This is a genomic window from Bordetella tumbae (genome assembly GCF_054780995.1).
This window is the reverse complement of the sequence record NZ_BAAGVG010000005.1, coordinates 56973-113190: the sequence shown is the minus strand read 5'-3', so window position 1 is coordinate 113190 and position 56218 is coordinate 56973. Positions and strand designations below refer to the sequence as shown.

56 protein-coding genes (2 of these 56 only partly in view) are annotated in these 56218 nt (G+C 59.4%); 44 read left to right on the top strand and 12 right to left on the bottom strand.

What is annotated here, in order from left to right; all coding sequences use genetic code 11:
• From ACYVI2_RS04770 to ACYVI2_RS04720, 11 genes are all read left to right on the top strand, one after another.
• Positions 1–1073 carry the 3' portion of an acyl-CoA dehydrogenase gene (locus ACYVI2_RS04770; RefSeq protein ID WP_415819514.1) on the top strand. It extends 754 nt beyond the left edge of the window, so only the last 1073 of its 1827 coding nucleotides appear in the window; the start codon falls outside the window, past its left edge; it ends in the stop codon at positions 1071–1073.
• A 125-nt stretch (positions 1074–1198) separates the two neighbouring features.
• Positions 1199–1840, top strand: a complete 642-nt coding sequence (locus ACYVI2_RS04765; RefSeq protein ID WP_415819513.1) for a peroxiredoxin — start codon at positions 1199–1201, stop codon at positions 1838–1840.
• Positions 1841–2055: 215 nt separating this feature from the next.
• The gene (locus ACYVI2_RS04760) at positions 2056–3081 is read left to right on the top strand and encodes a sulfate ABC transporter substrate-binding protein (RefSeq protein WP_415819512.1); all 1026 of its coding nucleotides are present in this window, start codon (positions 2056–2058) and stop codon (positions 3079–3081) included.
• A 21-nt stretch (positions 3082–3102) separates the two neighbouring features.
• Entirely contained in the window at positions 3103–3987 is an 885-nt protein-coding gene (cysT, locus tag ACYVI2_RS04755; protein WP_415819511.1) for a sulfate ABC transporter permease subunit CysT, read from the top strand.
• Positions 3984–4892: a sulfate ABC transporter permease subunit CysW gene (cysW, locus tag ACYVI2_RS04750; RefSeq protein WP_415819510.1), complete on the top strand. Its 909-nt coding sequence runs from the start codon at positions 3984–3986 to the stop codon at positions 4890–4892. Before cysT ends, cysW begins: the two co-directional genes overlap by 4 nt.
• A 13-nt stretch (positions 4893–4905) precedes the next feature.
• A complete protein-coding gene (locus ACYVI2_RS04745) occupies positions 4906–5967 on the top strand; it encodes a sulfate/molybdate ABC transporter ATP-binding protein (protein WP_415819509.1) in 1062 nt (353 codons plus the stop codon).
• A gap of 2 nt (positions 5968–5969) precedes the next feature.
• Positions 5970–6722, top strand: a complete 753-nt coding sequence (locus ACYVI2_RS04740) for a phosphoadenylyl-sulfate reductase (protein WP_415819508.1) — start codon at positions 5970–5972, stop codon at positions 6720–6722.
• A 10-nt stretch (positions 6723–6732) separates the two neighbouring features.
• Positions 6733–7641, top strand: a complete 909-nt coding sequence (gene cysD / locus ACYVI2_RS04735; protein ID WP_094820423.1) for a sulfate adenylyltransferase subunit CysD — start codon at positions 6733–6735, stop codon at positions 7639–7641.
• A 20-nt stretch (positions 7642–7661) separates the two neighbouring features.
• A complete protein-coding gene (locus ACYVI2_RS04730) occupies positions 7662–8963 on the top strand; it encodes a sulfate adenylyltransferase subunit 1 (protein ID WP_415819506.1) in 1302 nt (433 codons plus the stop codon).
• 314 nt (positions 8964–9277) lie between these two features.
• Entirely contained in the window at positions 9278–10537 is a 1260-nt protein-coding gene (locus tag ACYVI2_RS04725; RefSeq protein ID WP_415819505.1) for a PA0069 family radical SAM protein, read from the top strand.
• Positions 10538–10549: 12 nt separating this feature from the next.
• Complete coding sequence (locus ACYVI2_RS04720; protein WP_415819504.1) at positions 10550–11038, top strand: hypothetical protein; 489 nt, start codon at positions 10550–10552, stop codon at positions 11036–11038.
• 95 nt (positions 11039–11133) lie between these two features.
• Here ACYVI2_RS04720 and ACYVI2_RS04715 read toward each other — a convergent pair whose 3' ends face one another.
• Entirely contained in the window at positions 11134–12006 is an 873-nt protein-coding gene (locus ACYVI2_RS04715; RefSeq protein ID WP_415819503.1) for an EamA family transporter, read from the bottom strand.
• A gap of 263 nt (positions 12007–12269) precedes the next feature.
• Between ACYVI2_RS04715 and rplS the strand changes: the two genes are divergently transcribed.
• On the top strand, positions 12270–12650 hold the full coding sequence (gene rplS, locus ACYVI2_RS04710) for a 50S ribosomal protein L19 (protein WP_415819502.1): 381 nt from the start codon (positions 12270–12272) through the stop codon (positions 12648–12650).
• A gap of 106 nt (positions 12651–12756) precedes the next feature.
• Entirely contained in the window at positions 12757–13506 is a 750-nt protein-coding gene (locus ACYVI2_RS04705) for a CoA pyrophosphatase (RefSeq protein WP_415819501.1), read from the top strand.
• Positions 13507–13532: 26 nt separating this feature from the next.
• Here the strand turns inward: ACYVI2_RS04705 and rsgA are convergent, their stop codons facing one another.
• Together rsgA and ACYVI2_RS04695 are read right to left on the bottom strand one after the other, a co-directional pair.
• Entirely contained in the window at positions 13533–14444 is a 912-nt protein-coding gene (rsgA, locus tag ACYVI2_RS04700; protein ID WP_415819500.1) for a ribosome small subunit-dependent GTPase A, read from the bottom strand.
• The gene (locus ACYVI2_RS04695; RefSeq protein ID WP_415819499.1) at positions 14441–15700 is read right to left on the bottom strand and encodes a M48 family metallopeptidase; all 1260 of its coding nucleotides are present in this window, start codon (positions 15698–15700) and stop codon (positions 14441–14443) included. Before ACYVI2_RS04695 ends, rsgA begins: the two co-directional genes overlap by 4 nt.
• Positions 15701–15749: 49 nt before the next feature.
• Between ACYVI2_RS04695 and orn the strand changes: the two genes are divergently transcribed.
• The gene (orn, locus tag ACYVI2_RS04690; RefSeq protein WP_415819498.1) at positions 15750–16295 is read left to right on the top strand and encodes an oligoribonuclease; all 546 of its coding nucleotides are present in this window, start codon (positions 15750–15752) and stop codon (positions 16293–16295) included.
• Positions 16296–16879: 584 nt separating this feature from the next.
• On the opposite strand, the gene paaX is transcribed toward orn, so the two are convergent.
• On the bottom strand, positions 16880–17812 hold the full coding sequence (gene paaX / locus ACYVI2_RS04685; protein WP_415819497.1) for a phenylacetic acid degradation operon negative regulatory protein PaaX: 933 nt from the start codon (positions 17810–17812) through the stop codon (positions 16880–16882).
• 168 nt (positions 17813–17980) lie between these two features.
• Here paaX and paaA point away from each other — a divergent pair, with 168 nt between their 5' ends.
• From paaA to paaK, 9 genes are all read left to right on the top strand, one after another.
• On the top strand, positions 17981–18970 hold the full coding sequence (gene paaA / locus ACYVI2_RS04680) for a 1,2-phenylacetyl-CoA epoxidase subunit PaaA (protein WP_415819496.1): 990 nt from the start codon (positions 17981–17983) through the stop codon (positions 18968–18970).
• A 213-nt stretch (positions 18971–19183) separates the two neighbouring features.
• Positions 19184–19468, top strand: coding sequence for a 1,2-phenylacetyl-CoA epoxidase subunit PaaB (gene paaB / locus ACYVI2_RS04675; protein ID WP_415819494.1), 285 nt, complete (start codon positions 19184–19186; stop codon positions 19466–19468).
• A gap of 11 nt (positions 19469–19479) precedes the next feature.
• A complete protein-coding gene (gene paaC, locus ACYVI2_RS04670) occupies positions 19480–20244 on the top strand; it encodes a 1,2-phenylacetyl-CoA epoxidase subunit PaaC (RefSeq protein WP_415819493.1) in 765 nt (254 codons plus the stop codon).
• A 32-nt stretch (positions 20245–20276) separates the two neighbouring features.
• Entirely contained in the window at positions 20277–20747 is a 471-nt protein-coding gene (paaD, locus tag ACYVI2_RS04665) for a 1,2-phenylacetyl-CoA epoxidase subunit PaaD (protein WP_415819492.1), read from the top strand.
• An 18-nt stretch (positions 20748–20765) separates the two neighbouring features.
• Entirely contained in the window at positions 20766–21854 is a 1089-nt protein-coding gene (paaE, locus tag ACYVI2_RS04660) for a 1,2-phenylacetyl-CoA epoxidase subunit PaaE (RefSeq protein WP_415819491.1), read from the top strand.
• A 26-nt stretch (positions 21855–21880) separates the two neighbouring features.
• Positions 21881–23545 carry a phenylacetic acid degradation protein PaaN gene (paaN, locus tag ACYVI2_RS04655; protein ID WP_415819490.1) on the top strand — a complete coding sequence of 555 codons (1665 nt, stop codon included), beginning with the start codon at positions 21881–21883 and terminating at the stop codon, positions 23543–23545.
• Positions 23546–23559: 14 nt separating this feature from the next.
• Positions 23560–24348, top strand: coding sequence for a 2-(1,2-epoxy-1,2-dihydrophenyl)acetyl-CoA isomerase PaaG (gene paaG, locus ACYVI2_RS04650; protein ID WP_415819489.1), 789 nt, complete (start codon positions 23560–23562; stop codon positions 24346–24348).
• Positions 24349–24409: 61 nt separating this feature from the next.
• Positions 24410–24901, top strand: coding sequence for a hydroxyphenylacetyl-CoA thioesterase PaaI (paaI, locus tag ACYVI2_RS04645; RefSeq protein WP_415819488.1), 492 nt, complete (start codon positions 24410–24412; stop codon positions 24899–24901).
• Positions 24902–24996: 95 nt separating this feature from the next.
• Entirely contained in the window at positions 24997–26310 is a 1314-nt protein-coding gene (paaK, locus tag ACYVI2_RS04640) for a phenylacetate--CoA ligase PaaK (protein ID WP_415819487.1), read from the top strand.
• Positions 26311–26421: 111 nt separating this feature from the next.
• On the opposite strand, the gene ACYVI2_RS04635 is transcribed toward paaK, so the two are convergent.
• From ACYVI2_RS04635 to ACYVI2_RS04625, 3 genes are read right to left on the bottom strand one after another with little or no spacing between them, the layout of a single operon-like run.
• Positions 26422–27459, bottom strand: a complete 1038-nt coding sequence (locus ACYVI2_RS04635) for an ABC transporter substrate-binding protein (RefSeq protein WP_415819486.1) — start codon at positions 27457–27459, stop codon at positions 26422–26424.
• A 35-nt stretch (positions 27460–27494) separates the two neighbouring features.
• Positions 27495–28220 (bottom strand): ABC transporter ATP-binding protein, encoded by a 726-nt coding sequence (locus ACYVI2_RS04630; protein WP_415819484.1) that lies wholly within the window; start codon positions 28218–28220, stop codon positions 27495–27497.
• A gap of 4 nt (positions 28221–28224) precedes the next feature.
• Positions 28225–29091, bottom strand: coding sequence for an ABC transporter permease (locus tag ACYVI2_RS04625; RefSeq protein ID WP_415819483.1), 867 nt, complete (start codon positions 29089–29091; stop codon positions 28225–28227).
• A gap of 243 nt (positions 29092–29334) precedes the next feature.
• Here ACYVI2_RS04625 and ACYVI2_RS04620 point away from each other — a divergent pair, with 243 nt between their 5' ends.
• A complete protein-coding gene (locus ACYVI2_RS04620) occupies positions 29335–30654 on the top strand; it encodes an LLM class flavin-dependent oxidoreductase (RefSeq protein WP_415819482.1) in 1320 nt (439 codons plus the stop codon).
• A gap of 28 nt (positions 30655–30682) precedes the next feature.
• Here ACYVI2_RS04620 and ACYVI2_RS04615 read toward each other — a convergent pair whose 3' ends face one another.
• Genes ACYVI2_RS04615 through ACYVI2_RS04605 form a run of 3 tightly spaced genes read right to left on the bottom strand, consistent with a single transcriptional unit; the run spans position 30683 to position 33874 of the window.
• Entirely contained in the window at positions 30683–32326 is a 1644-nt protein-coding gene (locus tag ACYVI2_RS04615; protein WP_415819481.1) for a rhodanese-like domain-containing protein, read from the bottom strand.
• A gap of 29 nt (positions 32327–32355) precedes the next feature.
• Positions 32356–33552 (bottom strand): acyl-CoA dehydrogenase family protein, encoded by a 1197-nt coding sequence (locus ACYVI2_RS04610; protein ID WP_415819480.1) that lies wholly within the window; start codon positions 33550–33552, stop codon positions 32356–32358.
• A 37-nt stretch (positions 33553–33589) separates the two neighbouring features.
• Positions 33590–33874: a hypothetical protein gene (locus ACYVI2_RS04605; RefSeq protein WP_415819479.1), complete on the bottom strand. Its 285-nt coding sequence runs from the start codon at positions 33872–33874 to the stop codon at positions 33590–33592.
• Positions 33875–34154: 280 nt separating this feature from the next.
• Between ACYVI2_RS04605 and ACYVI2_RS04600 the strand changes: the two genes are divergently transcribed.
• From ACYVI2_RS04600 to ACYVI2_RS04565, 8 genes are read left to right on the top strand one after another with little or no spacing between them, the layout of a single operon-like run.
• Positions 34155–34904, top strand: coding sequence for an SDR family NAD(P)-dependent oxidoreductase (locus ACYVI2_RS04600; protein ID WP_415819478.1), 750 nt, complete (start codon positions 34155–34157; stop codon positions 34902–34904).
• Between the two features lie 12 nt (positions 34905–34916).
• The gene (locus tag ACYVI2_RS04595; RefSeq protein ID WP_415819476.1) at positions 34917–35996 is read left to right on the top strand and encodes an ABC transporter ATP-binding protein; all 1080 of its coding nucleotides are present in this window, start codon (positions 34917–34919) and stop codon (positions 35994–35996) included.
• Positions 35993–36892: an ABC transporter permease gene (locus ACYVI2_RS04590; protein WP_415819475.1), complete on the top strand. Its 900-nt coding sequence runs from the start codon at positions 35993–35995 to the stop codon at positions 36890–36892. The genes ACYVI2_RS04595 and ACYVI2_RS04590 overlap by 4 nt, the downstream gene beginning before the upstream one ends.
• Positions 36892–37713, top strand: coding sequence for an ABC transporter permease (locus tag ACYVI2_RS04585; RefSeq protein WP_415819474.1), 822 nt, complete (start codon positions 36892–36894; stop codon positions 37711–37713). The genes ACYVI2_RS04590 and ACYVI2_RS04585 overlap by 1 nt, the downstream gene beginning before the upstream one ends.
• Before the next feature lie 37 nt (positions 37714–37750).
• The gene (locus ACYVI2_RS04580; RefSeq protein WP_415819473.1) at positions 37751–38818 is read left to right on the top strand and encodes an extracellular solute-binding protein; all 1068 of its coding nucleotides are present in this window, start codon (positions 37751–37753) and stop codon (positions 38816–38818) included.
• Positions 38815–40182: an LLM class flavin-dependent oxidoreductase gene (locus ACYVI2_RS04575; RefSeq protein ID WP_415819472.1), complete on the top strand. Its 1368-nt coding sequence runs from the start codon at positions 38815–38817 to the stop codon at positions 40180–40182. The genes ACYVI2_RS04580 and ACYVI2_RS04575 overlap by 4 nt, the downstream gene beginning before the upstream one ends.
• 32 nt (positions 40183–40214) lie before the next feature.
• Positions 40215–41432, top strand: a complete 1218-nt coding sequence (locus tag ACYVI2_RS04570; RefSeq protein WP_415819471.1) for an acyl-CoA dehydrogenase family protein — start codon at positions 40215–40217, stop codon at positions 41430–41432.
• 16 nt (positions 41433–41448) lie between these two features.
• On the top strand, positions 41449–42774 hold the full coding sequence (locus tag ACYVI2_RS04565; RefSeq protein WP_415819470.1) for an NtaA/DmoA family FMN-dependent monooxygenase: 1326 nt from the start codon (positions 41449–41451) through the stop codon (positions 42772–42774).
• 20 nt (positions 42775–42794) lie between these two features.
• Here ACYVI2_RS04565 and ACYVI2_RS04560 read toward each other — a convergent pair whose 3' ends face one another.
• A complete protein-coding gene (locus tag ACYVI2_RS04560) occupies positions 42795–43835 on the bottom strand; it encodes a Bug family tripartite tricarboxylate transporter substrate binding protein (RefSeq protein ID WP_415819469.1) in 1041 nt (346 codons plus the stop codon).
• A 41-nt stretch (positions 43836–43876) separates the two neighbouring features.
• The gene (locus ACYVI2_RS04555; protein WP_415819468.1) at positions 43877–45106 is read right to left on the bottom strand and encodes a CaiB/BaiF CoA transferase family protein; all 1230 of its coding nucleotides are present in this window, start codon (positions 45104–45106) and stop codon (positions 43877–43879) included.
• Between the two features lie 172 nt (positions 45107–45278).
• Here ACYVI2_RS04555 and ACYVI2_RS04550 point away from each other — a divergent pair, with 172 nt between their 5' ends.
• The 12 genes from ACYVI2_RS04550 to ACYVI2_RS04495 all read left to right on the top strand — a co-directional run.
• Complete coding sequence (locus ACYVI2_RS04550; protein ID WP_415819467.1) at positions 45279–46490, top strand: ABC transporter substrate-binding protein; 1212 nt, start codon at positions 45279–45281, stop codon at positions 46488–46490.
• A gap of 10 nt (positions 46491–46500) precedes the next feature.
• The gene (locus tag ACYVI2_RS04545; protein WP_415819465.1) at positions 46501–47349 is read left to right on the top strand and encodes an HTD2 family dehydratase; all 849 of its coding nucleotides are present in this window, start codon (positions 46501–46503) and stop codon (positions 47347–47349) included.
• A gap of 90 nt (positions 47350–47439) precedes the next feature.
• A complete protein-coding gene (locus ACYVI2_RS04540) occupies positions 47440–48183 on the top strand; it encodes an SDR family NAD(P)-dependent oxidoreductase (protein WP_415819464.1) in 744 nt (247 codons plus the stop codon).
• 16 nt (positions 48184–48199) lie between these two features.
• On the top strand, positions 48200–49198 hold the full coding sequence (locus ACYVI2_RS04535) for an NAD(P)-dependent oxidoreductase (RefSeq protein ID WP_415819462.1): 999 nt from the start codon (positions 48200–48202) through the stop codon (positions 49196–49198).
• The gene (locus ACYVI2_RS04530) at positions 49191–50069 is read left to right on the top strand and encodes a branched-chain amino acid ABC transporter permease (RefSeq protein ID WP_415819461.1); all 879 of its coding nucleotides are present in this window, start codon (positions 49191–49193) and stop codon (positions 50067–50069) included. Before ACYVI2_RS04535 ends, ACYVI2_RS04530 begins: the two co-directional genes overlap by 8 nt.
• On the top strand, positions 50062–51057 hold the full coding sequence (locus tag ACYVI2_RS04525; protein ID WP_415819459.1) for a branched-chain amino acid ABC transporter permease: 996 nt from the start codon (positions 50062–50064) through the stop codon (positions 51055–51057). The genes ACYVI2_RS04530 and ACYVI2_RS04525 overlap by 8 nt, the downstream gene beginning before the upstream one ends.
• Positions 51054–51839 carry an ABC transporter ATP-binding protein gene (locus tag ACYVI2_RS04520; RefSeq protein WP_415819458.1) on the top strand — a complete coding sequence of 262 codons (786 nt, stop codon included), beginning with the start codon at positions 51054–51056 and terminating at the stop codon, positions 51837–51839. Before ACYVI2_RS04525 ends, ACYVI2_RS04520 begins: the two co-directional genes overlap by 4 nt.
• Entirely contained in the window at positions 51832–52620 is a 789-nt protein-coding gene (locus tag ACYVI2_RS04515; protein WP_415819456.1) for an ABC transporter ATP-binding protein, read from the top strand. The genes ACYVI2_RS04520 and ACYVI2_RS04515 overlap by 8 nt, the downstream gene beginning before the upstream one ends.
• A gap of 59 nt (positions 52621–52679) precedes the next feature.
• On the top strand, positions 52680–53600 hold the full coding sequence (locus ACYVI2_RS04510) for an SMP-30/gluconolactonase/LRE family protein (RefSeq protein WP_415819455.1): 921 nt from the start codon (positions 52680–52682) through the stop codon (positions 53598–53600).
• Between the two features lie 48 nt (positions 53601–53648).
• Positions 53649–54671: a Bug family tripartite tricarboxylate transporter substrate binding protein gene (locus ACYVI2_RS04505; RefSeq protein ID WP_415819454.1), complete on the top strand. Its 1023-nt coding sequence runs from the start codon at positions 53649–53651 to the stop codon at positions 54669–54671.
• Between the two features lie 97 nt (positions 54672–54768).
• Positions 54769–55983, top strand: coding sequence for an FAS1-like dehydratase domain-containing protein (locus ACYVI2_RS04500; protein ID WP_415819453.1), 1215 nt, complete (start codon positions 54769–54771; stop codon positions 55981–55983).
• A gap of 35 nt (positions 55984–56018) precedes the next feature.
• Positions 56019–56218, top strand: the beginning of a protein-coding gene (locus tag ACYVI2_RS04495; protein WP_415819451.1) for a CoA transferase. Its footprint extends 967 nt past the window's final position; only the first 200 of its 1167 coding nucleotides appear in the window; its start codon is at positions 56019–56021; its stop codon lies off the right edge, out of view.

The following is a 56218-nucleotide window of genomic DNA, read 5'->3' as shown; positions in this document are numbered from 1 at the left end:
TGGAGCACAAGCTCGGCATTCATGGCAGTCCGACGGCCATTCTGCTCTACGGCTCAGGCAAGGGCGAGGCGGGCGAAGGCGCAGTGGGCTATCTGGTAGGCGAGCTCAATCGTGGCCTGGAATACATGTTCATCATGATGAATGCCGCACGTTTTGGCGTGGGGCAGCAGGGCATTGGGATATCGGAGCGGGCCTATCAACACGCATTGACCTATGCGCGCGAGCGGGTGCAGGGGCGTGCCATCGAAGGCTCCTCCGGGCCGGTGGCGATTGTCCATCACCCCGACGTGCAACGTATGTTGCTGACCATGCGGGGCCTGACCGAGGCCGCCAGGGCAGTGTCCTTTGTGGCGGCTGCGGCGCATGATAAGGGGACGCATCATCCCGATGCTGGGGTGCGAGCAAGAAATCGCGCGTTTTACGAATATCTGGTTCCGGTTGTGAAAGGATTTTCCACCGAGTCCGCCGTCGAGGTGGCATCGTTGGGGGTCCAGGTCCATGGGGGCATGGGTTTCATCGAAGAAACCGGCGCTGCCCAGTATTACCGCGACGCACGTATTCTGCCGATCTACGAAGGCACCACGGCAATTCAGGCCAACGACCTGGTGAGCCGCAAGACCCTGCGCGACGGGGGAGCGACGGCCTATGCGTGCATTGCCGCGATGAAAGACACTTTGCAGACCTTGCATACCGCCGCCGCGCGTGCCGAGCCCGACGACCGGGCCGGGTTGAATTTGCTGCGCGACAATCTGGATCTGGCGATCCAGGGTTATGACGCTGCGGTCACTTTCATCCTGGAGCAGGCGCAATCCAATGTGCGGGCGATCTACGCGGCGAGTGTGCCCTATTTGATGCTGGCCGGCATTGTGCATGGCGGGTGGCAAATGGCGCGCGCGGCGCTCGTGTGTCAGCGCCAGTTGGCCGAGGGGACGACGGACCCGTTTTATCGCAGCAAGCTTTCTACGGCGTTGTTCTATGGCGCACAGATCTTGCCACGTGCGCTGGCGCTGTCGGCATCGGTTCGTGCGGGAGGCGTGGCCAATCGCTGCGGAGCACAGTCCGATATTGCATGAAGTTATTAAACATATGCAACAAACGTATTTCCAGTGATACGGATTTGATGTAAGAATCTTCGGGTATGACTCTCGCAGTCGCTGATCATACTGATCAGCGACGCTAACTGCCACGGAGACCTTCCATGACCCAACTTCGTCTGGGCGACACCGCCCCGGATTTCGAGCAAAACACGTCCACCGGCCCGATCCGTTTTCATGAGTATTTGGGGGATAGCTGGGGCGTACTGTTTTCGCACCCGGCTGACTTCACGCCGGTTTGCACGACCGAACTCGGCTACACGGCCAAGCTGGCCGATGACTTTGCCAAGCGCAACGTGAAAGTGCTGGCCTTGTCGGTTGACGGGGTGGACTCGCACAACCAGTGGATCAACGATATCAACGAGACGCAATCCACGACGGTGAATTTCCCCATCATCGCGGACGACGATCGCAAAGTCGCCGAGCTGTATGACATGATTCACCCCAATGCCAGCGCTACGGCAACCGTGCGTTCGGTGTTCATCATTGATCCGGCCAAGAAGATCCGTTTGACCATTACCTATCCGGCCAGCACGGGGCGTAATTTCAACGAAATTCTGCGCGTGATCGATTCGCTGCAGTTGACCGATAGTCATAGCGTGGCGACGCCGGTCAACTGGCAAGACGGCGATGACGTCATCATCGTGCCGTCCCTGAAGGACGAGGCCGTGATCAAAGAGAAATTCCCGAAAGGCTACAAAGCGGTGCGCCCGTACCTGCGTATTACGCCTCAACCGAATAAGTAAATAACCAGGATGCAGATCGGCGCAACGCGTGCCGATCTGCATCAGGTGCCGCTTGCGCGCGCTCGCCTTCAGGCAGCGCGCGCTTTTTTGTTGTCGCTGCGACGGACATGCATTCTTTATTTCCAATAGCGATGAGCAATCAAAAAATGATTCTTTCCGTTTAGTTCGGCGACGCTGCACACTTGCATCCACTGTCTACAGATTCGGGTGCAAACATGCTGTATAAGAAAAAATTCTGGGCTGCATTGGCGACGGTGGCTGCGGCCTTCGTCGTGGGTTTGCCGGCTCATGCGCAAGAGAAGCAAACGTTGTTGAACGTGTCCTATGATCCTACGCGTGAGTTGTACCGTGCTGTGGATGAGGCATTCGCCAAGCAATATCAAGAAAAAGCCGGTGTGGCCCTGACCATTCGTCAATCGCACGGAGGTTCAGGTAAACAAGCACGCTCGGTCATCGACGGCCTGGACGCTGATGTAGTGACATTGGCGCTGGCGTATGACATCGACGCCATTGCCGACAAGGGCCTGTTGCCCAAAGACTGGCAAGCCCGCTTGCCGTTGAACAGCTCGCCTTACACCTCGACCATCGTTTTCCTCGTCCGCAAGGGCAACCCGAAGCAAATCCATGATTGGAATGATCTGGTCAAGGATGGCATTGAAGTCATCACGCCGAATCCGAAAACCTCGGGCGGCGCGCGCTGGAACTACCTGGCGGCCTGGGCCTATGCGCTAGAGAACAACGGCGGTGACGAAAGCAAGGCCAAGGCCTTTATCAGCGACTTGTTCAAACACGTGCCTGTGTTGGATACCGGCGCTCGCGGTGCGACGACCACGTTTGTCGAACGCGGTGTCGGGGACGTATTGCTGGCGTGGGAAAACGAAGCGTTCTTGGCCCAAGAGGAATTGGGTCCGGACAAGTTCGATATCGTCGTGCCTTCGCTGTCCATCTTGGCTGAACCGCCCGTCGCAGTCGTCGACAAGAACGTCGATCGCAAGGGCACGCGTGCCGCTGCACAAGCCTACCTGGAGTTTTTGTACACGCCAGAGGCCCAGGAAATCATTGCGCGTAATTTCTATCGTCCGACCGACAAGAACGTGGCCGAAAAGTACAGCAAGCAGTTCCCCAAAGTGAAGCTGGTGACGATTGACGATGCCATCTTCGGCGGTTGGAAAAAGGCGCAGTCCACGCACTTTAGCGATGGTGGGGTCTTTGACCAGATTTATCTGCCTAACGGTAAATAAGCCAGAGGGCGGGATGCAATCATGACTTCAGCCATGACCACGGCTGCGGGGGCGAAAGCCCCCGTTGGCCGGCAACGGAAACGACCCGGCGTCCTGCCGGGTTTTGGGCTTTCCATGGGCTTTACCGTGGTGTACCTGAGCCTGCTGGTATTGCTGCCTCTGGTGGTCCTGCCGCTCAAGAGCGCCAGTCTGGGATGGGAGGGGTTTTGGCGCGTGGTCACCACGCCGCAGGCACTGTATTCGTATCAGCTGACATTTGGTGCGGCGCTCATCGCTGCGTTGGTGAATCTGGTGTTCGGCATGGTGGTGGCGTGGGTGTTGGTGCGCTATCAGTTTCCAGGCAAGAAAATCCTGGATGCAATGGTGGATCTGCCGTTTGCGTTGCCCACGGCTGTCGCGGGGATTGCGCTGACGGCGCTCTATACCAAGACAGGTTGGCTGGGCGCGCCGCTGGAAAATTGGTTTGGCTTGAAAGTGGCGTTCTCTCCGATCGGCATTGTGGTGGCATTGGTGTTCATCGGCATTCCATTTGTCGTGCGTACCGTGCAGCCGGTGCTGGAGGACATTGAGCGTGAAATCGAAGAGGCCGCTGCCAGCCTGGGCGCCAACCGGTGGGAAACAGTGCGGCGCGTCTTGCTGCCCACCATTGTGCCTGCGTTGTTGACCGGTTTTGCCTTGGCATTTGCACGGGCAATCGGCGAATACGGCTCCGTCGTGTTCATTGCGGGTAATCGGCCAATGGTGACTGAGATTACTCCCTTGCTGATCATGTCGAAGCTGGAGCAGTTCGATTATGTCGGCGCTGCCGCGATCGCCACAGTGATGCTCGCCATCTCATTCGTCTTGCTGTTGTTCATTAACTTGTTGCAAGGTTGGCAAGCCCGACGTGGCAGGAGGTTTGCATGAGTTCTGCCGTGACGGATCGTCCCAATCACCTCACAGAGCCGCGCTGGGTGCGCGGACTGTTGCTCGGGGTCGCGCTGGCATTTTTGACACTGTTCTTGCTGTTGCCTCTGGTCACGGTGTTCGTCGAGGCCTTCAAGAAAGGCTGGGCGCTTTATCTCGCAGCGATCACCGAGCCCGATGCCTGGAGTGCAATTCAGTTGACGCTGTGGGTGGCGGCCATCTCGCTGGTGGTGAACCTGGTTTTCGGTGTGGCTGCGGCCTGGGCGATCGCAAAGTTCGAATTCCGCGGCAAACAGTTGTTGATCACCTTGATCGATTTGCCGTTTTCCGTGTCGCCGGTCGTCGCAGGGCTGGTATTCGTCGTGTTGTTTGGTTCGCAAAGCTGGATGTGGCCCTTTCTGGAGGATCACAACTTGAAGATCGTCTATGCCGTGCCTGGCGTGGTGTTGGCGACCTTGTTCGTGACCTTTCCCTTTATCGCCCGTGAGTTGATTCCGCTGATGCAGGCGCAGGGCAGCGAAGAGGAACAGGCAGCGTTGACATTGGGCGCAAGCGGCTGGCAGATATTCTGGCGTGTGACGTTGCCCAATATCAAATGGGGCCTGCTCTACGGTGCGATCCTGTGTAACGCCCGTGCGATGGGAGAGTTCGGAGCGGTATCTGTGGTGTCGGGCCATATACGCGGGATGACCAATACGCTGACGCTGCACGTCGAGATTCTGTACGGTGAGTATCAGTTTGCGGCCTCGTTTGCCGTGGCGTCGCTATTGGCGTTGCTGGCCCTGGTGACGCTGGTGATCAAAAACGTGGTCGAGTGGCGTAGCGCACGGCCCGATAGTGTCGATCAACCGATGGAGGCTCGCGCAGCCGCACCGGTTGCGGCGCCTCAGCCGACAACGGCATGATGGAGTTCCTGGCATGAGTATTGAAGTCAAAAATCTTTCGCGTCGCTTTGGTGATTTTCGTGCCCTGGACGACGTCTCTCTGCATATCGAAACCGGTGAGTTGGTAGCGTTGCTAGGCCCTTCCGGTTGCGGGAAAACGACCCTGCTGCGCATTATTGCGGGCTTGGAAACTGCCGACACAGGAAGTGTCCTGTTTGCTGGGGAGGATGCTACAGACGTGGACGTGCGCCATCGTCAGGTCGGCTTTGTGTTCCAGCACTATGCGCTCTTTAAGCACATGACTGTGTTTGAGAACGTGGCGTTCGGTCTGCGGGTCAAGCGTCGCGCACAGCGCCCCAGTGAAACGCAGATCCGTCAGAAAGTGCACGAGTTGTTGAACCTGGTGCAGTTGGATTGGCTGGCGGATCGTTATCCGGCGCAGTTATCAGGTGGGCAGCGCCAGCGTATCGCGCTGGCTCGTGCATTGGCCGTCGAGCCGCGGGTGTTGTTGCTGGACGAACCCTTTGGTGCGTTGGATGCCAAGGTGCGCAAGGAACTGCGCCGCTGGCTGCGCCGTCTGCATGACGAGTTGCATGTGGCAAGCGTGTTCGTCACGCACGACCAGGAAGAGGCCCTGGAAGTCGCGGACCGTGTGGTGTTGATGAATGCCGGCCGCATCGAGCAGGTAGGCACGCCGCGCGAAGTCTGGGAGCACCCGGCCACACCATTCGTGTATGGGTTCTTGGGCGACGTCAATCAGTTGGCCGGTCATGCGACCAATGGCGTCTGGCATGCACATGGCGTCGAGCTGCCAGCCCCCGATCTGGCCAAGGCCCATCAGCAGCAGGCGATTGCCTATGTGCGTCCGCACGAGATTGATCTCGCGCGTGACAACGGTTTGGGGCAGGGGATTCCCGTGCGCCTGAACCATGTGTATTTAGCTGGCCCGAGCGCCTATCTGGAACTGGAACGTCAGGATATCCAGGCCACGATCGAAGCTCAGGTGCCGGAGCAACTCTATCGTGAACTTGAACTGAAGGAAGGTGAAAGCTTGCTGGCGCGACCGCGCCGTGCTCGAGTTTTTGCCGCGGCATAACTATGACAGTCATTGATTCCGCACTAGACCCGGCCGTGGCCATGCGTTGGCAGGCGTTGCAAGAACGTCTGGCCGAAATTGCCCGGCAGTATCCCGACGCCGCGCTGGCATCGTCACTGGCGGCCGAGGATATGTTGTTGACGCACGCTATCTACGATGGCGGCTTTCCGTTAGAGGTATTTACCTTGGACACTGGCCGTCTGCATGCAGAAACGCTAGGCATGATCGACGCCGTGCGCGAGCGCTACGGCCGTGAGTTGACGATCTATTGCCCCGATGCCGAGGCGGTGGATCAGTATGTGAAAACGCACGGAGCCCATGCTTTCTATGAAAGTGTGGACCTGCGCAAGTCCTGTTGCCAGATCCGCAAGGTCGATCCCTTGAAGCGCGCTCTGGCAGGCCGTGGCGCCTGGATCACAGGGCAGCGCCGTGCTCAGGCCGCCACGCGCGGCGAGCTGCCGGAGGCCGAGCAAGACCCCGTGTTCGGCCTGTACAAATACAACCCCCTGGCCGCCTGGAGCGAAGAAGACGTGTGGCATGTCATTCGCGCTCTGGACATCCCCTACAACCCGTTGCATGACCAAGGCTATCCCTCGATCGGCTGTGAGCCTTGCACGCGCGCCATTCGCCCGGGCGAGGACGTGCGGGCGGGACGGTGGTGGTGGGAATCATCCGACTCGAAAGAGTGCGGCCTTCATGCGGGCAACCGAGTGATCTCGGTCGTCGCGGCACAAGAAAAATCGACTTCTGTATAAAAGGAAAATCATGTCTGTCGTTCTCAATCGCAGCCATCTCGATTGGCTGGAATCCGAAGCGATTTACATCCTGCGCGAAGTGGCGGCCGAATGCGCCAAACCCGTGTTGCTGTTCTCCGGGGGCAAGGATTCGGTCGTGCTGTTGCGGCTCGCGGAAAAAGCCTTCCGCCCGGGCCGGTTTCCGTTTCCGCTGATGCATATCGACACGGGCCATAATTTTGACGAAGTGATTGCATTTCGCGATCAACGTGCCGCCGAGCTGGGTGAGACCCTGATCGTGCGCAGCGTTGAGGACTCCATTCGCCGCGGCAGTGTGGTGTTGCGACGCGAGACCGACTCACGCAACGCCGCACAAGCAGTCACGCTGCTGGAGTCGATCGAAGAGTTCGGCTTTGATGCATGTATCGGCGGCGCACGTCGCGACGAAGAAAAGGCGCGTGCGAAAGAGCGTATTTTTTCGTTCCGCGATGAGTTCGGTCAATGGGACCCCAAGGCTCAGCGCCCCGAGTTGTGGAATCTCTTCAACACCCGTGTGCACAAGGGCGAAAACATGCGGGTGTTTCCGATTTCGAACTGGACCGAATTGGATGTGTGGCAATACATCCAGCGCGAACAGTTGGCGCTGCCGTCGATCTACTACAGCCATCAACGCGACGTCGTGCGCCGCAAGGGCCTGCTCGTGCCCGTGACGCCGCTGACGCCGCCGCAGGACGGCGAGCAAGTCGAAAACCTGGCCGTGCGATTTCGCACGGTGGGCGATATCTCTTGCACGTGCCCCGTGGCGTCTGATGCTGCCGATCCCTTGGCCATTATTGCCGAGACAGCTGTGACCGATATTACCGAGCGCGGTGCGACGCGCATGGATGACCAGACTTCCGAGGCCTCGATGGAGCGCCGCAAGAAAGAAGGCTATTTCTGAACTGATTACCGGACTTCGACATGAATGCTGTGAATGACTCTTTTTTGCCGGACACCGACAATGGTGTTCTGCGTCTGATTACGGCCGGCTCGGTAGATGACGGTAAATCGACCTTGATCGGGCGTTTGCTGTATGACAGCAAGGGCGTGTTTGCCGATCAGCTGGATGCGATCTCCCGCGCTAAATACAAGCGCGTGGCGGGTGACGGGATTGATTTCTCGTTGTTGACTGACGGCCTGGAGGCCGAACGTGAGCAGGGAATTACGATCGATGTGGCCTACCGCTATTTCTCGACCCCGCTGCGCAAGTTCATCGTGGCCGATGCCCCGGGGCACGAGCAGTACACACGCAATATGGTGACCGGCGCATCGACCGCCGATGCCGCGATCATCCTGATCGACGCGACGCGGGCTGCCGATGGCCAACTGCTGACGCAGACCAAGCGCCATAGCACCATTGCTCATTTGCTCGGCATTCGCCATATCGTGGTGGCGGTCAACAAGATGGATCTGGTTGACTGGGATCAAGCGGTATTCGAACGCATCCGTGATGCGTATGCGGAGCTCGCGCGCCGCCTGAATATCGCGCACTATCACGTGCTGCCGTTGTCAGCGCTCGAAGGCGACAACGTCGTCAATCGTTCGGATAAAACGCCGTGGTATGACGGCCCGCCGCTGTTGAGTCTGCTGGAACAGCTGGGTGGCACCGATAGCGAAGCAGCCGTGCGTCCATTGCGGTTTCCCGTCCAATGGGTGTCGCGTCATGGTGGCGATAGTGCAGAGGATTTTCGTGGTTATGCCGGCCGTATCGCCAGTGGCGAATTGCGTCCCGGCGATGACGTGGTGATTCAGCCGTCCGGCGTTGCCGCGCGTGTGAAAGAGGTTCTGGCATTCGATCGCGCTGTAGACGTCGCGGTTGCCGGTGATTCCGTCACTGTCGTGCTGGATCGCGATGTGGATGTGTCGCGCGGCGATGTGTTGTCGCATGCTGCAGCCCCCGCGCGCGTGGGGCGTGAGTTCGAGGCGGAGTTGTGCTGGTTGGATACGCAAGCCTTGAATCCCGCTCGCAAGTATTTGCTCAAGCATGGCACGCGTCTGACGTCGGCCAAGATTCGCGGCGTGTTGACGCATCGTGATATTCACGAGTTGCAAGAAGTCGAAAACCACAGCGGCACCTTGAACATGAATGAGATTGGCCGTGTGTCGTTTGCGACGCGTGAAGCATTAGCGGTCGATCGTTATACCGATGCGCCGGCAACGGGAGCATTCATTCTGATCGACGAGGCAACACATCAAACTGCAGCTGCAGGCATGCTGCGTTAAGTCGTCGCCTGTCTTCGAGCGAGTCAGAATTCATCACACACTGCTCGTGAGTTCGATTCGAACTGGCGTCGCTGTCTGAATGCCCAGGCCGTGATTCTTGTTGGGACGAAAATGAGCCTCATTGGCCGCCGCCCGTAGGGGAGGCGGCCTGTTGTTTTTAGGCTAAACCCAATATCCATGCGGGTTTCCGGCCGATTTCCAAAGTATGAAATCGATTCTTCAGACGGCGGGCCCGTCTTGGGGTAAAGTGAGATTTCGCTCGATGAGGGCATTTGGGGCTTGCTGAAAGTACTGGTTTTTTGTACAGTACTTTCATGGAACGCACCAATCACGTTTTTCCCGCCGGTTCTGGGTCCCCGGCTGCCGCCCCCGCCGCCTTGCGCGGCCGGGGAGCGGTTACTAATGTTCGGCATCGATTCGAACAGACCGAGCGTGAGCCCGCCGATGACGGCTGGTCCAGTGGTCAGGTGGCGGCTTCCCAGGACGATGTCTCTGATGCCGATATCGCCGGTGGTTACATTCCCATCGTTGCCGAATCGACACTCAAGACCACAGTGACGTCCGAACAGGCGCGCAAGCTCCTGTCACGTAACGATTCTCCCGATATTCCCTTTGATGTAGCCGTGAACCCCTATCGTGGGTGCGAGCATGGCTGCGTTTATTGTTACGCCCGGCCGACTCACGCCTACCTGGGGTATTCCCCCGGGCTGGATTTCGAGACGCGCCTGATCGCCAAGGCCAATGCCGTCGATGTGTTGCGAACCGAGCTGTCGCGCCCGGGATATCGCGTCTCGCCGATCAATATCGGCTCGGCGACGGATGTATATCAGCCCATCGAGCGCGAATGGCAATTGACGCGCGGTGTGCTCGAGCTTTTGCTGCAAACGCGGCATCCCGCCACGATCGTCACCAAAAACGCCCTGATTGAACGTGATCTGGATCTGTTACAGCCCTTGGCAGAACAACGGTTGATTACGGTGTACGTCAGCGTCACGACCCTGGATACAGAGATGGCGCGCACCCTCGAGCCGCGTGCGTCTGCCCCTTGGAGACGCATTCAGGCCGTGCGCACCCTGGCCAACGCCGGGGTGCCTGTGGGTGTGCTGGTGGCGCCCATTATTCCGTTTATCAACGACGAGTCTCTCGAACGCATCTTGCAGGACGCACGCCAGGCAGGCGCCTGCTATGCCAGCTATACCGTGCTGCGCTTGCCCTGGGAGGTCAAGGCCGTTTTCCAGGAATGGCTGGAGGCCCATTTCCCCGATCGCGCGCAACGCGTGCTGCACCGCATCGAGGATATGCGCAATGGCCGACGCAACGACCCTCAATTTGGCACGCGTATGCGCGGCACGGGCCTGTGGGCCAATTTGCTGCGCCAGCGTTTCAACTTGGCCGTACGCAAACTGGGGTTGAATACCACTCGTCCCCAGTTGGTCACGCATTTGTTCCAAGCGCCCAGGGCGGTCAGCCCGGCGTCCTCTGTCTCGGCTGCTTCGGTAGCAGGGCAGGGTTCATCCCGGCAATCGAAATCCTCGTCGCCGCTTTCGTCTTCACCGCAGTTAGCGCTGTTCTAACCGGAGCCTTTCATGTCCACTGCCACGCTTGCTTCCGATACCGTTGTTTCTTTGCCTTCGCGGCTGCCGACCTGGGTGCCACGCATTTTGGCGCGAGCCGCGGTCGGCGTGCTGCGTCAGCCCGCCAAATGGCCTTTTTCTTCTGGTTTGTCTCAGGGGCGTCATCGCGCCTTGGCGCCAGCTGCGCAATCGGATGTCATCGGTTCTTCCGCCGTTGCCCAGCCGATAGACGCACCGGCCGTTGATGTTCAGCCAGTCGTTCAGCCGACGCCAGCTGCTCGGATTTCTCAGCCGATCGTGAGTGCTGCTCAGGCCCAAATGTCCGCCGCTGCACTCCCGATGGATACGATGGCCGCGCACAGCCAGTCCATGGGGACGGCCAGCCGAGCCTTGAGCCAGGGCGTGACCATGCGCCAAATGGTGGGCGATGTCTTGCTGGTCGCGATGTGGGGAGCGTTGATTCCGGGGTTGATGTGGCTGGGGGCGGCCGCTGGGTTTTGAGCTTTCCCGCGCTGAGGGTGAGTGGGCCCTATACGGCAGTTTTCCCTAAGGCGTCCAGACCTCATCTGCGCAGCAGCGGCTGTTCGGAAACGCTTCTAACTAGACCCGAGCAGGATAACGCCCGCCAGAATGGCCAAGCATCCCAGTAGCCGTCCGACGCCGACTTTTTCCCTCAGGAGAAACATGCCGGCGAGGGTGCCCAGCATCATCGACATTTCCCGGGCAGGGGCGACCAGGCTTAACGGTGCGCCGTTGCGCAGGGCATAGAGCACCAGGATATAGCCCAGCGGCGACAGCAGACCGACGGCCCATGCGAGGCGCCAATATCCCCGCATGGCTTGCCAATTTTCCGCACGGCGCTTCATGACGTGTGGCGCCATCATGACGGTACGCGTGGCACACGTGAACCAGTCAAAGAGCACCGGCATGATTAACAGCACCTTGACGCCATAGGCGTCTACGACGGTATACGTCGCGATGAACAGGCCGATGACGATGCCCCAGCGCACCCCCAGCCATGCCTGAGGCTGGCGGAATAACGACAGTTTGCCTTGCGTAGCAATCAGCAGCACGCCGCCGACGACGCACAGCATACCGATGATCCCCGTTGTCGTTGCGGGCTCACCCAGTAGTAAAAAGGCGCCGGTGGTAGACAAGAGCGGGCCCGTGCCGCGGGCAATGGGATATACCACCGACAGATCCGCGACCTGATAGCCGCGTTGCAGACAGAGGCTGTAACCCAGATGCAGGGCGCTGGACGCCAGGATGCACACAATGACGGGCCAGCTCCAGACCATCCCTTCGTGCAGCAGGATCCATATCACCCAGGGGGCGTATAACAGGGTGGCGCATAGCCCATAGGCAAAGACAAATACTGGCCCCACCATCGCGGCCCGCTTGGCCAACAGATTCCACGAGGCGTGGGCCATGGCCGCCAAAACGACCAATATCAGGGACGCGTAAGACATGGGTGCGGCAGTTGCTATATATGACAGAAATATGACATTTAGATGTGCAAGGGTACTGCTAAAACCGCCTAAAAAGGGGACGGTGTTGCACGAGGCGTGGGATTTCCACCCGCGTGCGGGCGGTATGTACGTAAAGTGTTGATTTGATGTAGAATGCTGGGTTTACCACAAACCTCATCCTCTGCTTGCGTACAGCAAAGGTCCCGGCCCTGGTCGGCGCCCCATGCAAAAACAGCGCAAGGCACGATGATCTCGGAGTTCTCATGAACCTCATCGCTATCCTGGAACAGGAAGAAATCAAGCGCCTGACCGGCGACAAGACCGTACCCGAATTCGCCCCTGGCGATACCGTCGTGGTCAGCGTCAACGTCGTTGAAGGCACTCGCAAACGTGTGCAGGCCTACGAAGGAGTCGTGATTGCCAAGCGCAACCGCGGCCTGAATTCGTCCTTCATCGTGCGCAAGATCTCGTCCGGCGAAGCCGTCGAGCGTACGTTCCAACTGTATTCCCCGCAAATCGCCGGCATCGAAGTCAAGCGCCGCGGTGATGTGCGTCGTGCCAAGCTGTACTACCTGCGCAGCCGCTCGGGCAAGTCGGCTCGTATCAAAGAAAAGCTGGTCATCAAGCAAGCCAAATCGGCTTGATTGGTCTCGGTGTGATGCCCGCTCAGGCAGGATCACACCGCGCTTCCCGGCGATCCGGGTTAAAAAGGCACCTATCAAGGTGCCTTTTTTAACGCTTGTAGCAGGTATGCCCGACCCTTCGTCTCGTCCCCGCCGGCCTCCCGCCGTCATGCAATTCGATCCCGCCGCTCAGCCCTGGCAGCCCGCTGATGCCGGTCTGACCGCTATCGCGCCCGATCTGCTCGTGCCTCAACGATTGCGTGGGGTGCTGAGCCACGCAGGACCGTGGCCCCAGGATCCGCTAGGTTCGACCGAATACCGCCACCCCGGACGCGAGGGTACGCCAGTATTGGCAGCGGTCTTGATCCCCATGGTTGTTCATCCCGAAGGGGTGAGCATCATGCTGACGCAACGTACGGCACACTTGTACGATCATGCCGGCCAGATCAGTTTTCCGGGCGGGCGTGTGGAAACGACGGATGCGTCGCCCATCGCGACGGCGTTACGCGAGGCCGAAGAAGAAACCGGCCTGTCTGCCGAGTATGTCGACGTGCTGGGTTCGATGCCCGCTTATTTGACGTCGACGGGGTTTTCCATCACCCCGGTGTTGTCGCTGGTGCGCCCGGGTTTCACGCTGAAGCCCGATGTCTTCGAAGTCGCCGAGATATTCGAGGTACCTCTGACTTTCTTGACGAACCCCGCCAATCACCGCCTCTATCGAGGGCCATTGCCCGATGGACGCGAAAGGCTGTATTACGCCATGCCCTGGCATCAGTACTTTATTTGGGGGGCCACGGCGGGCATGTTGCGCAACCTGTATCACATGCTGCGCCATGGGTTGACGGCTGACATGGGTGGGGCGTCATTCGGGCGGTGACCATGCAAGTCCCTTTCCCAATCAGGTCAATAGCGCTGCTGTGCGGCCTCGCTTTCTTCGAGGATGCGCCGATACAGCGCATAACGCCCTGCATCGATCTCCCCTGCCTGTAGTGCCGCCACGACGCCGCAGCCCGGCTCGTGCCGGTGCGTGCAGTTATAAAAACGGCAACGTTCAATATGCGCGGTGAATTCCGGGAATCCTCGCAAGATATCGTCGCCCGACAGGTGCTGTAAACCGAACGCTTGAAATCCCGGAGAATCAATCAAATCGCCGCCCGGCGCAGGCAAGTGATACAGGCGCGTACTCGTGGTCGTGTGTCGACCCATGTCCAACGCTGACGAGTATTCTCGCGTCGCCGCGTCGGCATCAGGCACCAGTGCATTAAGAAGCGTCGATTTGCCCATGCCGCTTTGGCCCAGCAGCAGCGTGGTTTTGCCGGCCAGCTTTTCCGCCAGTGCGGCATGTACTGAGGGCCGGTCATGAGCGCTGAGTTCGATGATGGGAACGCCTAAGGCACGCACGGACGCCAGGCGTGCGCGGGCCGCGGTGACACCGGTTTCCAGATCGACTTTGTTCAGAATGATCAGCGGCTCGATCCCGGCGCTCCACGCGCCCGCCAAGGCTCGCCCCGCCAGATCGTCTGAAAAGGTCGGTTCGACTGCGACCACGATCAGCAATTGGTCGACATTCGCCGCAAACTGCTTGGAACGCATTTCGTCCGAGCGGAATAGCAGATTGCTGCGCGGCAAAATGGCATCGATTGCCCCCTCGTCACGCCCTTGAGGGGCGACGCGTACCCTATCGCCTACGGCTGCGCCCGCTTTTTTCCCACGAGGAAAGCAATGGCGCTCCGATCCGTCGGGGAATTCCACCACATAGTGGCGGCCGTGTGCCGCAATAATGCGGCCTTCTAATGGCTGGCTGCTGGCGCTCATGCGTGCTGCGTCAGGTGGCGGATGCGCACGGCGGCGGGCGGGTGGCTATCGTAAAAGGCAGAGTGCACAGGGTCGGGAGTCAGAGTGGCGGCGTTGTCATCGTACAGTTTGACGAGCGCCGAGACGAGTTGTTCGGATGAGCTTTGGGTGGCGGCGTAACGGTCGGCCTCGAACTCGTCACGGCGAGAGTACCAACTGGCGACCGGGGTCAACATAAAGGTAAACACGGGTATTACCAAGAAAAACAGCAATAGTGCCATCGCATCATTGCGGCCATTCAGGCGTGGCAATACGCCCAACCCCTCGTAGAACCAGGGTTGTTGCGCCAACCAGCCCAGTACTGCAAAAAACAGCAGGGCGGCGCCCAGGCTCAGCACAATACGTTTGACGATGTGGCGTTTGGCAAAATGCCCCAGCTCATGCGCCAGCACAGCCTCGATCTCGTCCGCATTCAGGCGCGCCAGCAGCGTGTCGAAAAATACAATGCGGCGCGATTTGCCAAAGCCCGTGAAATACGCATTGCCATGCGCCGAGCGGCGCGAGCCGTCCATGACAAACAGGCCATTGAGCGCGAAACCGCAGCGCTGGGCCAGCTGTTTGATCCGGTTCGCCAGATCAGGGTCGGATAGCGGCGTGAATTTATTGAACAGCGGTGCAATGAAGGTCGGGAAAATGAACAGCAACAGGAGGTTGAATGCTGTCCATAAGCCCCACGCCCATAGCCACCATAGGCTGCCGGCACTCGCCATCAACCACAGAATGGCCGCTGCCAGAGGGGCGCCCAATATCAGCGACACCAGTATCCCTTTGACCAAATCCGAGGCAAACAGCCCTGGAGTCATGCGGTTAAAGCCAAAACGGGCCTCGAGTTTGAACTGACGCCACAAGGTAAAAGGCAAACCCAGCACCCCCAGCAGTAGCGCGACGCTGCCTAATAACATCAGTTGACGCAGCAGGTCGTTCGAGGTGAGCTGGGCCACTGCCAGATCGATGGCCTGCAGGCCGCCCACCAACGTCAGGGCTACCAGAATGGCCGCGTCGTACACTCGTTCCAGCATCCCCAGCCGCACGCGCGCTGCCGTGTAGTCCGCGGCACGCTGGTGGCTCGCCAGGCCGATACGTGGCGAAAACTCAGGGGGGACCAGGTCTCGGTGGCTGGCGACATGGCGGATCTGGCGCATGGCCAGCCATTGGCGCACACAGAGATCGGCAACCAGAAAGGCGACAAACAGCAGGGTCAGAGTGGTCAGTGGCACGGAATTGGCGTTACGTATGAGAAAATGTGGTGTTTTATAGGCAAATTATATGGCTGCGAACGAAAATCGCCTGGTCTGGCTCGATATGGAGATGACCGGGCTCGACCCTAGCAAAGAACGCATCATCGAAGTGGCCGTGGTGGTCACCGAACCGGACCTGACTGTTGTGGCCGAAGGTCCCGTGCTGGTCGTGCACCAGCCCGACAGTCTGCTGGATGCCATGGACAGCTGGAACAAGTCCACGCACGGTAAAAGCGGCCTGATCGACAAGGTCAAGGCATCCACCCTGAGCGAGGCTCAAGCCGAGCAAATGCTGCTGGATTTCCTGTCTCAGCATGTGCCTGCCGGGAAATCACCGCTGTGCGGCAATACCATCAGCCAGGATCGCCGCTTCATGTACGCCTACATGCCCAACCTGGAGCGTTTTTTCCACTACCGCAATCTGGATGTCAGCACCTTGAAAGAGCTGGCCCGCCGGTGGGTGCCTGCGGTGTACAAGGGCTTTGAAAAGAAAAGCAGGCACGAGGCGCTGGCGGATATTTACGAGTCCATCGACGAGTTGAAGTATTACCGTGAGCATTTCCTGAAGGTGTAGTGGTTCGAGCGTGTAGTGGTTCTTTAGGCGCCGGCGTTCGCCGTGTAAAAGGGGCACCGGCCCTATCGCACGGACTCGCCCCGTGAGCAGGGGGCTCGGTCCGCTGCGCGGACTAAATCCGTGCTCTACGGGCCGGTGCCCCTTTTACACGGCAAACGCCGGCTCGCGCTGTCTTCACATTACGGGTGATTCCACCGTGACGGGTATTGAGGGTGGTGACATGGCATCTGATTGAACGGTCGTTGCTTGCCATGCATACAGGCCCCGACCATGGTGAAATGCGTCACCCCTCGGACGATCATGGTGTGCCGCAAATCATGTTAGCACCCAGGCCAACAACAGCCAGCAACGACGGCCTGCCACTACTGTGAGTTCCTGCCGGGTGCCGGGAAGCCTCGCCGGGCCGTTGAGCGCGGATTTAGCCTCGCGCAGCGAGGCCGAGCCCCCTGCTCATGGGGCGAGTCCGCGCGATAGGCCCGGCGAGGCTTCCCGGCACCCGGCAGGAACGTCTAAATAGAGACACCGATTGCACGCCCGAGACACCGCTTGCCAGCACAACCCGCAACCCATCCACCATCGCTCGCCTAGACAGCTGGCCCCCCAAACCTCGCATACACCTCATCCGACAACGGCGTATACCGCTCGTTATCCTTGCCCGCCACAGCATCGAGATACTGTTCCGAAGCATCGAACAATTTCCAGTAGATCCTGCCGCATAGCTCCCGCGCGGCGTGGCCAGGCCATTGCTCGGGCAACATGGGCACCGGCAATTGCGGGTCGTGCAAGACAATGCGCCGCCACGTATGCAGCAGCAGCATCCGTGCAGCAAAGGCGTCGGCAGGCTCGGCGGGCTCGTTCAGCAGTTTGTCCAGCGGGCCCAGCTGATCGGAAAAGTGACGGTATTGCTCAGCCAACGCGTCCAGATTCCAGCATTGGGGGGCCAGGCTCGCGATAGGAAGCCCGCCTGCGCCAGCGAGGTCACGCCCCGCCAGAACGAGCGCCTTGTCGGGAATGCCGAGTTTTTCCAGGATTTCATGCGCCGTATGAGCGTCCGCCTGGGGGTGGGCGAACAGCCCTGGCGCAATCATGGCAAAGCCCTCCCACGTCAATTCGCGGCGCAGTTCGAGGCGTTCGGACAGGGCGTTGTTGCCCAGGCGGGGTAGGGCGACGAGGGTCCAGTCTCCATCCCATTGTGCGGACGGGCCGTCGTAGATGCGTTGCGAGGCGTGGGCGGTGCGGCGGCGGCCGAGTTCGGATAGCTGATACAGGCTGCGCCGTCCATGGCGCTCGGCCTGCAGCCAGCCTTGGGCTACCAGCCGGAATACGCTGGTGCGCAGCAAACGCTCGTTGATGCCCAGGGGTTCGAGCAGCTCGATGATGCCTCCCAGCCAGATGGCGCCGCCGTGGCATGCCAAGGCATCGCCCAGCAAGCTGACGCACAGCGATTTGGCACGGGGCGGGTCGTCTTTGAGCAGTCGGGCGACGTAGCGGCCGAGGGAAGAAGGGGTGTTTGCCATCGAAATCCAGGCCGGATATCAGAATGCTGGACATGATACACATTTTTAATGTGATACAAGAATTTCTTTGACAATTGATTTTGTGTATTAAATAATCGTCTTTAGCTGAGTCAGATAAACGATCGGTGCGAGCGCCTGCAGGCGCATGCGACCGTACAGGAGACGAACATGTATGCACAGCTAGTCGAAACCGGCGTCAAGCAGGTCCGCAATGTGGATGAACTTTCCGGTCCCGAGCAGGCCTTTCAACGCCGTGTCGATGAAGGCGTGCGCATCGAGCCCCAGGACTGGATGCCCGAGGCCTATCGCAAAACACTGATTCGGCAGATTTCGCAGCATGCACATTCCGAAATCGTCGGCATGCTGCCCGAGGGCAACTGGATCACACGCGCGCCATCGCTCAAGCGCAAGGCCATCTTGTTGGCCAAGGTGCAGGACGAGGCGGGGCATGGTCTGTATCTGTACAGCGCTGCCGAGACGCTGGGCGTATCGCGCGATGAGCTGGTCGACGATCTGCTGACGGGGCGCGCCAAGTACTCCAGCATTTTCAATTACCCCACTTTGTCGTGGGCCGATATCGGCATGATCGGCTGGCTGGTGGATGGCTCGGCCATCATCAATCAGATTCCGCTGTGCCGCTGCTCGTACGGCCCTTACGCACGTGCCATGGTGCGCGTCTGTAAGGAGGAGTCGTTTCATCAGCGGCAAGGCTATGACCTGCTGATTCAAATGTGCTTGCATGGCACGCCAGAGCAAAAAGCGATGTGTCAGGATGCCCTGAATCGCTGGTGGTGGCCGGCGCTGATGATGTTTGGTCCGTCTGACGCGGATTCGCCGAACAGCGCGCAATCGATGGCCTGGAAGATCAAGCTGTTTTCCAATGATGAGCTGCGTCAGAAAATGGTGGACCAGACTGTGCCCCAGGCCGAGTATCTGGGGCTGACGGTGCCCGATCCCGATCTGAAATGGGACGCCGAGCGCGGTCATTACGATTTTGGCGAGATCGATTGGAGCGAGTTTTATGCGGTCATCAAGGGTCATGGGCCCTGCAATCGCGAACGCCTGGCCGCCCGTCAAAAGGCCCATGAAGCGGGCGCCTGGGTGCGCGATGGCTTGGTGGCCTATGCCGAAAAGCAGGCGCAGCGCAAGGCAGCGTGACCGTAGCAACAGATAGACCGTCATGAATACGCAGGTTGTCGATGCGCGTGAAATGGCCCTAGGTCAGCGTTCGACGAGGTACGTGGCGGGCAGTGCGCGGCAACGCGATGCAGCAGTGAACGGGGATTCCCTTCACGAACATCACGCCGCTTGTCGGTAGCGGAATGATTTCAGGGCGGATGACGTGCCGCCCAATACTAAAGGACAGGCATCATGAGCAAGGAATGGCCGCTGTGGGAGGTCTTTATCCGCAGCCAGCACGGTCTGGCGCACAAGCATGTAGGCAGTTTGCATGCCTCGGATGCGGAGATGGCCATCAATCATGCACGCGACGTTTACACCCGTCGTAACGAAGGCCTCAGTATTTGGGTGGTGCGCGCGGCCGATATCGTGGCGAGCAGTCCGGCCGATAAAGAGCCGTTGTTCGATCCGGCCAACAACAAAGTCTATCGGCATCCCACGTTTTTCCCGATGCCCGACGAAATCAAGCACATGTGAGAGACGCGAGCATGGACAAGCCCTTTTTTGAGTATTTGCTGCGTCTGGGCGATACCACGTTGATCCTGTCGCAACGCCTGTCCGAGTGGTGCGGCCATGGGCCTGCACTGGAAGAGGACCTGGCGTTGACCAACACCGCGCTGGATTTGCTGGGGCAGTCGCGCATGTGGTTGACGCTGGCCGGCGAGATCGAGGGTGCGGGGCGCGACGAGGATGCGTTGGCCTATTTGCGTCATGCGCATGAGTTCCGGAATCTGATTCTGGTCGAACGGCCCAATGGACATTATGGTGACACGCTGGCACGCCAATTTTTCTTTGACGTGTGGCATTACTTTCTGCTGCAGCGCCTGACGCAGTCGACTGACGAGCGCGTGGTGGCTATCGCGGCAAAGTCGCTGAAAGAAGTCACCTATCACGTGCGCCGCTCGTCGGATCTGGTGGTGCGTCTAGGGGATGGCTCCGAGACCAGCCACACCAAGATGCAAGAGGCCATCGACGACGCATGGCGTTATACGGGTGAGCTGTTCGTTGACGATGACATCGATCACGACATGGTTGAACGCGGGATTTCCTGTGAGTTGGGCACGCTGCGTGGCCCCTGGCTGGCGCATGTGCGCGAGGTGTTGGCCGAGGCCACGTTGACGATGCCGGCCGAGGATGACGCTGGCCACCTGGCCTACCAAGGAGGGCGTCAAGGCCGTCATACCGAGGCGTTGAGCTACGTGCTGGCGGAAATGCAGTCGCTGCCCCGCGCGCATCCGGGAGCCGTCTGGTGAACGGCGTTGCGACCGCGTCGCCGAGCCAGGTCATGACCTGGCTCGAAGGCGTGCCCGATCCGGAGATCCCGGTATTGTCGGTGGTGGATCTGGGCGTGATACGCGAGGTGGCATGGGAAAACGGCACGTGCGTGGTCACCATTACACCTACGTATTCCGGTTGCCCCGCGATGCGGGAAATCTCGGAGGATATCCAACGGACGTTGGCGGATCACGGTGTCGCCGCGGTGCGCATACAGACGAGATTGTCCCCTGCCTGGACTACCGATTGGATGAGCGAACGTGGCCGGGCGGCGCTCAAGGGTTATGGCATCGCGGCGCCGGCTGAGCGTGCCATTGACGTATCCGGCATCAGCCGGCGCGCCGCCGGGCCGTTGATCGTGTGCCCGCACTGCGGCTCGTCGCAAACGCGACTGATCAGTCATTTCGGCTCGACCTCGTGCAAGGCGCTGTATCGCTGCAACGCGTGCCGCGAGCCGTTCGATTATTTCAAAACACACTGAACAGGGCCGGAGTACGCCATGAGTCAGAATTCTTTTCATTCTCTGCGGGTCTCTTCCGTGGCACGCAATACGCGCGATGCCGTGGTGGTGACGTTCGATTTGCCGCAGGCGCTGCAATCGCAGTTTGAGTTTCGTCCGGGACAGTATCTGACGCTGCGCACGGAGCTCGAGGGCGAAGAGCTGCGCCGTTCTTATTCGATTTGTTCGGCCCCGGGCGACGGTGTGTTGCGCGTCGCGATTAAAAAGGTCGATGACGGCGCATTCTCCAGCTGGGCCAATCACGCGTTGCAGGCTGGCCAGATGCTCGAGGTCATGCCGCCTGCCGGTAATTTCACGGTGGATTTTTCGCCAGAGCATCAGCGCCATTATGTCGCTTTTGCCGTGGGCAGTGGCATCACGCCGGTGTTTTCCTTGGTGAAAACCGCGCTGTCGACTGAGCCGCATAGCCGATTTACCTTGTTCTTTGGCAATCGTGCCTCATCGTCGGTGTTGTTCCGCGAGGAAATCGAGGACCTGAAAAACCTGTACATGGACAGGTTTTCCCTGGTCTACATCATGAGCCGCGAGAGCCAGGACATCGAGTTGTTCAATGGCCGGCTCGATGGCGACAAAGTCGACCAGCTTTTGTCCGCATGGATGCCTGCCGCCGATATTGATTATGCTTTTGTCTGTGGTCCGCAGACCATGATCGAGAGCGTGGTGCAGCATCTGCAGGATCGCGGCGTACCGAAATCTCAGATCAAATTCGAGCTGTTCGGCGCGCCGCGCGGACCACGAGCGTTGCGTACAGGCCGTGATACGCCCGCTGCCCCCGGAAAAGGGCAGTGCGAGGTCACGGTGGTGCAAGACGGCCACAGCCGCAGTTTTGTCATTCAGAAAAATAAAGACAGCGTCCTGGACTCGGCGCTGGAGCAGGGCATCGAATTGCCGTATTCCTGCAAAGGCGGAGTATGTTCGACGTGCCGCTGCAAGGTTATCGAAGGCGAGGTCGATATGGACGCGAATTTCGCGCTCGAGGATTATGAAGTCGCGCGCGGCTTTGTGCTGAGCTGCCAGAGCTTTCCTGTCAGTGACCGCCTCGTATTGGATTTTGATCAAGAAACTTGAATAACGCATTTATCCGGAGACCGCACGTGTCATTAGAATTTTTCGAGCGCCATCAGCCTGTGCTAGAGCGTGCCTTGGCCGCCGCTGCCGATCGTGGTTATTGGAGTCCGTTCGCCGAGTCGCCCAGTCCGCGCAATTATGGTGAGACTGCCAACGAGGATGGGCGCGCCGCTTTCGAAGCTTTGCGTGGCAAGCCTTTTCCGTTGGAACTGAAGGGGGCCGACGGGGCGGTGGGCGGCGAGCAATCGCCTTATGGTTTCGCCTTGGATATTACGTATCCGCGTGTGCCGCCGGCCGTGCTGGTACAGTCCGCCGCTCAAGCGTTCGAATCCTGGCGCCGTGCCGGGCCACGCACCTGGGTCGGGGTATCGCTGGAAATCCTGGCGCGGGTGAACCGGCGCAGTTTCGAGATCGCGCACGCGGTGCAGCACACCACGGGCCAGGGTTTTATGATGGCTTTTCAGGCGGGCGGTCCGCATGCACAGGACCGAGGCCTCGAGGCCGTGGCCTATGCCTGGCAGGAAATGGCGCGTATTCCCGATGTGGCGTTGTGGGAAAAACCCCAGGGCAAGAACGATCCCATCAAGATGGAAAAGCGTTTCACGGTAGTACCCCGTGGTACGGCGCTGGTGATCGGCTGCTCGACCTTTCCGACCTGGAACGGCTATCCGGGGTTGTTTGCCAGTCTGGCTACGGGCAACGTCGTGATCGTCAAGCCGCATCCCGGCGCCATTCTGCCGCTGGCGATCACGGTGCAGGTGGCGCGCGAGGTCCTGGCCGAGGCAGGCTTTGATCCCAATGTGGTGCAACTGGCCGCGCATGCCGCAGGCGACGATACCGCACAGCAATTGGCTCAGGATCCCTCCGTCAAGCTTATCGACTTTACCGGCAGCAGCGCCAACGGTAATTGGCTGGAGCAAAACGCTCGCCAAGCCCAGGTGTATACCGAGAAAGCAGGCGTCAACCAGATCATCATCGATTCGGCCGAGGACCTGAAAGGCGTGGTGCGCAACCTGGCTTTTTCGCTGGCCTTGTATTCGGGGCAGATGTGCACGGCGCCGCAAAATATCTACGTACCTCGCGATGGTATTAACACGGCAGAGGGGCACGTCAGTTTCGACGACGTCGCGGCCGCACTGGGAACGGCCGTAGGCAAGCTTTGCGCCGATCCTGCCAAGGCTGTGGAACTGACGGGGGCGATTCAGAACGAAGGCATCGTCCAACGCATCGAACAGGCACGCGCATTGGGCCTGCCCGTCGTGGTCGACAGTCAGTCGCTGACGCATCCTCAATTTGAAAACGCGCGGGTGCATACTCCGTTGGTGCTGCGTACCGATGCCAGCAATCCTGACATCAGCAAAGAATGGTTCGGGCCGATTGCTTTCGTTGTGGCGACGGACTCGACTGCACACAGTATTGAGCTGGCTCGCGATAGCGTGATCCAGCACGGCGCGCTGTCCTTTGGCGCCTACACGACAGACGACGACGTCGCGGCGCAGATCCAGGATGCGGCAGAGGTATCGGGTGTGGCGCTGTCGTTGAATCTGACGGGCGGCGTGTTCGTGAACCAGACCGCCGCCTTCAGCGATTTTCATGGCACAGGTGCCAACCCGGCGGCCAATGCGGCGTTGTCGGATTCGGCCTTTGTGTCCAACCGTTTTCGCGTTGTGCAGACGCGCCGTCACGTCTAACAGGAGCGGATTCCATGACCTATCAGAGCATTCTGTTCGATCTGTCTGGCGGCATCGCGCGTCTGACGCTGAATCGTCCCGACAAACTCAACAGCTTCACGGCTGCCATGCACGGCGAGGTGGCCGATGCACTGACCCGAGTCGAAAACGAGGGTGCACGTGTGTTGGTCCTGACGGGGGCGGGACGCGGGTTCTGCGCTGGCCAGGATCTGAGCGAGCGCCAGATGGCTGCCGACGGCATTCCTCCTGATCTGGGCGAGACGGTAGAGAAGTTCTACGCACCGCTGGTACGCCGTTTGAATGCGCTGCCTTCGCCCGTGGTCGTGGGCGTCAATGGTGTTGCGGCGGGGGCAGGGGCCAATCTAGCCTTTGCTGGCGACATCGTGATCGCCAAGGAGTCCGCCAGCTTCATCCAGTCGTTCTGCCGTCTCGGCTTGATCCCGGATACCGGCGGCACGTATGTGTTGCCTCGTCTGGTAGGACGTGCGCGCGCCATGGGATTGGCGATGTTGGGCGACAAGCTCACCGCTCGCCAGGCCCAGGACTGGGGCCTGATCTGGCAATGCGTGCCGGATACCGAATTCGAGGTGACATTGGACAAGCTGGCCACGCATTTTGCGTCGGCCCCGACACGCGGGCTGGCCAGCACGAAACAAGCCTTGCAAGTGAGTTTGCAAAATGATCTCTCGACGCAGTTGAACCTGGAGCGTGACTTGATGCGCGAGCTGGGGCGCAGTGCCGACTATGCCGAAGGCGTAGCCGCATTCATGGCCAAGCGCGAGCCGCAATTCAAAGGGCAGTGATTGCCGACGGCCCGGAAAGACCGGGGCTCCTATTTCATAGCAACCTAGATACGCTACTGACATGCACACTGGACTGACAACCTCTCCGGCATCGAATCAGGATCTTGATGTCCCTACCGATCCTCATGCGTTGGCGCAAGCGGTCGGAGACACGATGTACGCGGCTGATGCGGCGAGCCAGGGCCTGGGCATGCAGGTCGTCGAGATTGCGCCCGGCTATGCGCGACTGACGATGCCGGTCCGCCCAGACATGCTCAATGGCCATCAGACGTGTCATGGGGGCTTTTTGTTTTCCTTGGCGGACAGCGCCTTTGCTTTTTCATGCAACTCGCGCAATGTCAGTACAGTGGCCTCCGGCTGCACGATTGATTTTCTCGCGCCTGGATTTGCCGGAGACGTGTTGACGGCCGTGGCGCAAGAACGCTCGCTGGCCGGACGCACCGGGGTCTATGACGTCACCATCACGAATCAGGACGGCAAGCAACTGGCCCTGTTTCGCGGGCGTTCCTATCGCATCAAAGGCCAGATCGTGGGCGCCCCGCCAGAGCGTTGACGGTCATTCATACCCGGGTATTGCGGCCTCGCCATACTTGTTGATTACGTTGATAAAGCGGCGAGAAGCCGTACAGTATTTCAGGAGACAGCACCATGTCCAATACCGTGAGCAAGCCCGGACTGGATCCCATCGAACACGCGAGCCGCGACGAAATCGAGGCCCTACAGCTGCAGCGCCTGCAGTGGACGGTGACCCATGCCTATCAGAATGTGCCGCACTATAAACAGGCGTTCGATGCGGCAGGCGTGCATCCCGATGATCTGAAGCATCTGTCGGATATCGCCAAGTTTCCCTTTACGACCAAGAAAGATCTGCGCGACAACTATCCCTTTGGTCTGTTTGCCGTGCCGCGTGAAAGGGTGTCGCGCGTGCACGCGTCCAGCGGCACGACGGGCAAGCCCACGGTGGTGGGTTATACCGCGCAAGACCTGGATAATTGGGCCAATCTGGTGGCACGCTCGATTCGTGCGGCCGGCGGTAAAGCGGGCGATATCGTGCACGTGGCCTATGGCTATGGGCTATTCACTGGCGGGCTCGGGGCGCATTATGGAGCCGAGCGGCTAGGTTGCACGGTAATCCCCATGTCGGGCGGCCAAACCGAAAAGCAAGTGCAACTGATCAATGATTTCCGGCCGGACATCATCATGGTCACGCCTTCGTATTTCTGCAATATCCTCGAGGAACAACGCCGTCAGGGGATTGACCCGCGTCAGAGCTCGCTGCGTATCGGCATCTTTGGCGCCGAGCCCTGGACGGGGCAGATGCGCCAGGATATCGAAACCGAGGCGGCGATCGATGCTGTGGATATTTATGGATTGTCGGAAGTCATGGGGCCAGGCGTCGCCAGCGAATGCGTGGAAACCAAGGACGGTCCCGTGGTGTGGGAGGACCATTTCTACGCCGAGATCATCAATCCCGACACCGGTGAGCCCGTGGCCGATGGGGAGTCTGGCGAGTTGGTGTTCACGTCGCTGACCAAAGAAGCCATGCCCATCATCCGCTATCGAACCCGCGATCTGACGCGTCTGCTGCCGCCTACATCGCGCAGTATGCGCCGTATCGGCAAAATCACGGGCCGAAGCGACGACATGCTGATCGTACGTGGGGTAAACCTGTTTCCCACGCAGGTGGAGGAACAAGTCCTGAAGATCGCGCAACTGGCACCGCATTATCAGTTGGTGCTGACGCGCAGCGGACACCTCGACGAATTAGAGATCCTGACCGAGGTGCGTGACGAGTTTGCGAATTTGGCTGAGGCGGAGCGTGAGGCGCTAGGCAAGCAACTGCAGCATGCCGTCAAGTCGTACATAGGCGTGACCGCTCGGGTTCGCGTCGCAGAGTGCGGTTTTGTCGAGCGTACACTGACAGGTAAAGCGCGACGGGTGATTGATAAGCGGCCGCGTTGATTGATCCAGGCACTCTCGCGGAAACGGACCATGCCTTGAAAAACAAACCCTCCGGGGGGGCTGTCCCGGAGGGTTTTTCTTTAGTGTGAAAGCGAAGCTGCCGTTCGCTGTTCAAGGCTTGGCAGGGACGGGCCAAATCGCTTTTTGTGCCTGGTTGAACGTCGTATCGTATTCGACGGCGACGTTGACCTGTTTACGTATGGCTTTCCCTTCGTGCAGGATATCGGCGATCTTTTGTTCCTGAGCGATGAGCTCCGGCGTGAAGGCAATGAAACTGCCGCTGCGAATCTGGTATTCGAAGGCCGCTCGTTCGTCGGATATCTTCAGCTTATCTTTCAGCACTGCCAGGACTTCGTCACGATGTGCCTCGTGCCAGGGCCAGTAACCCGACAGTTTTCCGAAAAAGTCCTGCAGTGCGGCGGTTTTGGTCGGATCTTTCAGGACCGATGAGGTCGCCGTCCAGACCCCGAGCGCCGGAATGGCCGTCTCGCGGTCAGTCAATAGAATGTGGCCAGCCCCGGAGCGAATCGTGCTGAGCACCGGCGCCAGGCCTCCTGCATACACTTCGACTTGCCCCGAATTGAACGCCGCGGCCGAGGTGGCGCCGTCATTGAACTTGATGGGTTCGATGTCTTTCTCGGTCAGGCCGGCTTGCACCAGCGTAGCCAGATACTGGGCATGGTTATAGCCACCGTAGTTATAGCCGACTTTGTGTCCTTTGATTTGCTGTGGGCTGGTGATCTTGGTGTCACTGCGCACCGCTGTGATGAGCGGCGGAAAATCTTTCGAATACGCATTACGCCAGCCGGCTACGATACGCAGAGGAATCGTGTCGGCAGTCCATTCCGTGCGGGCATTGGCCTGTTCGATCGTCAGCGACGTGTCTCCCATGTGACCCAGATCGACGCGTCCCGCATAGAGCGCGGATAGATTCGCCGCAGGCCCGGTCAATAATACCCAATCCACCTTATAAGGTGAGCCGTTGAGGACGCCGGATTTCTCGACTAGCGCAGGAAATGCGGGGTCCTGATAGGCCACGGTCAGCGTCGTGCCCTGCAGCGCTGGCGCAGCCTGGGCGATAGTCGGTGGAGATACGGAGACGGCGGTAACGGCGACGGCCGCCGCTTGCAGGAGGGTGTTGAGGCGCATTCAGATGTGTGATTCGAGTGAAGAGGATGGGAGGATCAGTGCATGCCGCGCGAGAACTGCTGCAGGAGTTCTCGCTTGAGGGTGTTGAACGCTGCTGAGGTCGTATCCCGTTCGCGCGGCAGGTCGACACGGGTTTCATGCTGGATACGTCCTTTGGACAGGATGATGATGCGATCGGCAAGAATCAGGGCTTCGTCCAGGTCATGCGTGACAATCACGACGCCCAGCGTATATTTGGCCCACAGCTGCAGGACCAGGCTCTGCGCGCCGCGCCGTGTGAAGGCATCCAGTGCGCTGAATGGTTCGTCCAAAAGCAGCAGCTCAGGCTGGCGATACAAGGCTCTCGCGACGGCGACACGCTGCGCTTGGCCTCCGGAGAGGCTGCGTGGCCAACTATCGAGCTTTTCCTCCAGCCCCACATCGCGCAGGGCCGCTTTGGCGTGCCCGCGCGCACCACGTCGGCTCGACTCGTCCAGCAGCACATTTTTCCATACGCGTTGAGCCTGGATCAGCCGTGCATCCTGAAAGACCACACTGGTCGTGCCTTTTACGTGGGCCTGGCCACCGTTTGTCGACTCCAGACCGGCGAGGATGCGCAGCAGTGTGGTCTTTCCGGTGCCGGACGGGCCCACCAGCGCCACGAACTCGCCTTTGCGCACTTCGAAATCCACCCCATTCAATACGGTGTTTTCGCCATATTGTTTGGTGACGTTGGATAGCTGTGCCACGGTATGTGGCACGGCATGATTCCCGGTAGCCATCGGTCTATCTCCAGCTCAAGACGCGCTGTTCAATGTGGCGCAGCAAGGCATCGACGAGAATGCCCAGAACGGCGTACACCAAAATGCCCGCGAGAATGATGTCGGTGCGTTGAAATTGATTGGCGTTGTTGAGGATGAAGCCGATGCCGGCACTGGCATTGATCTGCTCTGCCGCGACGAGCGCAAGCAGCGCGGCGGCCGCGGCGTAGCGTGTGCCGACCAGGATGCCCGGCAAGGCCATGGGCAATACAATCAGGCGGATATAGTGCTGCCTCGATAAATGAAATGCCTGGCCTAATTCGCTCAGTTTGGGATCGATGCCGCGGATGGCGTGATAGACACTCAAGTACATGGGGGTAATCGACGCGCCGACGATCAGCGCGATTTTCGAGGTCTCACCGATGCCGAACCAGACGACAAAGATGGGCACGAGTGCGATGAACGGAATCGTCCTCAGCATTTGCAGCAAGGCGTCATAGCCGCGCTCCGCGCTGCGGGAGAGGCCTGCAGCCAGTCCTAGCAGCAGACCCGCGCCGCCGCCAATCAGCAGTCCCAGCCCAGCACGCCAGAGTGAGATGTGCAGGGCAGCCTGCAGATCGCCGGACTGCCATAGTTCACCGTAGGCCTGCAATACCGCTGCCGGAGAGGGCAACACGAAATCGTTGACCCAACCGAGAGAGGATACGGCTTGCCAGGTAATCACCAGCAATAGCGGGACCAATAGCCGCCATACGGTTTCTGGTATGGCAACGCGCCTGGCGCGCCCTGGGTCAACGGCGTCGCGAGAGCCTATTGCCGTTGGTGAAATTAACGTCGTTGTGCCATCCGTGCCGATGGACTCGGCGGAGATGATCGATTCCTTGGCAAGCATTTGCCACCCGTGGTGATATAGCGTGATCGAATGAGTCAGTATAGAAACGGCATCGTGTCAAACGAACCAATAAGTTTTAATTTCTACATAGCTCAATTGACTTAACGTGCATTGATGCCACGGGCTCGTCTATCTGCGTGCTTACGACAACCGGTGCTACGCAAATCGCGAATGGATATTAGACCAATGGGTCGTGTTCTCGCATACTCGTGAGCTTGTTTTCTTATTGGATTTTCGTGACTCATGACAGCGAAACGTCAACTACACCTGAACACGAATGTGACCGCGCTGGGCCGTCATCCCGCGGGTTGGCGGCTGCTGAATCAACCTAATGCCATTGTTGATCTGCGGTTTTACCAACAGATTGCGAATGTGGCCGAACGCGGAAAACTCGATGCGTTGTTCCTGTCTGACGCGGTGGCACTAAAAGGACACGCGAGAGGGCCATCGCAGGCGCTGGAGCCCACCGTGCTGCTTACGGCGTTGGCCGCTCACACGACACATCTGGGGTTGATCGCCACGGCGTCCAGTACGTATAACGATCCGTTCAATCTCGCACGCCGCTTCAGCAGTGTGGATCATCTGACGGGAGGACGTGTCGCCTTGAATGTCGTGACGACCTATGATGCGGCGGCGGCAGCGAATTTCAGTCTATCGCGTGTTCCGGACAAGGCCGAGCGTTACGCGCGTGCCCGCGAATTTGTCGATGTGCTGGCTAAGCTCTGGGATAGCTGGGAGGACGGCGCGTTGTTGGCGGATCAGGATACAGGGCGCTACGCCGACCCCGACCGTGTGCATGCTATTCACCATCGTGGAACCTATTTTCAAGTGGATGGGCCATTGAACCTGCCCCGCAGCCCGCAGGGGCGGCCGGTATTGATACAAGCGGGTTCTTCGGAAGGCGGGCGTGAGCTGGCGGCCGCAACGGCAGACGCTGTGTTTACGGCGCAAACGACAGTGGAGGGCGGCCAACGCTTCTATGCGGACATCAAGGGCCGGGCTCGCGCGTTGGGACGCAATCCTGAACACATTCATATCCTGCCGGGGCTGTTCCCCGTCATCGGCGGTACCGAAGCGCAAGCCCGCGCGCGTAAAGCAGAGATGGATGAATTGATCGATTGGGAGGCTGCGCTTGCTGGCTTTGCTCAGGTATTGGGGGTGGACGCCGATGATCTGCCGTTGGACCGACCATTACCTTACGAGAAGATAGCCAAGGTAGCGCGTGGAGATCAGTCGCAGGGTTTTGTGGACGCAACGTTGCAACTGGCGCGCGCTGATAATCTGACGGTCAGGGAGTTGCTGGACAGAAATCCCGGCGCGCATCGCATTGTGATCGGGACACCCGAGCAAGTCGCCGATACGATAGAAACCTGGTTTCTGCAGCGTGCCGCCGATGGGTTCAACTTGAATGCCGATGTGTTCCCGAGCGGCCTGGAGGCGGTGGTGGATCATGTCATCCCCATTTTGCAGCGGCGCGGACTCTTTCGACGCGATTACGAGGGTACGACATTGCGGGATCATTTCGCCTTGCCGCGGCCCGCGAGTCAGTACGCCGAGGCGTAAGCCTCGGCATGTTCGGGTGAGCCCCGGTTCAGGCTGGGGCGTGCAAGGATCCCTTCAGGTCTATGCCCGTACGGGGCTCGCGCTCCAGCTGGGTGACGAGCCCCAGCTCCCAATCCAGATAAGTGTTGAAGTTGCGATCCCGTTCCTCGATCGTATCGAACACGTATGGGTTGTACCAGGCATCGTCTCGCCCGGTCAGCAAGCGTTCACGGCCTTGGCCCGAGGCAAGCCCAGCCTGATGCCAGGCGGCTGTGCCGCCTTGCAGCGGCCGCGCTGGCACCCCTTGTGCGACCAGGGCCTGCGCGACGGCACGAGCCCATGTGCCGTCTGTCGAGGCCAGTACGACAGGGGTATTGGCCGGCAGGCTTGCCAGATGAGCCTGCAGGCCATGCGGCGCGATAAAGCGCGCGCCGGCAATATGGCGGCGGGCATAGGCGACGCTGTTTTCAATCTCGATGACTTCAGGATTGGCATGCTTCTGCAACTCGGCCAATTCGGTGGGCGTGATCCACTCGGGAGACTCCGAGTACGCCTGCAGCACCCGTTGTGTTTCAGGACCGATTTCCAGGGCGTGCTGTGTTTCGGCATGGACGGCATAAACATGCACGTGGTAGCCGCCCAATTGGGCCAGCCACGCCGCGGTCGTTTGGGCGCGTACGCCATCCCAGTCCGCCAGCACGATATGTGCGCCGCGCGTGGCAGCGTATTCGTCTGTCGCTTGCACCAGTTGGCCGCCGGGGGCCCATCGCCAGCCGGGTAAATGCCCTGCCAGGTATTCTTGTTTGTCGCGGACATCGAAGCGGTACACGGTCACGCCCTGGCGTTCCAGCGCCTGCAATGCCTCGCCATCCAGTTGCGTCACGCCGGCCCGTTGCGCCATATCGCGTGCGCGCTGCCGTGCGACGTCCAGAGAGTGACCACGCGGTGTCGGTGCGGGCTGCACGCGGCCATTGGCCAGGGTTTCTCCTTCGATCAGCCACGCCATTGTGCCGTTTCGCAGCGATACGACGCGATTGGGCAGGCCTGCGTTGATGAGGGTCTGCGCTCCGACGATACTGCGTGTGCGGCCCGCGCAATTCACGACGATGAGTGTCTCGGGATCGGGGGCAACCTCGCCAATACGATAGACCAACTCAGCGCCAGGCAGGCTGTGCGCGCCGGGGATGCTGAACGCCTCGAATTCCTCGCTCGTGCGGCTGTCGACCACGACCAGATTGTCGCCTCGCGATAGGCGTTGCTTGAGTTCGCTGGCATCGATGTGAGGCGTGCCCAACTCGTGTTCCAGCAGTTCGCCAAATGCTTTGCTCAGTACATTGGTGCCGCTGTAGAGTTCGAAGCCAGCGGCCTTCCAGCTCGTGATGCCGCCTTGCAGGATATGGATACTGCTATATCCCAGGATGGTCAGCTTGAGCGCAGCTTGAGTGGATTCGCTGCCATCCGCATCGATCAGCACGATACGTGTGTGGCGGCGCGGGACCAGACTGTCAATATCCAGCTCCAGCCGCCAATAAGGTGCCGAGGCCGCCAGCAGCAGGTGTTCGCGGGCATAGATGCCTTGCGGGCGTACGTCCAAGACCGCGAGCTCGTTGCCGTCGTGCAGGATGTCTTGCAAGGCTTGTGCGGTGATAGTCTCGAACGAGACGAGTGGTGTCGAAGAGGATGGCAGAGTCATGATAGATCCAGAAACAGGAAAAAGGGCTATCAAAAATAGGACAGCGACGGTAACGGCGTGCCATGTACGAGCTTGCGTCCGATGGCCAGTGCCTTGTATGCAATCGGGTTATGCGCCGTGACGGTGCGCAGATTGCGCCAATGACGGTCCAAGCGGTTGCCGCGCCGGATGGCGGAGGCGCCCGCGACCTCGAACAGCTCGCCCGCGGCCCTCAGGGCCAATTCGTCGATGACCACCTTGGTGCGAGCAGTGCTCTCGGCGGCCCGTTCGAATAGCTGGGCATCGGGGTTGCCCGTGGCCGCGCTGTCGAATGCCTGGCCTAGCCATTGAGCGGCCTCGAGGACGCCGACTCGAGCCAGATGTGCCGCGCTGGCGAGTCGCCCGATGACGGTTTGCGGCAGGGGATCATCCGCCGGAACAGGCTCTACTGCATGATAGAAATTACGTTCCCTGGCTTTGAGCAGGACGACCGCGTCATCGACTATGCGCTGCAGGATTCCGGCCACCACAGCGGAGAGATATAACTGCGGGAACGTCGCGAAGTACGGCAGTTTGGTGCCCTGGGTATCATCGACGATGTCGTTTTGGTCGACGGCGACATTGGTGTAGGTTGTACTGCCGCTGCCGGTGAATTCCTGGCCAAACCCGTCCCAGTCATCGGCCACGTCGACGCCTTGACGCGATGCCGGAACCACGACTTTGGTGGATTTTCCTTCGGTGTTGACTGCATAGACGTACAGATAGTCGGCGTAGAGATTTCCTGTGCTGTAGAACTTGCGGCCGCTCAGGCGCAGTCCGTCGGGCGTGGCGGTCACCGCCGTGTCGTATTTCAGGTTGCCGACGTTCTGCTTGCCCAGTTCCGTCGCGGAGGTGCCAAACGTTTCGCCCTTCGCAACGCGGCCCAGATAGTCCTCAAAGACGGGGATACGCGAGCGGTCAATGAGAAATGTCTCGGTGACGTTGAGGTGATTGCGCAGCGAGTGGGCGACACTGGAGTCGGCGCGAGCCAGCACTATGACAAAATCAAAAAGCTGAGGCAGGGAAACGCCGCCGCCACCCTCATCGCGCCGCAGGCGCAGAGCGCCGACGCGAGCTTGCTTGAGCCTCTTGAGGGTTTGCGTGACCGCGGGGGTGTCTCGATCAGGCGTGGCTTCTTGCTCGGCTACCCACGGTAGCAGGGCGAGTAGATCGGACAGCTCGATGGGGGGCAGGGATGAGGCAGACACGATGGTTGAGGCTCCAGAGAAAAAAGAATGACGAGAATCAGGCGTCCTGTTGTTCCGTTACGCCGAGCCGCTTGAGCAGATGCTCGCGCAACTGAGCAAAATCGGATTGTGTCGTTCGGCGCGGCCGCTCCAGATCAATAGGCAGATCCTCGCCGACACGTCCGTGCTCCAGAACGAGCACGCGATCGGCGAGCAACAGGGCTTCATCTACGTCGTGCGTCACCAGCAGAATCGTCGCGGCATGGCGTTGCCATAGGCGGGCGATCAATCTCTGCATTTGCAGCCGCGTCAGAGCGTCCAGTGCCGCGAAGGGCTCATCCAAGAGCAGCAGCTCCGGATCGCGAACGAGGGCGCGTGCTAGCGCGGAGCGGATGAACGAGAGGGAGTCATGTGAGGATATTCCACGTTCAATGAATAAGACCGGAAATACTAATCACAAGTTGGCGTCGCGATAACGACGGATGTCTTATTTGAAAATAGGTAGGAAGGATAGAAGCTATATGCAAACAAGGAAAACTTGGTTGGTGTGAACGTATGGGCTCGATAGGATGGTCGACTTTCGTCCGGTGCGACGAGACAACTGAGATCGTGGAAATCGAGCGATGGCAGCACATACTGGGAAAGTCATTTGGGTCACTGGGGCGTCGGGCGCGCTGGGCGGCGCGATAGCGCGGCACCTTGCCACCGAAGGCGCAACGGTGATCGCGAGTTCGCGCTCAGTGCGCGCGGAGGATTTCGTTGAGTCGGCTGGTATTCGTCTACTCGCACTGGATGTGAAGAACACCAGCGCTGTGCAGGCCGCCGCGGATCATATCGTTTCGACCTACGGCCGATTGGACGGCGTGGTTGTCAGCACTAATGTGGGCGCATTCGGCGACTTTCTCGAATTGAGCGACGATGCCTGGTATGCCGTGCTGGAAGCAAAGCTATTGGGAAGCGTACGCGTCGTCCGAGCGGCCTTGCCTGTGTTGATCAAACAAGGAAAGGGCGCGGTCGTCGTGATTAGCGGGCGTGGAGGTATTGATCCTCCACCACAGCATTTTCCAGGCTCCAGTGTGAATGCGGCCCTGGATCTGCTGGTTCAAGGCCTGGGCCGTCGCTATGGCCGTCATGGCGTACGGACCAACGCTATTGCGCCTGGCCCAATTCGCTCTCCGCGTTATCAGGCGCTAGAGGACGCGGAACCCGGTGATGGCAAGGGTAAAAACCAGTATGCCTCCGTTGCATTGGGTGCGCCGGGCGAACCTTTGGATGTCGCACATGCAGCCTCATACCTATTGTCTGATGCGGCAGCGTTCGTCAATGGATCGACCCTCGCGCTTGATGGCGGCGGTCCGGGCTATCAACTTTGAGCCTCCAGGATCATGGCAAGCGTCGAGCTCCAGAGTGTTGTAAAGAACTACGGTGGCGCGCCGGTGGTGAATCAGGTCTCACTGTCGGTGCAAGACGGCGAGTTCTTGACCTTGCTGGGCCCGAGCGGCTGCGGGAAAACGACATGTTTGCGCATGGTGGCGGGGTTCATTGCGCCGGACTCAGGAGTGGTGCGTATTGCAGGACAGGATGTGACGAGCGTGCCAGCCTACCGGCGCAACACGGGCATGGTGTTTCAGCAATATGCCTTGTTTCCTCATCTTTCCGTCGCGCAGAACCTGGCATTCGGACTGCAGCTGCGCAAGGTCAATCGACACGATATTCGGCGGCGCGTAGAGGATGCGTTGGAGCGCATTCGATTGCCTGGCTACGGGAATCGTTATCCCGATCAATTGTCGGGAGGTCAGAAACAGCGGGTCGCTCTGGCACGGGCGTTGATATTCAGCCCCCGCGTGCTGTTGCTGGATGAGCCTTTGGGGGCACTGGATCAGAAGCTGCGCGAAGAGTTGCAACAGGAGATCAAGCGTATTCAGAAAGAGGTGGGCATTACCACGATCTTTGTGACGCACGATCAAAACGAGGCGTTGAGCCTGTCGGACCGTGTCGTCGTCATGCGGCAAGGCGGCATTGTGCAGATAGGCGCGCCCAAGACGCTATACGATCGGCCTGCCGATCGTTACGTGGCGAGCTTTATTGGCAAGATCAATCTGTTATCCGTGCGTGCGAAGCAGGATCCAGAAAGGGGCGGGTGGCTTGTGGGGCGCCCCGGCGGAACCTATCAATGGCGAGTGGAGTTCGATGCGGGGCGTCGCCCAGAGCGGGAAGAACCGTTGCTGCTGGCGTTGCGTCCGGAGCGTATTCAGCTGGGTGCAGAGCTGCCCAATCGGATTCGCGGCCAGGTGGAGCAAGTCACTTACGCGGGAGATGGCTGGCTGGTGGACGTGCGGGCCGAAGATGACGTACGCATCGTAGCCAAGGTCAACAATCGGGTGATACCGGTGTCGGGCGAGGCGGTCACGCTGAGCTGGAGTCATGAGGACGCGTTGCTGTTGCCTGACGAGGCAACGGCATGAGCCAAGACGCTGTATTGCGTGTGTCGGAGACCTCATCGGTCTGCATCGGCAGGCGCGAGGCCGCGTTGTCCCGCGTCGGGGCGTTGGCTGTGCCGGGTTCGATTTTTCTGGCCTTGTTTTTTCTGGCGCCGCTTTGCTACCTGCTGGCGCTGTCCCTGCATCCCGGGGGCAGCATGGGCAGGGTGGGTCCTGAATGGAGCCTGGTGAATTACCAGCGTTTTCTCACCGATACCTATTATCTGGGGATCCTTTGGGATACCGGGCTGTTCGGTGCATCGACAGCCTTGATCTGTGCGGTGATGGCTTTTCCATTCAGCTATAAGCTGGCTCGCATGCGGGGGCCATGGCGCACGCCCTTGCTGTTCATCACGGTATTGCCATTGTTGATCAGTGCTGTGATCCGGAATCTCGGATGGATACCCGTGCTCAGCGAGCGAGGTGTGCTGAATCAGATTCTGCAGGCGGCGGGGCTGCGAGCGGAGCCTGTCGAATGGATATACAACTACACCGGTGCGCTCATCGGGATGGTGCATGTCGAGTTGCCGTTCATGGTGTTGATGTTGATGGCGGTCATACGGAAAATCGATCCTGCGTTGGAAGAGGCCGCCATCAATCTGGGCGCGGCGCCGTGGCAGGTGTTCTTGAAAGTGATTCTGCCCTTGAGTCGTCCAGGACTGGTGGCGGGAACCTTGATGGTTTTCATGGCGTCCATCAGCGCATTGGTGACGCCCGCCATACTTGGCGGCAAGCGGGTTATGTTGATGGCGCTGTACATTGATCAGCAGATGCGCGGACTGCTGAATTATCCCGTCGGGGCCACCGCGGCGATCTTGACGATGGTAGCTGCGTCGGTGGCGATGTTGCTCGCTCTGAAACTAGGCCGGAGCCGAGTGTGATGAACACAACGATGTCGTCGCGTGTTCAGCGGGCGTTATTGCGAGCCGCCATTTGGGCCGTGCCGTTGTTTCTGGTTTTGCCGTTCCTGGGGATCGTCAGCGCCTCGTTTTCGCGCAGCGGTGCCTTGGCTTTTCCGCCGAGTGACTGGACCTTGCATTGGTATCAGTCCATTCCAGATCCCTATTTTGACGCGCTGCGCTATAGCTTGTCCTTGGGCGCCTGGACAACCGCGCTGGTGACAGTGCTGGGTGTGCCCTTGTCGTTGGCATTGGTGCGTGGCCGCTTGCCGGGAAGTTCGATTATCAACACCTTGTGTATCGCGCCACTGGGTGTTCCCACCATCGTGATTGCCGTGGCGGGATTCAAGTTTTCCATGTGGGTCGCCGACAGCTGGGGTTACAGCTTGAATGGCAACAGCGCCGGCATCGTGTTGATGCAGTCGGTGTTTACCTTGCCGTTACTGGTGCGTTCGGTCATTGCCGCTTTTGCACACTATGACAACACGCTGGATGAGGCAGCCCAGAATCTGGGCGCGACGCCGTGGCAGGTGTTCTGGCGAGTGACGGTACCGTTGATCGTGCCGGGCGTTATCGCCGGCATGCTGTTCGCGTTCGTCTTGTCGTTCGATGACGTCGTGGTGGCCTGGTTCATGGGAGACCCCGGCACCCCTACATTGCCTGTCAAGTTGTTCACGGCCATGGAAGTCGAATTCGACAACGCGATCACCGCACTCAGTACCCTGATCGTGGCGGCCTGGGCCGTTCTTTTACTGCTGTTGAACCGATTCTTTCAACTAGAGCGAGTACTGGTGCGAGACTAAGCGCTGCGCTCTCGAAACCTGTTCCGGAGATGCTATTTTGAAATGGTTGCAAGTGTTTTCCGCCACGGTCTTGACCTTGGCTGGAGCTATCGCGGCGGCGCAGCCGGCGCCGGACGGAAATATCGTGTTGCGCGTATCGTCGTGGGGAGGAAAATCCACCCAGACGCAAATCAAATACGCCGGCGACATTTTTACGAACAAGACTGGCGTGAAGGTGCAGTTCATCGACGGGGCTTCCATCGATCATCTAGCCAAGCTGGTGGCGGCGCGTGGACGAAATGTACCCTATGACGTCGTGCTGCTCGATGGCGATGTACGTGCCCAGGCTATCCAGGCAGGGGTATTGGAGAAGTTCGACTATGACAAGGTGCCCAATGCGCGTCTGGCCTTCGACGAGGCCAAGGGTGTGGATGGCTATAGTCCGGATTTCGATTTTGTGTCTGCGATCTTTGTCTACAACGCGGACAAGTATCAAGAAGCAGGGATACCGGCCCCAGTCTCCTGGAAAGACTTGTGGGATAAGCGGCTGGCGGGCCATGTCGCCTTGCCCGATTTGGCCAATGGCGCTGGCCGCGCGTTGCTGATTCAGACTTCACGGCTGCTCGGAGGCGACGAAAGCGATTTGAGCAAGGCCGTGGAAGAAGTCGCGCGTGTGGGCGCGCGCAGTTATTGGTCCACCTCGCAACAAGCCGAGCAATTGATCAAGTCAGGCGATATCTGGCTGACCGTGATCGCGGACGGCCGGGCCTATTCTCTGCAGGACGTGTACAAACCCGCTCGTGCCGTGCGTCCAAAGGAAGGGTCGATTGCCTATGCGTCGACGGCAGATATCGTGAAAGGGACGCCGCATCCGGAATTGGCGGCTCAGTTCTTGAATGAAATCTATGGCCCCTTGTATCAACTGGGCAACGCCGTGGATTTCAACTACGGGCCGACCAATCGTTTGCTCACCCCTGTCATCGATGCGGACAAGTCGTTGGCTGCCAAGCTGATTTACACGTCCGAGCAAGCCAAGACGCTGTATCACCCCAATTGGGATAAATACTGGGCGGCGCACGAACGCGCTCAGGATCTGTGGAACCGCACCATTACGTCTCGCAAATGAGCAAGCACATACGCCTGAACGCTTTTCATATGAACGCGCCGTCCCATTCGTGGGCGGGGTTTTGGCGGCATCCCCGCGATCGTTCCGTGGATCACAATCGCCTGGACTACTGGGTAGACCTGGCCGTGACGGCCGAGCGCGGTTTGTTTGATGGTGTGTTTTTGGCCGATGTGTTCGGGATCTACGACATCTATGGTGGAGATGCCGGGGCGACGTTGCACGAAGGCTCGCAATCTCCTTCGCACGACCCAATATTGACGGTTCCTGCGATGGCCCATGCGACAACGCATATCGGCTTTGGTGTTACCGCAAATCTGACTTACGAGCATCCTTATCAGTTTGCGCGCCGTTTTTCTACGTTGGACCACTTGACTCAGGGCCGGGCCGGCTGGAATGTCGTGACCGGATATTTGGATAGCGCCGCGCGTGGAATGGGCCTCGCGAAAGCCCGCGAGCATGATGAGCGTTATGCCGCGGGCGAGGATTTCCTGCAGGCTGCCTACAAGCTGTGGGAGGGGAGTTGGAGCGGCTCGGCCGTGATTCGGGACCGCCGTCCCCGTGGCGCTTATATCGACCCTGCGCAGGTGAGAAAGGTCGTTCATGAGGGGCCGTATTATCGCGTGGAGGGCTTCAATCTGGCTGAGCCTTCACCGCAACGCACGCCCTTGTTGTATCAGGCGGGCGCCTCGGGTCGAGGTAAGGCCTTTGCTGGTACGCATGCCGAGTGCGTGTTCCTGGAGGGGCAAACGCCCGCGATTGTGGCGCAGGCGGCACGCGATATTCGTCAGCATGCCGTGGACGCGGGCCGCCGGGCCGACGATGTCCTGCTGTATTTGGGCGCGACCGTCCTGGTGGCGCCCACCTCAGCCGAGGCCCGGGCGCTGCAAGAGGAATACGCGCGTTATGTGGATCCCGTCGGGCAGCTGGTCTTGGTATCGGGCTGGACCGGCATCGATTTTTCCAGGCTCGATCCCGATGAGCCGCTGCAGTTCGTCAAAAGCAATGCGCTGCAATCGACGGTCGAGAATCTGACCAAGCGTGCAGGCCGGCCGATTACGCCACGTGATATGGCGCGCTTTGATCAGATTGGCGGGCGCGGGCCCTTTATCGTGGGCAGCCCCGTCGAGGTCGCGGATCAATTGATTGAGTGGGTCGATCAGACGGGCGTGGACGGCTTCAATCTGCGACGCCTGGTCGTGCCAGAGAGCTTGACCTCATTTGTTGATCTGGTCGTGCCTGAATTGCAGAGCCGTGGCCGCTATGCGACGCAGTATGCGCCAGGAACGCTGCGTGAAAAACTTTTCCCGGGACGCGGACCGCACTTGCCGGCATCGCATCCTGGCGCACGCTATCGCTACGCTTGAGTTCGTACTGACTTCATTGGAAACGGAGACCTATGTCTGCCCCGAAATCCGACACCGCGTTGTCGTTGCGTCAATCCCTGGATACGGTGGCCTCCCGGCTGGCCGAGCGATCTGCCGCCGTCGATGCCGAGGCACGCTTCCCCTCTGAAAACATGGCGGCGCTGCATCGCAGCGGACTTTTGCAAGTGGGACTGTCCCGTCAGCGAGGCGGCGCGGGATTGGGCCGCGAAACGTCGTTTGCCGATTTCTTTGAGGTGGTGACGGGGTTGGCGAGAGCGTGCAGCAATACGGCACAGTTGTTCACTGTACAAAATGGGGCGCTCTATACGTTAGAACAGTTGGCGAGCGATGCGCTGCTGGATGAGATCGCCAGCGCGGTGCAGCGGCGAGGGGCGTCGTTCTGCTTTGTGGGTGCGGAGCCAGACGAGCGTTTTACGCATGACAACAAGCGTGTCAACGTCAAATCCATCGCGACGCCGCTTCCGGATGGACAATGGCACATCACGGCGGAAAAGGCCTTTGCCACGGGATCGGTGGGTTGCCAGTATGCGCTGTTTCAGTGCGCGACGGTTACCGAGGACGATGGGCGACCCCCGGAATCCGTGCTGGTGGTATTGCCGCGCAATCATCCCGCCGTGGAGATCCAGGATACCTGGAATGGCGTAGGTCAGCGTGCTACGGCCAGTGGCCGCTTGCGCGTTGCGCCTGGCAATGTGTCTGCCCATTGGGTCGTGGGCAATCCCGCCAGCGCACCGCATGGTGCGCTCTTTGCTCCGTTATACCAATTAGGTTTTGCGGCCATTCTCGCCGGCATCGGCGAAGCTGCGCTGGACGACACGCTGAAATTCGTACACGGCACGCTCAAGCCTACGCATGGCTATCAGCGGCCGGCCGATGAGCCTGCCATACAAGCGCATGTGGGTGACATACGCATCGCGTTGTCGGCGAGCCGGGCCTTGATTCGCGAGGCGGCCCGGGGCATGGATGCGTATCTGCGGCAGGAGGCAGACATCTCCGATGTGTTGGTGGCTGTCTATCAGGCCAAAGTCCATGCGAGTGCGAGTTCCCTGGAGGCTGGCTCGCGTCTGTTTCAGGTGGGTGGAGCACGCTCCGCCACGCGTGATTGGGCGTTCGATCGTCATTGGCGCAATGCCCGCACTCTGACGCTGCATGATTCCGTGGACAAGCAAAAGGGGATTGTGGCGCGGCATGTGCTGGGCATCGAACGGCCCAACGTCTCTACGCGTTGATGCAGAAGGGATAGTCATGCTGCTGGCGTATTTTCTTTCGCATTCGGCGTCTCCTCATACGGTGGGGCAATGGCGTCTGCCCCGGTCGTTTCAGGGCTTGCGCTACGATCGTCCTGAGTATTGGGAGCATGTGGCTCGCACAGCGGAGCGCGGCGGGATCGATACGATTTTTTTGTCGGATTCCTATTCGATTTACGAGACCTATCGCGGCAGCAGCGATGACACGTTGCGCTATGCGGTGCAGTGCCCACGCCATGATCCATTGCCATTGATTCCCATCATGGCGCGCGTGACGCAGCATGTGGGCTTTATCGCGACGCTGAGTACGGCATTCTTGCCGCCGTTCTGGACAGCCAGGATGTTTGCCACCCTGGATCATTTGACCGAGGGCCGGGTGGGATGGAACCTTGTGACGACCGCTGGCGAGCTGGAGGCGAGGCAGTTCGGACAGACGCTCGACGAGCATGACCAACGCTATACGCGGGCCGAGGAATACCTGGCACTGTGCCGCACGCTGTGGGATAGCTGGGCGCCAGATGCCATCATTGCTGATCGGGTACAAGGCGTTTTTGCCGATCCGCAAAAGGTCGCGCCGATTGACTTTCAGGGCGAGTACTTTTCCAGCAAAGGGCGCTTTACCGTTCCGCATTCTCCGCAAGGGCATCCGTTGATCGCTCAGGCGGGGTCATCGCCGGCGGGATCGGCGTTCGCCGGGCGTCACGCGGATCTGGTGTTTGGCTTGCGCCACTCGACCCAGGGCATGAGAGAGTTCCAGACTCGAGTGCATGAAGCCGCGCGGCAAGCGAACCGCCGTCCCGAGGATGTCCGCATCCTGTGGGGGATTGTGCCGATCGTGGGAGAGACACGTGCAGAGGCACTGCGTAAGCAGCAGGCGATTCGCGACAACGTCACCGTGAAGGCGGGGCTGACGATGCTGTCGGCGTTCTTGAATATTGATCTTTCGCGTTTTGATCCGGATTCACCATTTCCTGATATTGGCGAGACCAGTGGTATACGCGGTCATTTGTCCGTGATTACCGAGGATTTTCCGCGAGAGACACCTCTCGCGGAGATTGCACGCCATTTTGCAGCGGGCCAAGGTCCGCATATTGTCGGGACAGCGGTGGACATTGCGGACCAGTTGCAGCAGTTGCTGCAAGAAGGCGGTGGTGACGGCTTTATTTGTATCAGCCACACCTTGCCGGGCTGCATGGACGAGTTTTCAGATCTCGTCATTCCCGAGTTGCGGCGTCGAGGACTGCGGCCGCCGGGGTACGATCATCGTACGCTGCGCGAAAGGGTGAGAGCTGGCGCTGGTCGCGCAGCGGCGCGAGATCAATAGCGGGTCGCGCTGAGTAGTTGTCAGAGCGATATGTTGGCCTTGCCGGCGACCTCTCGCCAGCGTTTCAGATCCGCTTGCAGTTCCGTGGCGAATTCGTCGGGCCGATCCAGCACTGGCTGCACGCCGCGTGTGATCATGCTTTCTGTCGCGGCCTTGCTTCCCATGCCGTTGCGCATGGCTTTATACAATGCTTCCGTGATTTGCGGGCTGAGTTTTGCCGGGCCGAATACGCCGAACCATGTCGTGGTGTGAAACCCAGGTACGCCTGCTTCTTGTGCTGTGGGAATCGACGGCGCGTTGCTGGCCCGTTCAGTGCTGGTGACGGCCAGCGCACGGACCTGTCCGCTTTGGATATAGGGTAATGACGAGGGCAAGGTGTCGAAGTAGGCATCGACTCTGCCGCCTATCAGGTCGGTGATGACTTGGGCGCTACCCTTATAGGGTACGTGTTGAAAGTTTGTGACGCCAGCCGATTGCAGAAACATTTCCGCCGCCAGATGGGTGATGTTGCCGACGCCCGCTGATCCGTAGATGATTGGCTTCTTGCTGTCCTTGGCATATTGCAGGAAATCCGCCAGAGATTTGACCGGTAGTTTCGGATTCACGACAAGCACTAGAGGGGTGTAGCCAATCTGAGTGATCGGCGTGAAGTCCTTGATTGCGTCGTAGGGCAGCGATGGCGTCAGTGCAGGGCTGATGGCCTGCGATGCGGTCACGCCTAGCAGCAAGGTGTAGCCATCGGCAGCGCTGCGTGCGACTTCGGATGCCGCGATGGTGCCGTTCGCGCCGGGCTTGTTGTCGACGACCACGCTGGTGCGCAGCGTTTCTCCCAGCTGTTGCGCGACCTGTCTGGCGACAAAATCCGCGCCGCCGCCTGGAGGGAATCCCACGATCAGCCGAATGGGCTTATTGGGAAAGTCCGCCGCTTCGGCGGTCTGTGGGGCCGCTGCTGTCAATAAGATCATCGAGGCTGCGCAGGCGGTGACACCGCTCATGATGCGCGAAACGATGGGTGTGGCGAGGGGCCGTTTTGTCCCTCTGACAAAGGTGAATCTATGCATTGTTGTCTCCGTTATAGATGAGAACGGCTCCACCTGCCCGTTCAAGCTTCTTTGCGTACTGGCGCCCATGCAAAGTCGCCAGAGTGAACCGCGGCGATCGCGCCGCTGGCGAGGAGTGCGTCGCATTGTCCGGATGTCAGTCCGGCTGTGCGCAGCACTTCTACGGTGTGCTCGCCCAACTCCGCGGGCGGCAAGAGGGGAGCATCTGCTTCGGCGGCATGCAGACGCGGAAATTCCGGAACGTCGAAGTCCAGCCCGCGATACCGCACTTGGCGCAACTTGCCTGGCTGGTGGGCTTGGGGGGCTTCCAGGACGCGTTCCAGAGGCAACACCTCGGTGCAGCCGACGCCGCCCGCTTTCAGCCGTGCAACGGCCTCGTCAAAGGGATATGCCGCGATGGCTTCTTTGACGATGTCTTCGACCTGTTCGCGCGCTTTTTTTCGATCGCGCAGGTGATAAAGGCTGGCGTCGTCCGCCTGCGGCAGTCCCATCGCCTGGCAGAATTTCAGCCAATGTCCATCGGTGAGTATCAGCAAGTACAGCCAGCGCTCATCTGCAGTCCGATAGGCACCATAGCCAGGCATGCTGAACTCGCCATGCGGCTCGCGCTCCGGCCGTCCGAGCAATTGCGTTTTGAGCTGTACGCCCACCAGATCGCGAGAGGCCACATGCAGGCCGGTTTCGTACAGGCCGACTTCGACATGATCGCCTTTATCGTGCTTTTGCTGCTGAATCAACGACGACAAAATGCCGATGACCGCATACGCACCGGCAAACTGATCGTGGTACGACGGCCCGAGCCGGCTAGGGCGGCCGTTGATCCGGTTACCCTCCATGACGCCGGTAGAGGCTTCGGCCACCGGGTTCGATGCCAGGTCGTTTTCCTGTGGGCCCGCGGCGTAGCCACGGATATGGCAATAAATCAGTTTGGGATTGATTGCCGCGCAGTCATCGCGTGAGAGCCGCAGCTTGCGCGCCGCGTTCGGCGCCAGGTTATGCACCAGCACATCGGCCGTCTGCAGCAGCTTGCAGAATGCGTCATAGCCGGCCGGGCTGGCGAGATCGATGCAGACGCTTTTTTTGCCATGGCTATAGGCGATGAAGGTTCCGCTGGGGCCGCCTCGCACCAGACTGCGAGTGGGATCTCCGCGCGGCGGTTCGACCTTGATGACGTCCGCACCCAGTTGCGAAAGGATGTGTGCTGCAAACGGCGCCGCCAGCATGGTTCCCAATTCAATGATGCGGTAACCGGTGAGGGTAGGGGTAGTCATCGAGCGTCTCCTGCCTGTTGTTTGATAAAGAATGCATTCTATATTTTTAAAAAGACGGGATTTTGATTAATTTCATTAGGGAAAGTACGTATTTTTTGGGTTTAATTAAAATATAGAATGCATTCTTAGTCGTGCAGCAGATAACGACCGATCCAAAAAACGGAGACAAAACATGCACAGACGGACTTTTCTTTCTGGTTGTGCGGCAGCGGCCACCATTGCCTTGCCGGGCTGGGCGCGAGCACAACAGAGCGCGGTTGGTATCGATGCTGCATCCAAGACGGTGACGGTGGGCGCGTTCACGCCGGTGACCGGGCCCGTGCCTTTCTATGCGATCTTGACGCGAGCGGCCGAAGCCTGCTTCAAGCATGTCAACGATACGAATGCCTTGGACGGATGGAAGATCAAGTTCGTCACTTATGACGACGGCTATGAACCCGCGCGCAGTGTCGCGGTAACGCGGCGCCTGGTCGAGGAGGACAAGATCTTTGCGTTGGCAGCGCCGGTGGGCACGGCGCAATCAGTCGCGGTGATTCCTTATGCCAAGGAGGTCGGGTTACCGATGATCGGGCCGATCGGTGGGGCAACCGCCTTGTTTTCCGATCGCCTGGTCTTCCCGCTATTACCGGATTATGGATGGTCTGCTGCGTCCAATCTGGACTATGCCATCAATGGGCTCAAAGCCAGTCGTGTGGCGCTACTGTGGGAAAACGATGAACTGGGGCGATCGGCAAAACGGGGTTTTGATCTTTTGATCCAGGCTCGACAACTGCAACCTGCCGAGTCGATTCCATTTGAGGTTCGCAGTACGGATTTCACTCCTCATGTCCGTCGCATTGCGAATGCCAAGGCGGAAGTCGTGATTCTGTTTGGTTCAAATGCGAACTTGGCCGCGGCATTAAAGACAGCGGACCGCCTGGGACTGAAAGCCAAATGGATGGCGCCATTTTTTACAGCGGATCCGACCACGTACAAATTGGCCGGCAAGCTGTTGGACAGAACGTATTTTTCATCATGGCTGATGCCAGTCGATGCGGATGACGCGGCCATTAAAGCCTATCGCGACACAGTCGCCAAGCTCTATCCCAACGATCCCATTGGTGTGTTTGGCCTCAATGGCTGGAGTAACGCTTCGTTGTTTGTCGAAGGATTTCGCATGCTGTTGGCCAGCGGTAAACCGTTGGCACGCGAAAACCTCGTCGACGTGATGGAAACGATGACGAACCGTGCCGTGGGCGGCGCGCGTGAAGTGACCTTCAAGGCAGGGGACCATCGCGGCGCGCGCCAAGAGGGGATCATCCAGGCACAGAATGGTGGTGGGTTCAAGTTGGTGCGCGGATTTGAGCCCTATCCTGCAGCCGTTTTTGACGCAAAACTATCGTAGGGGAATGGGTGTGAGCGAGCAGTATGCAGCATGGGTGGGCCGCGAGGAATCGCGTGCAGAGCAGGTGAACGCGAATGCGGTAGCGGCAATGGCCGCGACCTTGGATTGGGAAACGGCGCCTGCCGAGGGGGACGCTTTGCCACCAGGCTGGCAGTGGCTGTTTTTCAATGGCGCGGTCCGCCGCCGTGGGCTGGGAACGGATGGTCATCCCCAGCGGGGCGGTTTTTTGCCGCCGATTGAATTGCCGCGCCGCATGTGGGCCGGCAGTCGCATTCGTTATGTCAAAGACTTGCCCATCGGGGCGCAGGCAACTCGGCACAGCCGCATCCTGAAAGTCGAAAACAAAGTGGGCAAGCGCGGATCGCTCTGGTTTGTGACGGTGCAGCACACGACTGTATGCCAACAGCAGGATTGCCTCGTGGAGGAACAGGATATTGTGTACCGCGAGGCGACGCCCGTGACGACGGCACCGGCTGAGGCTGCGAAGCCGCCGCGTTACGAAGGGCGCGCGCAATGGGGCCGTGAGGTGCAGCCTGATACCACCCTGCTGTTTCGTTATTCGGCATTGACTTTCAATGGTCATCGTATTCACTACGACCAGACCTATGCCCGCCACGAAGAAGGTTATCCGGATCTCGTCGTACATGGCCCCTTGACGGCGACGTTATTGCAGCAATTTGCCCTGGAGCACGGTGGCGAACGCCAATTGGCGAGCTTTGACTTTCGTGGTGTCAGCCCGTTGTTTGTAGCTCGTCCGTTTCAGTTGGAAGGCCGCGAGGCAGATGACGGCAGTGTGGACTTGTGGGCGCGCGGTCCGGAAGGCGAGTTGGCCATGTCGGCCAAGGCCACCTATCGCTGATTACGCTGACGATATGCGCGGGGGCAGTGTGATTCGCAATGCGCTATATCCAGTCCACTATTGAACAATACATTCAGGAGACAAAAGACAATGGCACAACATTTAAGCGGCCCTGCGGACTTGCAGGGACAAGTCGCTTTCATTACCGGCGGTGCGGGTTCAATGGGACGCGCCATTGCGAATGCGTTCAAGCAGGCGGGGGCAAGGGTCATCGCCACGGATCGCGCCGAACACGCAGATATTGGGCCCGAGATTGACTATCGCCAATACGATGTGACCTCTCGCGCGCAAACGGACACTGTGATCGACGGAGTGCTCAACGACTATGGCAAGATCGATATTCTCGTGCTCTGCGCAGGCATTATTGCGCGGACGACATTGGCCGACAGCACGGATGACGAGTGGGATGCATTAATGTCGGTCAATGTTCGTGGGGTAGTCAATCCGGCGCGAAAACTGTTTCCTTTGATGTGTGAGCAAGGTTTCGGAAAAATCTTGGCTGCGGGTTCGATTGCCGCGAAGAATGGCGGTGTCGCATCGGGTCCCGCCTATGTCGCCTCGAAGTCGGCAGTGCACGGCATGATGCGATGGATAGCCAAAGCCGGTGCACCCCACGGTGTGTACGCCAATACCTTGGCGCCGGGACCCGTCGAGACGGCGATGTGGGCCAGTATCACCAAAGACGGGGCTCCCGCGGCGAATGCGACGGTGCCCTTGGGCCGTTATGGCAATCCAGACGATATTGCCCAGGCGGCGCTGTTCCTGTGTTCGCCGGCATCCAACTGGATTACTGGTACCTCGCTGGATATCAGCGGCGGTATGTGGATGGCCTGACCGCCGGAGACGCATCATGGCAAACGCGCAAGCAACCTTGGGATTTATCGGGCTGGGAGTGATGGGCGGTCCGATGTGCAGAAATGTCGCGAGCAAGCACGCTGGCGATGTGATTGCCTTCGATATGAATGCCGACGCATTCTCGGCCCTGGAGGGCACCCGTGCGCGCCAGGCGGCGAGCGTGGCAGAGGTCGCGGATCAGGCTGATGTGGTGTTCTTGTCTTTGCCGGGCGGGCCACAAGTGGAGCGCGTCTGCCTCGGAGAGCAAGGACTGGTGCGAGGAAAACACCGGCCTGACGCGATTGTCGATCTCAGCACGACAACGGTCGCCTCGGCGCGTGCCGTGGCCGTTCAGCTGAAAAATCTGGGTGTGGCCTTCGCAGATGCACCTGTCGCGCGTACACGCGAGGCCGCCCAGCGTGGCGAACTCAGCATCATGGTAGGCGCTGACACGGATCTGTATGCGCGTATCGAGCCGTGGCTGCATTACATGGGGTCGGATGTCACACATTGCGGCGATGTGGGATGCGGCCAGGTCGTGAAGCTCATCAACAACGCATTGGTGTTCGAGAACACGATGGCGTTAGCGGAAATGATGGTGCTGGGCGAACGTGCAGGCGTACAGCCAGAGGTGCTGTTGGATGCGGTGTCCAAGGGATCTGGCGATAGTTTCGTGCTGCGTAATCATGGACGCCGCGCCATGCTGCCACGAACGTTTCCGGAGAAATCCTTCCCGCCTGAGTATGTCTTGAAGGATCTGTCATACGTCTCGGAACTGGCGGCGCAAATGGCGGTGACAGCTCGGGTGACGGAGTTGGCTCAGCGCTATTACACCGCGACGGCGAAGGCAGGCTACAGCGGGCGATACTTTCCGGCTGTGATTGAGATCATCGATCAAGGTATCGAGATCAATGACAGTGAGGGGAGCGCGGCAAGCGCGCAAGAAAAGACGGAACCACACAGCCAGGTTAAGGACACGGTGGCGTCTCTATCAGAGGGGCGCCGTCATGGATGACGTCATCGGCCTGGTATGGGCGGGGATGATCAGCGGATGCCTGTATGCGATGGGGGCGATAGGCATCGTGCTGATCTATAAAAGCTCGAACGTCGTGAATTTTGCGCATGGCAATCTGGCCGGCCTGGCGGCATTTCTGGTGTTCGGTTTTACGGCTGGCATCTTTTCCAACATGGCGTGGGGCGCTGCCGTGGTGTTGACGTTTGCCATCATGATTGCGGTCATGGCGGTTAGCTATTTTCTGATCGCGCCTCTGGTATTCAAATCGGATCTGACCAGCACGATCGCGACGCTCGGGGTTGGACTGATCGCTCAAGGGGCGACGCAACTGTTGTTCGGTTCTAACGTGGTATCCCTGGATTTGCCCTTGCCCGATTGGCGGGCAGAGTTGGGGCCTATCCTCGTGACCGCCTACGACATGGCCGTGCTGGTGACGACGGCGTTGGCGATAGGGCTGCTATATGTGCTGATCGAACGCACGCGTATCGGTATTGCTTTTCGTGCGGTGTCGGCCCATCCATTCGCCAGCCGCGTGTGTGGCCTGAGCCTGCGGCGCGTACATCTGTTTTCCTGGGTTGTGGCGGGGTTATTAGGGTTGGTGGCGGCATTGTTGATTGTGCCTACCACGTTCTTGTCGTCGACCAGTGTGGCCTCGTTCATGCTGCAGGCCTTCGCGGCGGCGGTGGTCGGCGGGTTCAACAGCCTGCCGGGCGCCGTGCTGGGCGGCATCTTCATCGGTGTGATCATGAATCTGCTGTCGTTCTATGTGGCGGCCGAGTTCAACAATACGTACTTGTTGTTGACGATCCTGATTGTGCTGAACGTATTCCCCAAAGGCATTCTTGCCGTGCGTGGAGGTGTTCGTGTCTAGTGTGATGATGTCGGTGAACGATCCGGCCGGCAAGCTCGGCCATCAGGGGAATGCCACGGTATCCCAACGGTTGGGCGCCAGCGTGGGTATTGCAGGGGTGTTGGTGCTGCTGCTGTTGCCTATCGCGGTGGGCGGATATTGGACCTATACCGTGGGATTGTGTTTTGCCAATGCCATTGCGGTTATTTCGGTAGGGTTTCTGGTGCGCTATGGGGGCGAGGTCTCGATCGGGCATGGTGTATTTGTGGCAGCTGGCGCCTACGCCGTCGCGTTGTTGGAAAAGTACGCTGGCGTATCGCTGCTGATGAGCCTGCCGGTGGCGGCATTGGCAGGGGCGGTGCTGGGCATGATCTTCGCTTTTCCCTCGCGTCACTTGTCAGGAATTTATTTGGCCGTCGCGACCATGGCGCTGGCGCTGGCCTTGCCTGAAGTCCTGTTGCATTTTTCGTCGGTGACAGGGGGCTACGAAGGTCTGTACGTCAAGCTCGATGCGTTGCCTGGCATGACTAAAGAAATGCAGCGGTATTATTTGCCGCTGGCTGGGTTGGTGGCGGTTGTCATGCTATTGCGTCAGTTTCGGCGCTCGCGCCAGGCCAAGGCATTGTTGCTGATTCGTACTTCCGCCCATGCTGCCGAGTCGTTCGGCGTGCGCCGAAGCTGGGCACGCTTGAGTTGCATGGCGCTTAGCGGCGCTATCGCAGCAATTGGCGGGGCCATGCTGTCGTTCAGCTCCTCCACGGTATCGCCCAATAGCTTCACGTTGTGGACGTCGATTTTTCTGCTGGTGGGTTCGGTGGTGAGCCTGTATTCGCTGTCTATCGTGGGCGGTGTGATAGGCGGTGCATTTTTGACCTTGATGCCTTTGCTGCTGGCTGGCGCCGGCGACTGGGTGCCCATTCTGTATGGGGCGGCGTTATTGACTGTTGTGCTGGGTTTCAACGCTTTACCGGCATCCGTGCGGGCGAGGCTCCAAGGAGGACAGGCATGACGGTCGACGTGTTGGGGCGGACACCGCTGATAGTTGACGATCTGTCGTTGTCTTTTGGTGGCATACAGGTCCTGCAGCATGTGGGTGTGCGATTGTTGCCGGGGGAAATTACCGGTCTGATCGGGCCGAACGGTGCCGGTAAAACGAGTTTTTTCAATTGTCTGACCGGCTTGTATTGCCCGCAGCAAGGCAGCATTCTGTTGGGTGGCGAGCACCTGGAAAAAATGGCCCCTACTGAGCGTGCGGCGCGGGGATTTTCGCGCAGTTTTCAGCATGTCGCCTTGTGTCCAGAGCTGAGCGTGGTCGAGAACGTGATGATCGGCCTGGACCGTGAGGCGAGCGTAGGGTGGCTGGACGCTTTTCTGCCGTTGCCGAAAGGGAAAAAAGAAAATGCCCTCCACCGCGAGCGCGCCTTGTCGGCATTGGATCGTTTGGGGGTATCGCAGGTCGCCGATGTGATGCCTGCCGAACTGCCACCGGGCGTGTTGCGACTGGCCGAAATTGCGCGCGCTATTGCTGGCCACCCGCGCGTGTTGCTGCTGGATGAGCCCGCGGCGGGGTTGAATTCCGTAGAAACGGCGGATTTGGCTGCCGCCTTGAAAAAGTTGCGGGCTCCCGGGCTGGTGTTGGTAGTGGTCGAACACGATATGGATTTGATCATGGAGGTATGCGACACCATCCATGTGCTGAACGTAGGGACCTTGCTCGCCTCGGGCAATCCAGAGCAGATCCGCAGTAATCGCGATGTGGTGCGCGTATACCTGGGAGACGAGGATGACTGATGTCACAGCGGATCTGCTGCGGGTCGATGGCTTGACGGTGCGTTATGGCGCGGGCCCCGTGTTGCATGGGATTCGCTTTGCGATGACGGACTCTAAGGTCGCTGCGCTGCTAGGGGCAAATGGAGCGGGAAAGTCCAGCACCTTGCGGGCGATCGCAGGCCTGGAGCCGGCGCAGGGCGCGATCCTGTTTCGGGGGCGGGATATAACTCGCCTGAGCGCTGCACAGCGATTTCGCCTGGGTATCGTGTACGTGCCGGAGGGCCGCGCGATCGTGTCGGATCTGACGGTCCAGGAAAACCTGAGGCTGGGTTCGTATTTTGTCGATGCGCGCACTCGCGCACAGCGCGAGCAGATGGTCATGGATTTCTTTCCCGAGATCGCCAATCGGCGACGGGCGGCGGCAGGATTATTGAGCGGTGGCGAACAACAGATGCTGGCCATCGGGCGCGGCCTGATGTCAGGGCCGCAGTTGTTGCTGCTGGACGAGCCTTCGCTGGGTTTGGCACCGTTGCTGGTGGCACGCGTGTATGAGCGCTTGGCGAGGATTCAAGAGGAACAGAGTCTTTGTGCGCTGTTGGTCGAGCAGAGCTTTCATGCGGCCGCCAAACTGGCGTCCCATGCCTGGGTGCTGCGCCATGGCCATATTGTGGGCGAGTTGGATGAGGCTGCGATGCGTAGCCGCGAGGGGCGGCAACAGGCCATCGATGCGTATCTCGGTTCGCGCAGTCAGTCGTCGACGTCACCTGCCGGATCGTCTGGCGGGAGCGCTATGGCCACGTGAGTCACCAGACGGTTACGTCTCTAGCTATATGCCGTCACGATAATGAACAAGGACACAGTATGCAGTCTCTAAAACTACAGGGCGAGATCATCGCATCTGGATTGCAGTTTCCCGAGGGGCCGGTCGCGTTGACGGATGGAAGCGTATTGGTCGTGGAGATCGCGGGAGGACGCCTGCTGCGTGTGTCGCCCGATAGACGGGTGAGCGTCGTGGCCAAGCTGGGTGGTGGTCCCAATGGCGCGGCGCTAGGGCCCGACGGGCAGTGCTATATCTGCAATAACGGCGGCTTCAGTTGGCGTACGGATGATGGATTTACGCGGCCGACAGGTCCGTCAGAGGACTACGCGGGCGGCAGTATTCAACGTGTTGATGTTGAGACGGGGGCGGTGACGACGTTGTATACGCATTGCGATGGCGTGCCCCTGCATGGGCCGAACGATATCGTGTTCGATACACAGGGCGGATTCTGGTTCACCGATTTCGGCAAGACGTTCGAAGACCGCATTCTGCGTGGCGCGGTGTATTACGCCCGTATCGATGGCAGTGCGATTAGACGGGTAGCACATCCTGTGTTGACGCCAAATGGCATCGGCTTGTCGCCCGATGGCCAGACCCTGTATGTGTCAGAGACAGAGACGAGTCGGCTGTGGTCCTACGCGGTCGAGGCGCCCGGTGTATTGACCCAAGAGCCTTGGCCGTCGCCTTGCGGGGGACGCTTGGTGCATGGACTGCCGGGATATCAGCGGTTCGATTCGTTGGCAGTGGAGCAGGGGGGCAATATTTGCGTGGCCACCTTGGTGCGTGGAGGCATCAGTGTATTCAGTCCTGCTGGCCAGTGGCTGGAGTTCCACGAGGCGCCCGAGGGGTATTGCACCAACATCTGTTTTGGCGGTGCCGATTTGCGTACCGCCTATATCACGCTGTCGGGCTATGGGCAGCTATTGGCGGTGCCCTGGCCGCGGGCGGGCCTGGCTCTGTAAATGCGGACGGCATAAACATAAATCGTGTGTACCGGTCATGGAGACAGTATGAAAACAACAGGCGAATTACGCTCGAGCAGGCGGAGATTCTTGCGCACGGGTGCGGCGTGGGGAGTGTCAGCTGGCTTGGCGGGGCTGGGACTGCCGGCACGTGCACTGCCGGTGTCTGCCGCTTCGTGGCCGGATAAACCGATACGCATCGTGGTTCCCTATGCTGCCGGGCAGGGTGCTGATTTGTTGACACGTCTCTTGGCTCAGGAACTCGGCAAGACACTGACGCAACCCATCATCATCGAGAATCGTGCCGGTGCGGGCGGAAATATAGGCACAGCCAGCGCGGCGCGATCGAATGCAGACGGCTACACGTTTCTGTTGGGTACGAACGCCACCAATGCGGCAAATGAGTTTCTCTATAGCAGCCTGGGTTATGACCCTGCCGCCGATTTTGTGGGCGTCGCGATGATCGGGCTGCTGCCTATGGTGTTGTGCACGTCGGCGGCGGACTTGCCTGCTAATGGCATTGCTACGCTGATTGACCGTGCCCGTGCCCAGCCCGACACGCTCAATGTGGGATTACCCAGCACGACGGCACAGGTCGTGTGCGCCGAGTTTGAAAAATCAGCGCAGGCGCCGCTATTTGCCGTGAAATACAAGGCCTCCGGTCAGGCATTGACCGACACCATGGGCGGCCAGATTCCGCTGGTGATCGATACGGTGACAGCGGCCCGGCCCTATGTGTTGAGCGGAAAGTTACGCGCGCTGGGGATTTCGTCGCTGCATCCCAGCGAGATGTTGCCGGGCGTGAAATCCATTGCGGAGCAGGGTGTGACAGGCTTCGACGTGGTGGCATGGGATGCCTTGTTTGCACCGCGTGGGACACCGGCGGCCATCGTGGCTCGTGTTGGCGAACTGATTCAGCGCGTGCAACAGCAACCGGCGACGCGCGACCGCATGATGGACATAGGCGTAGAGCCATTGGTGATGGGCCCCTCTCAACTGGATACGTTCGTGCAGAACGAGCGGACCAAGTGGGGCGGGATTATCAAAGCCGCCGGCATCCGCATCGAATAATTTCCTATATCAAAAGTGAGTTTCGCCATTGAGGCGGAACTGTGATTATTCAAAGAATGCATTCTGCATTTTATTGATTTAGCCAAGGAGCTGACCTATGAGTACCGTTTTGAATATCGCCCAGTCCGACGTAGGCAATGCGCCAGCCGAAGGCCGCATCACTGATGAAGCCGTCGCCGCGGCGCGCGCCATGATCGGCCTGCATTTGCGGCCTGAGGGGCCATATCTGCAGGATGCGACGCCCGACACGCTGCGCAATTGGTGCAATGGCATAGGCGATTTGAATCCCTTGTACCGCGATGTCGGCTATGCCAGCAGTACGCGTTATGGTTCGCTGCTTGGCCACCCCATGTTTCCCATGGCGTTTGGCTGGCTGGGCCGGACCCGGTGGGGATTGCCGGGCGTTCACGGTTTTTATGCCGGCAACGATTGGGAGCTGTTCCGGCATGTGCGTCCGAATGACCGCATCACTGCTATCGAGCGCGTCGTTGGCGTGGAGGAAAAAGAAAGCAAGTTCTCGGGCCGTCTGGTGCTGCAGTATGTCGAGGCCAGCTATTACAACCAACGCGGCGAATTGATCGCCCGGGCGTTGGGGACTTGCACACGCCACGAACGTAAAGCGGCGCGCGATACGGGTAAGTACAAAGAGATCGTCCAGCATGAGTACACCGACGAAGAGCGTGATCGCATTGACGAAATGGTGCTGAACGAGCCCAAACAGATCCGTGGCGCCAACGTACGCTATTGGGAGGACGTTGAGGTCGGCGAAGAGCTGCCGACGATTGCGCGCGGTCCCTTGTCGTTGATGGACACGATGGGGTTCCTGGTGGGATGCGGCCGCGGCCATACGCACGGCGTGGTATTGCAGGCGGCGGTGAAGCATCCAGGCCATTTCTTTCGCAATCCGGAGGCGGGCGGCGGCGTCGAATACACCGGTATTGGCCACCATCGTGAGTCGGTGGCTAAGGAAGTCGGCGTTCCTGGCACCTATGACTATGGCCCACAGCGTTCATCATGGATGTGCTCGCTCGTGACGAACTGGATGGGCGATGCCGGGGTGTTAAAGCGTGTCCGTACGGAGATGCGGCGCTTCAACATCATGGGAGACACCACGTTCTGCAAAGGAAAGGTCATACACAAATACGTGAAGGACCAGGTGGGCTTGGTGGATATCGAATTGGCTGCGGAAAACCAACGCGGCGAGTTGACCACGCCGGGATTGGCTACGGTCGCGTTGCCGTCGCGCGATGTGCGGCTGCCTGCCTTTATCGACGGCTCAGGCGTTGATCTGGAGCTGCCGGTCACTCGTTGATGTACTTGCGTTCCTATCTCTGTGAGACAGTATCTATGCAGCCATATTCTTCGTCCCGATCTGACACGTTGCCACTGAGTGGTTGCCGTGTCGTGGAGTGTTCGTCTTCTGTCGCCGCCGCCTACGCCGCCAGGTTGTTGGCGGCCATGGGCGCGCACGTTGTCATGTTGGAACCACCTGCGGGGTCGCCTTTACGTCAGGCCGCGCCGCGATTAGCGGGTACGAAAGAGAGTGC

What these genes read in the sequence shown, in the direction of transcription:
- paaX (WP_415819497.1), bottom strand. Translation starts at nt 17,812, where the DNA reads ATGGCAAACACCCCTTCTTCCCTCGGCCGCTACGTCGCCCGACTGCTC.
- ACYVI2_RS04740 (WP_415819508.1), top strand. Translation starts at nt 5,970, where the DNA reads ATGACAGTCATTGATTCCGCACTAGACCCGGCCGTGGCCATGCGTTGG.
- ACYVI2_RS04760 (WP_415819512.1), top strand. Translation starts at nt 2,056, where the DNA reads ATGCTGTATAAGAAAAAATTCTGGGCTGCATTGGCGACGGTGGCTGCG.
- ACYVI2_RS04625 (WP_415819483.1), bottom strand. Translation starts at nt 29,091, where the DNA reads ATGCTTGCCAAGGAATCGATCATCTCCGCCGAGTCCATCGGCACGGAT.
- ACYVI2_RS04520 (WP_415819458.1), top strand. Translation starts at nt 51,054, where the DNA reads ATGACGGTCGACGTGTTGGGGCGGACACCGCTGATAGTTGACGATCTG.
- rplS (WP_415819502.1), top strand. Translation starts at nt 12,270, where the DNA reads ATGAACCTCATCGCTATCCTGGAACAGGAAGAAATCAAGCGCCTGACC.
- rsgA (WP_415819500.1), bottom strand. Translation starts at nt 14,444, where the DNA reads ATGAGCGCCAGCAGCCAGCCATTAGAAGGCCGCATTATTGCGGCACAC.
- cysD (WP_094820423.1), top strand. Translation starts at nt 6,733, where the DNA reads ATGTCTGTCGTTCTCAATCGCAGCCATCTCGATTGGCTGGAATCCGAA.
- ACYVI2_RS04585 (WP_415819474.1), top strand. Translation starts at nt 36,892, where the DNA reads ATGAACACAACGATGTCGTCGCGTGTTCAGCGGGCGTTATTGCGAGCC.
- ACYVI2_RS04620 (WP_415819482.1), top strand. Translation starts at nt 29,335, where the DNA reads ATGACAGCGAAACGTCAACTACACCTGAACACGAATGTGACCGCGCTG.
- orn (WP_415819498.1), top strand. Translation starts at nt 15,750, where the DNA reads ATGGCTGCGAACGAAAATCGCCTGGTCTGGCTCGATATGGAGATGACC.
- ACYVI2_RS04730 (WP_415819506.1), top strand. Translation starts at nt 7,662, where the DNA reads ATGAATGCTGTGAATGACTCTTTTTTGCCGGACACCGACAATGGTGTT.
- ACYVI2_RS04530 (WP_415819461.1), top strand. Translation starts at nt 49,191, where the DNA reads ATGGATGACGTCATCGGCCTGGTATGGGCGGGGATGATCAGCGGATGC.
- ACYVI2_RS04720 (WP_415819504.1), top strand. Translation starts at nt 10,550, where the DNA reads ATGTCCACTGCCACGCTTGCTTCCGATACCGTTGTTTCTTTGCCTTCG.
- ACYVI2_RS04505 (WP_415819454.1), top strand. Translation starts at nt 53,649, where the DNA reads ATGAAAACAACAGGCGAATTACGCTCGAGCAGGCGGAGATTCTTGCGC.
- ACYVI2_RS04565 (WP_415819470.1), top strand. Translation starts at nt 41,449, where the DNA reads ATGCTGCTGGCGTATTTTCTTTCGCATTCGGCGTCTCCTCATACGGTG.
- ACYVI2_RS04590 (WP_415819475.1), top strand. Translation starts at nt 35,993, where the DNA reads ATGAGCCAAGACGCTGTATTGCGTGTGTCGGAGACCTCATCGGTCTGC.
- ACYVI2_RS04595 (WP_415819476.1), top strand. Translation starts at nt 34,917, where the DNA reads ATGGCAAGCGTCGAGCTCCAGAGTGTTGTAAAGAACTACGGTGGCGCG.
- ACYVI2_RS04635 (WP_415819486.1), bottom strand. Translation starts at nt 27,459, where the DNA reads ATGCGCCTCAACACCCTCCTGCAAGCGGCGGCCGTCGCCGTTACCGCC.
- ACYVI2_RS04765 (WP_415819513.1), top strand. Translation starts at nt 1,199, where the DNA reads ATGACCCAACTTCGTCTGGGCGACACCGCCCCGGATTTCGAGCAAAAC.
- ACYVI2_RS04715 (WP_415819503.1), bottom strand. Translation starts at nt 12,006, where the DNA reads ATGTCTTACGCGTCCCTGATATTGGTCGTTTTGGCGGCCATGGCCCAC.
- paaA (WP_415819496.1), top strand. Translation starts at nt 17,981, where the DNA reads ATGTATGCACAGCTAGTCGAAACCGGCGTCAAGCAGGTCCGCAATGTG.
- paaC (WP_415819493.1), top strand. Translation starts at nt 19,480, where the DNA reads ATGGACAAGCCCTTTTTTGAGTATTTGCTGCGTCTGGGCGATACCACG.
- paaI (WP_415819488.1), top strand. Translation starts at nt 24,410, where the DNA reads ATGCACACTGGACTGACAACCTCTCCGGCATCGAATCAGGATCTTGAT.
- paaG (WP_415819489.1), top strand. Translation starts at nt 23,560, where the DNA reads ATGACCTATCAGAGCATTCTGTTCGATCTGTCTGGCGGCATCGCGCGT.
- ACYVI2_RS04540 (WP_415819464.1), top strand. Translation starts at nt 47,440, where the DNA reads ATGGCACAACATTTAAGCGGCCCTGCGGACTTGCAGGGACAAGTCGCT.
- ACYVI2_RS04555 (WP_415819468.1), bottom strand. Translation starts at nt 45,106, where the DNA reads ATGACTACCCCTACCCTCACCGGTTACCGCATCATTGAATTGGGAACC.
- paaK (WP_415819487.1), top strand. Translation starts at nt 24,997, where the DNA reads ATGTCCAATACCGTGAGCAAGCCCGGACTGGATCCCATCGAACACGCG.
- cysT (WP_415819511.1), top strand. Translation starts at nt 3,103, where the DNA reads ATGACTTCAGCCATGACCACGGCTGCGGGGGCGAAAGCCCCCGTTGGC.
- paaE (WP_415819491.1), top strand. Translation starts at nt 20,766, where the DNA reads ATGAGTCAGAATTCTTTTCATTCTCTGCGGGTCTCTTCCGTGGCACGC.
- ACYVI2_RS04600 (WP_415819478.1), top strand. Translation starts at nt 34,155, where the DNA reads ATGGCAGCACATACTGGGAAAGTCATTTGGGTCACTGGGGCGTCGGGC.
- cysW (WP_415819510.1), top strand. Translation starts at nt 3,984, where the DNA reads ATGAGTTCTGCCGTGACGGATCGTCCCAATCACCTCACAGAGCCGCGC.
- ACYVI2_RS04705 (WP_415819501.1), top strand. Translation starts at nt 12,757, where the DNA reads ATGCCCGACCCTTCGTCTCGTCCCCGCCGGCCTCCCGCCGTCATGCAA.
- ACYVI2_RS04725 (WP_415819505.1), top strand. Translation starts at nt 9,278, where the DNA reads ATGGAACGCACCAATCACGTTTTTCCCGCCGGTTCTGGGTCCCCGGCT.
- ACYVI2_RS04500 (WP_415819453.1), top strand. Translation starts at nt 54,769, where the DNA reads ATGAGTACCGTTTTGAATATCGCCCAGTCCGACGTAGGCAATGCGCCA.
- ACYVI2_RS04615 (WP_415819481.1), bottom strand. Translation starts at nt 32,326, where the DNA reads ATGACTCTGCCATCCTCTTCGACACCACTCGTCTCGTTCGAGACTATC.
- paaD (WP_415819492.1), top strand. Translation starts at nt 20,277, where the DNA reads ATGACCTGGCTCGAAGGCGTGCCCGATCCGGAGATCCCGGTATTGTCG.
- ACYVI2_RS04570 (WP_415819471.1), top strand. Translation starts at nt 40,215, where the DNA reads ATGTCTGCCCCGAAATCCGACACCGCGTTGTCGTTGCGTCAATCCCTG.
- ACYVI2_RS04550 (WP_415819467.1), top strand. Translation starts at nt 45,279, where the DNA reads ATGCACAGACGGACTTTTCTTTCTGGTTGTGCGGCAGCGGCCACCATT.
- ACYVI2_RS04535 (WP_415819462.1), top strand. Translation starts at nt 48,200, where the DNA reads ATGGCAAACGCGCAAGCAACCTTGGGATTTATCGGGCTGGGAGTGATG.
- ACYVI2_RS04745 (WP_415819509.1), top strand. Translation starts at nt 4,906, where the DNA reads ATGAGTATTGAAGTCAAAAATCTTTCGCGTCGCTTTGGTGATTTTCGT.
- paaB (WP_415819494.1), top strand. Translation starts at nt 19,184, where the DNA reads ATGAGCAAGGAATGGCCGCTGTGGGAGGTCTTTATCCGCAGCCAGCAC.
- ACYVI2_RS04630 (WP_415819484.1), bottom strand. Translation starts at nt 28,220, where the DNA reads ATGGCTACCGGGAATCATGCCGTGCCACATACCGTGGCACAGCTATCC.
- ACYVI2_RS04560 (WP_415819469.1), bottom strand. Translation starts at nt 43,835, where the DNA reads ATGCATAGATTCACCTTTGTCAGAGGGACAAAACGGCCCCTCGCCACA.
- ACYVI2_RS04510 (WP_415819455.1), top strand. Translation starts at nt 52,680, where the DNA reads ATGCAGTCTCTAAAACTACAGGGCGAGATCATCGCATCTGGATTGCAG.
- ACYVI2_RS04515 (WP_415819456.1), top strand. Translation starts at nt 51,832, where the DNA reads ATGACTGATGTCACAGCGGATCTGCTGCGGGTCGATGGCTTGACGGTG.
- ACYVI2_RS04575 (WP_415819472.1), top strand. Translation starts at nt 38,815, where the DNA reads ATGAGCAAGCACATACGCCTGAACGCTTTTCATATGAACGCGCCGTCC.